Genomic DNA, 52,884 nt, shown 5'->3' with positions numbered 1-52,884 from the left:
CTGCTAACTGCTAACTGCTAACTGCTAACTGCTAACTGCTAACTGCTAACTGCTAACTGCTAACTGCTAACTGCTAATTGCCCACAACCAACACCTAACTCCTATTTATTTCTTACCTTCAAAATATGAACCCAAAAATTCACCTACACCAAATACATCCGGTGCTTCCCGTGTGGGACGTCTTGGATGCGCTAGACTTTTATGTAAACCGATTGGGCTTTCGCATCGCCTTTGCGGACGATTCCAAAAATCCCAAATATGCAGGCGTCATCCGGGACGATGTGGAGATACACTTGCAGTGGCACGCTAAAAAAGATTGGGATTTTGATATCGACCGGCCCATGTTGCGGATTGTCACCCAAAATATTGAAGGACTGTACGACGAATTTGCCGAAAAGGATGTGTTCCACTCCCATACTTTGTTACGGGAAACGGCTTGGGGAACGAAGGAATTCGCATTCTACGATCCATTTAAAAATGGCCTGACTTTTTATCGGGATACGCCGAGTATGTAGCAATTTAATTAGAGGTTGGTCATTTAGTTGATAATTTGTCCATTCGAGTATTTTTTCTGGGCTTCGACAACGCTCAGCCTAACAGAAAAAACTCGAACTTACGGTATTGTGAGTGATTGATATTAAGTTGAACAAAGAGTTGAATTTTATTACATAACTGATTGATAATAAGTATTTAAATTAAATAAAAATATTAGAATGAAAGTATTATTTATTGGGGGAACGGGAAATATCAGTAGCCCTTCTAGCCGTTTGGCCGTTTCAAAGGGAATGGAGTTGTACCTACTGAACAGAGGCAAGTCCAAAGTAGACATAGCAGGTGCCCATTCCATCATTGGCGACATCAACAAACCTGCATCGTTGTCTGAATTAAAAAAGCACGAATGGGACGTGGTAGTCAATTGGATTGCCTTTACCCCAGCCGATATTGAGCGCGATTTGGAATTGTTCAGGGGCAAGACCAAGCAATACATATTTATCAGTTCGGCCTCATGTTATCAGACCCCTTTGACCTATCCCGTCATTACGGAATCCACTCCGCTTCGCAATAACCTGTGGGACTATTCCAATAACAAAATCAGATGCGAGGAACTGTTGACCAAGGCCTACCAGGAGCAGGGCTTTCCCATGACCATCGTAAGACCCTCGCATACCTACAACACCATGACGCCTTTGGCCATAGGTGGGTTCGACAAGTACAATACGATAGACCGTATTCTTAAGGGTAAGGAAATCATTGTACACGGCGATGGAACTTCCTTATGGACAGTTACCCATGCGGACGATTTTGCCAAGGGTTTTCTCGGACTTCTAGGTCTGACTACTGCCATTGGACATGCCTTTCATATTACTTCGGATGAGGTCCTCAGTTGGAACATGATCTATAAAATAACCGCAGAGGCACTTGGCAAGGAGGCGAATATCGTTCATATTGCTTCCGATTTTATTTGCCAGATAGAACCTTCCTTTACCGGGAGTTTGTTGGCTGACAAGAGTGAAAGTGTACTGTTCGACAATACCAAGATCAAGACTTTTGTGCCAGGCTTCAAGGTGACCATTCCTTATTCCGAAGGAATCAAGCGTACCTTAAAATGGCTACAGGAAAAGCCGGAACGGCAATGGATAGACCCGGACACGGAGGCGAAAATCGAAAATGTACTGAGGGCCTATAGGAAACTTGCCTAATTTTTTTGGCAAAGGACGGTCGTTTTATTTTATTGGGAAAGACAGTCCAAAGGCGAATATGCCTACCATTTGTTCCACCGTAGGTTGGGAATAGAAAGCAAGACCTAAATCAACATTGTTCCGTTTTCCCAATTCTACGCCAAAAGAAATAGGTATGTGTGGAATTATACCGCCTTTTTCAATATCCGTGAACAGGGTAAATGTATCGAATTTTCCAATGGAAGTCCCTGCGCCCAATTCAATGTATGGGGCAAACCATGGAATTGGAGCCCTTAGCCTAGCTTTACCTCCAAGCATAAGGGCTTTTGTTTCCGATTTTTCATAAGTGGGATTTCCATCAAAGTCATAACCTTGGGTACCTGTCCAAACCAGGCCCGCATAAGGTCGCAATTCTGCCCATGAAGTGAGTTTTAAAATGAGTTCCCCTTGGGTAAAAAAACCATTGTTACTTGTATCCTCCGCACTATTGAAAGCCATACTTGAAACAAATCCAATTTGCGCACTTATCGATTTTTCCTTTACAAATTGAGCATGGGAAGATTGAATAATAAAACTTAATATCAAGAAGGAAATGAGGTGTTTTTTCATGAATTTGGACACGTATAATTTTGCCCGTAAAACTAGTAGATTTTAAGTTCCAAATTACATTTTTGATGACGTCAAAAACACTATTTTTTAGCGTACTTTTCGGTCGATATTAGGACTGATTTTTCATTAAATTCTCACTCCGATGTAAATAAGAATTACCTGCTGGGAATTGCCCTTTCCTGTCCAAAACTCTAGGTTAAACTTGATAATCAGAGGTTCCGCTGTCGGTATGGAAAACGTATCCGAGGGGGGTATAAATCGGTGGGAAGGTAACTTTGGTATTAAGATGCTCTAATCATAACCTATATAAATGGCGACTACAATACCTATGCCTCCCAAGAGAAGCATAAGTAACGTAGGTTTCCAGGCAAATCGGAACCATTTGTTATAGGGAATTCCGCAAATGGCCAAAATAGCCATCAATGCCCCGTTTGTGGGAACTATCATGTCGCCCATAATGGCGCCATATTGGTAGGCCAGTACACATGTCTGTCTCGAAATCCCGATCAAATCCGAAAGCGGAACCAAAATGGGCATAGTCAAAATGGCCTGCCCGGAATAACTGGGGATGGGAAAATGTAAAATGGAATGGGCGACCATCATCAACACTCCGGAGACAGAGGCCGATAGGTATTGTAGGGGACCAAATAGTCCATATACAATGGAATCGATGATCATACCTTCTTTTAGGACCATGGAAATACTGTTTGCCAAGCCGATGATCATGGCCGCAAAGATCATTTCCTTAAATCCGTTGACATAGGCTTCTCCTGTACCGTTCACACCCAATTTTCCCAAAAGACCGGAGACCACTCCCAAGGTAAAAAAGGAGGCGGACATTTCCATAAAGCCCCAATCCAGCTGTAGAAGCCCATACATGACAATAATAAACGTTAAACCTAATAGGATGAGAATAATCTTGGAATTATGGGATATTTTTTCGTGGGGAGTGGACGCTTCAACTTTTTTCATCCTGTTTTTGGCATTATAGCGGATCAGGTAGATGACCCAAACTAAAAAGGCAATCCCGAGAACTACCAGTCGGTAACCGCTTCCCGAAAGTAAAGGGACACCTGCTTCCTGTTGTGCTATAATGACACCAAATGGATTTGAGGGACTAAAGGCACTCCCGAGTACGGTAGAACCGTAGCTCATGTACAGTGTCGTATAGGTATTGAATCCCATACTTTTCCCAAAAATGAGCAGTACGGGCATCATGGCAATTACCTCCTCTTGCATGCCAATACTGACCCCTGCTGCCGTAAACAGTAAGGAGACGATGAATAATGATAAACCTTCCCTTCCTTGGAGTATGTTGACGATTTTATACAATCCTTCTGATAATGCCCCGGTTTTCTCGATAACAAAAAAACAACCCCCCAACAATAATATAAGTACAATAGCGTCCGCCCTTCCCGCAACTCCGTTGGGAATGGTAAGCATCACGTCAAATGCGGATAAATGATCTCCTTCCATTTTTTGATATGAATTGCTGACCACCGTTGTAATTCCTGTATCTGTATTCGTAATTCTTTGGTAGCTTCCTTGGGGTATAATAAAGGTGAGCACCCAGGCGAATAGCACCACCCCAATGATAATGACAAAGGCATTTGGAAAGTTTTTCATGGGTTTAGTGGTTTATTTTTTTCGGCGCCGTATGCTTTATTCTACGGTGGTTTCGTTCAAAATTTTCTGTATTAATATTTTGGCTTGCGAATAGGCAATTTCAGACTCTTTAAGGACATAGAGTTTGTCATCGATATAGTTTTCAAATTGAATATTTTGGAGCAACAGTGCATTGTCCATTTGAAGCTGGGAGGGTTCGTATGGAAAGGCATCGGATTGTGTATCGATGTTTCTAAGCGAACCATGTTCCCGAATATATTCGATCAAATTGATATTCGTTTTTTCGGTTTGATCCATCGTTTCCTGTAATTCCTTAAAAAATCGGGACCAATTGAACAATAGAATTTTAAGTTCCGTATTGTTCAATTTTGAGAGTCCGCCAGAGTTCTGCAGGTCGTTCAAAACAAATTCACTGGGCTTCCAAGAAGGACTTTCTATGGCATGGTGCAAAAGGCTGTCTATTGGTTCTGTTTCTTGTAGGTTTTCTTCTTTAAACTTTCCAAAAATGGTTTCCGTAGCCAAAATGGTGCGTTGCAAAATGGTATTTATGGAATCCAAGTCCCTTAAATTTTCTTGGAATTCAGTGTTTAGATTTTGCATGGTGATTTTTTCCCGGTTATTCTCAAGTCGTTCTTCGTTCCAGTTATTTATTTGTAACGCGATTAAAATACCGATGACTACAAGTACAATCTCGCCAATGGCATATCTAAAATATTTGGAGGTTTTATTTTCCATAAGGAGATTCTGCCGAATTTTTCTAAAGAATTTAATCATTGTTTATTCCTTCTAATAACATATTTAGATTCTCAAGTTGTACCATTGTGTACATTAAATCATTTTGTTTACCTTCTTCATTGCCAATTAAATAGCGCAAGTCATTTTTTAAACTTTCATCTTTAAGCAATGCTTCAACAACCGATTTGGCGTAATTATGGTCCAGTTGTATATCACATTTCTCTGGTAGCTTGGGGAAGTAACTATTTCCGGTTTTCACATAAGTATCTCCACAGGCTGATCTAATCTTTGCCTGAACGTCATCAGGCATTTTTCCTCTTAGATTCTTTCTATAGGTGTTTTCAAGTACAGCAACGCCAGATTCTGACCACTCAATATCATAATATCTAATTAATGCGGTCTTTATACTATCGTTTTGGATGAGGTTGATTTGACCCGAAGCAATTAACTCCTGATAGGTTGATGACGCAGAATAAGGGTCTAGAAGCTGGCTAGCCTGATACATATCAACAAGATTGGCCACAGGATCGGGGTTAGCATTGGAAGAATTTTCAAAAACGGCGACAGCAGATTTGGCATGTTCACTAACCTGTTTGGAATAGTTTAAAGTGGCTTCAATAATTAATTTTTCTTCCCCAACATCATCTAAAAGACGCTCATAGTATTGAAATTCTAAATCCTTGTTGAGACGATCTTGGTTCCAATTATTAATCTGCAAGGCAATCAAAATACCGATGACCACGAGTATAATCTCGCCAATAGCATATTTCAAGTATTTACTGGTTTTGCCCTCTTCTAAAAGGTTTTGACGAATTTTACGGAAGAATTTAATCATGGATTTTGGTTACCTGATGGTTTTGAAAGTTCAATTATTTTATCTAAAGTGACTTGTACTTTTTGTAGCTCCCCGCTTGTATTCAATATTTGATCTACCAAGTCATACCTGCTCCTAACCATATATTCAAACTCCAACGTTTGGAGTGCGTCAAAATCGTTTCGCTCGTCTTTAAAATTAAGGTTCCAATCAAAGTGTTTTGACAAATAAGGGTCATATTGACTCCAAATATGATTTCTGGAGGCCAATTCCTCTTCTTGATAATCTGTAACTAAGTCATTCCAAGAAATTAATAAGTCGCGCAGCGTTTCGTTTTTTATAATATCGAAAGAAGAGGTGCTAGCAAGGGCTTTAATACTTGTTTGGGTGGGATTGAAGGTAATTCCTCCATATGTCCACCAAAGCATGGTGGCCAGTGAATCCAATACTTCCTGTTCTGGTTTTGACGTAAGGGGAAAGAGACTAATTACACCTGCGCAGTTTTTGAAGACAACTTTGTGTTGACCCACCACTGAGTCTAATTGCTTTTTGTTTTGTACGAACTCTTTGTGAATATTGGCCAAAACAATAGTTTCCTTTTTGGAGTTTATCCGGTTTTCATTCCAATTATTTATTTGAAGGGCGATTAGTATGCCGATGACTACCAGGATTATTTCCCCAATGGCGTAGAGCAAGTATTTGGTAAACCTGTTTTCCTTGAGCAGTTGCTGGCGGATTTTTCTAAAAAATTTTATCATTTTATTGCAGGTTTGGTTTCCTGAAGAATTTCTTCAATCAACATTTCAGTTTCATCCAACCTATCCATTATATTTTGATGCAGCCATAAGGAATTATCCAACAAATTTTCAAATTCCACTTTCTGAAACAAGGGATAGTAGTCCGGTTTCACCTTGGATTTCCCAGACCATGGATAATGGGCGTTGCTGTCCATTTCCCTAAATGAGATATAAGGTAGCAAAAAGGGCAAAAGATGTTCATTGTTCCAGGCATCCAATTTATCAAAACGGGTTTGTCTGATTTCCGATAGTGAATTCCAGTGGTATAAAAGTGAGGTGATGGAATCGTTTTCAAAAAGGTTAAGACGTCCGTTTTGCACGATATTGTTTACCGAATTGTTGGCAAATGCCAGTTCGTTAGAGGGAAAGGATTCAAACAATAGGCTGTCTAAATTTTTTTTTGCAAGCTCTTCTTTTGTGGCACCGATCAAACCAATCAATTTACTGGAAGATTTTATGGCCCTTTGTTCTTCAAGCCTAAAATTCTCTACCAGTTTTTTATTGGTTTTGAACTCTACATGTAGTTTAGAAAGTAAAGCTTTTTTTTCGATATTGTTGATTCGGTCCTGGTTCCAATTATTGATCTGTAAGGCAATCAAAATACCGATGACCACTAGTACAATCTCGCCAACGGCATAGAGTAGGTATTTGGAAAACCTGTTTTCTTTTACCAGTTGTTGACGAATTTTACGGAAGAATTTAATCATGTTTTACCTAATGTATCAGCGCACCGCTTTTTGGCAATTCCCCTTTCTTGTTCAGGATTCCATCCATTTTCAAATGGGTTATTTTTGGTTCATTAGCCATTCGAACCAAGGAAATATGATCAAAGGACATTGAATCTTGGGCGTTCTGTCCGCCGCCCGTGGTGCCCAAAATAATATAATCGCGATTCTTCCGAATTCGGTGCGAAAAGGAATGGATATGGCCATTGATTACGGTATAGGGTCTATCGGCCAAAAGATTTTCCAAGGGACTCAAACCCTTTTCATCTTCCCGTTGCCATAGCGGTTTGTGCATAATTACAAAAGTCCATTTAACATCAGGATTTTCTTCCAGAACCTTTTTGAAATATTCAAATTGTTCCAAACCCATACCCCCTAGTTGACGCTCCTGCATGCTATAATATTCCGTCTCCTCATACACGCCTTTTATTTCCCCGGCGATGACTTTGAGGGCTTTTGCACGTGCCTCGTAGATTTCCATCATCCGTTTTTCCTCATAATCCTCGGAATCCATCATGAGGAAGAGCACATTATCGTACAGAAAATGATAGTATCTGGGACCAAAACGTTGCTTCCAAATGCTACGCATCGTGGGGTTGGTAAGGTCATGGTTGCCACCCAGATGGAAGAAGGGCATTTTTAATTTTGACGTCCTGTTTTCAAAGGAGTTCCATTCGGTCGCCAATTGCAGGGAATCTTCCGTTCCCCCGTCTATTAGGTCTCCCACACTCAGGACAAAGGTAGGATCTAGGCGGTTCAATTGCTCCACAGCTGCACTGTAGACCCCTTCGCGTTCGCCCCCGTTCAAGTCGGAAATGATAGCAAAGGTAAAATCCTCCTCGGTCGGTTCAAAAATAGCACTGGTCCATGGAGTAGGTCCTTCGACAATGGTGTGCTCAAAAATGGATTTATCTGTTTTTGCGTTGTGCTTCTTGCAACTGGAAAGTACAAGGAGCATAACAATTGTCCGAATCAGATAGCTTTTCATAAAAATGCGGTTGTGGAAACAATTTAGTTTTTTAAAGGGGCCTCAGGAACTCTACCGTACAATACATTCGCATCGGCTTCATATTTGTCCCCCTTTATCCAATAAGGCCTTTCCGGGTCGTTGGCAATGGACCGTCCTGAAAGGATATACCCTTGGTAGAACTTCAACAAATAATCATAATCAATACTATCAGCCTCATCCATGGCTTGGTGGTAGTATTTGTTGATCTCATCATCAAAGGCATCAAAACCAGTGGAGTAGGTGGGGGCGGGAATCCCTACTTTAGCAAAACTTACATTATCACTTCGGTCAAAAAGGCCTTGTTCAGGCGCAGGATCATCAATAGCCTTTAGCCCAAAGGTGGCAGCACCGTCAACAATGTGTTTTTTAGCGGTTGTTCTTTCCAGTCCAATTACGGTTGCCAAACTAGTATTGTTGTACCCACCACCGTCGGTATTAAAACCATAAACGATTTGCTCTAAGGGAAATATGGGGTTTTGTACATAGTACTGACTGCCCAAAAGGCCTTTTTCTTCCCCGGTAAAAAATATAAAAAAGGCAGAGCGTTTTGTAGGATACTTTCCAATATTTTCTGCCATGCTTAAGACAGCGGTGGTTCCAATAGCGTTATCACGTGCGCCATTGTAAATACTATCTCCTTCTGTATTTGGCGTACCGATGCCCACATGGTCATAGTGCGCCGAGTACATGATGTATTCGTCCTTTAGTTTTGGGTCAGTACCTTCCATAAAGCCTACAACATTTTGCGTAATAAGGGTCGTCTCTTTAATACCATCGGTTTCAATGGAATAGGAACCTTTGGATTTCATCAATGCATCCAATTGTTCCGCCGAGGTATTCACCCAGAGATGTAAAAATTCGTTCGTAGGATTTTCAGGGTCTTCCGGGTCGGGAATCTTTACGCTTTCTCCCATAAAATGTGAAATACGTGACCACCAATCTTCTTCAAGCAAGGTCATTTCTATTAGTCCGATAGCCCCATTGGCAATGGCCAATTCCTGCTTCTGCTTATGGGCCATATAGGTCGCCCTAGCATCATAGGCTTCCGCAGTTCCAGCCCTAACAATTATGAGTTTTCCTGTAACATCTTTGCCCTTGTAATCTTCGGCCTGACCAAATCCTAGAAATACGGCCTCCCCGGAAAGTGAGGTGGCCTTGGCGTTCACTGCAATAGTATGTGGATAATCCGACCCATTAATAGAAACCTTGAGCATGTCCGGTGGTGCTGTTTGTAATAGGCTAAATGTTTGATAATAGGAATTGCCATTGGCGGGATGAGGTTTTACTCCGTAACCACGTAAGGTATTTGCCAAATAGGATGCTGCGATCTTTAGTTCTGGAGAGCCCGTGGCGCGCCCTTTAAGGACATCGTCGGCCAGAAAATAGATATGACCTTCAATTTCGTTTTTATCAACGGTTTGCTCGGCGATTTCAGCATCTGTTTGAGCGGACAATACACTTGAGAAGACAAGCGCAATTAGTAGTGTATAGTTTTTCATTTCGTTGTTTTTTGTATCGACTGATATTTTAAATTTATTTCTCTTTTGTAAATTTTTCCCCCATAATGTGAAACTGACTGATTTTACCTGCCTCGTTGATGTCAAAATTCACTTTTGATTTCTCGTAAAACCGGGAGTCCTTATTGGTGATAAAAGTATCATAGTGCCAATGTTCTAAGCTGTAGGTTATAAAGTCATTAAAGTTCATCTGCAGCTGGCCTTTGAGCATGGTCACTTGGGCGTTGCCCAACATGTTGTTCGTGTACGTGCCTTCGTACTCTGCCAAAGGCAAACTTGGTTGGGTATTTTTTACCCGTTCGTCTTTGTCTCTCTTGAAATTCTCAATTCGTTTCTCCTTAAAACCTTCATACAAATTGAAAACCTCGGTATGCCAATCGTGGCTGTCATCGTCAAAGGCATAGAGGTCCAACGCCTTATAAAGAATGGCATGTCGTAATTCCGCATGGTCTAGATTGGCAAACACATAGACGGCCGTATTTTTATCGTGCATGATTCCAGCAATGGCCACCAAACCGAAGAGACTCCCGGTATGAAAATCCAACTTATGTCCTTTATAGTCCTGTTGAAACCATCCCAGACCATAGGTATTCCAATTAGGTTTGGTGAGGGCATTGGTAGGGTAGATTCCCGTGGTTCCCAAGAAGGAATGGGGCTCGAACAGTTTTTTAAAGGTTTTGGGTTGAACAAGCGTGTCCGACTTATACACACCATCATTCACTAAAAATGTTAAGTAATTGGAGATATCATGAGCCGTGGAACATATCATCCCGGCCGGACCAATTTGGTCCGAGAAACCGTAATCTACCTCAACCATGCCGTCCTCATAATCGTTCAAATAAGGTGTTACGTAGTTGCCCGTTTTAAAGATATTTGCGGCGATGGCCTGTGTACGGGTCATCTCCAAAGGATCAAAAATGCGTTCCTGAACAAATTCGTCCCAAGGTTGGCCGCTGGCTGCTGCAATGACCTCGCCCGCCACCGCATACATGATATTTTGATAGGTAAACCCTCCGCGTAAGGGGTAGGTTTTTTTTGCAAACTGAAACCGTTCAATCGTTTCTTTTGTGGTAACGCTGTCCAGTATCCAAAGGGCGTCTGCATTACCAATACCTAAATTGTGGGTCAACAAATCTTTCACCCGGGCCTCTGCGGTAGTATAAGAATCGGATAGTTTAAAATAAGGGACATAATCGGTTACTTTATCGTCCCAAGCCAGTTTTCCATCATCGACCAACATACCCATAGCAATGGCGACAACGGCTTTGGATGTTGAGCCCATGTTAAAAAGGGTATTTTCATCGACCGACTCGTTAGTCTCCAAATTTTTGACCCCATAGCTTTTTTGAAATACCACTTCACCATCTTTCACTACAATAGTGGCCATTCCGGGAATCTTCCAATCTTTCATTCCCTTGACAATCATGGCATCCAGCTTTTTATGGGAGGATTTTTGTTGTCCAAGTACTGATTGTGAAAAGCATCCAATTAAGAACAATAGTAATAGTTTTTTCATTTGGTCGGTTTTTGAATTTAGTTTTGGTTTTTCCACCCAGGTCCACGAACCACCCTGCCGGGAGTCGCGCCCGTGTGTTCGCCATCTTTCAAAACTTGTTCACCATTCACGAACACATGTACCATACCTTCGGCAAATTGGTGGGGTTCATCAAATGTAGATTTGTCGATAATGGTTTTGGAATCAAAAATGGCCAAATCCGCAAAATGGCCCACTTGCAAAAAGCCCCGTTTTTTGAGCTTTAAATTGGTGGCCGGGAGGCCGCTTAGCTTATAAATGGCCTCTTCCAAGGGAATTACTTTTTCCTCCCTCACGTATTTGCCCAGGAGTCTAGCCACATTGCCGTAGGCTCTAGGGTGAGGGCTGTAATTGGTGAACGGTTCTACTGGTGCAATACTTGCTGCGTCCGATCCAAAACTCATGTAGGGCAGGGCTATCTGTTTTTTCACATTCTCTTCGGACATTAGAAAATAGACCGTACCTACACGGCTACTGTCCTGAACGACCAGGTCAATAGCGGTTTCTTCCGGACTTGTACCCCGTATTTCCGCAACCTCTCCCAAGGTTTTGCCCGTAAGGTACCTAAGACTATCATTTCTAAAATCATTTAAAATAAGTTTTTCAGGACTACCGGCAGCAAAATAAAGGTTCTCCCAACCATCCCCTTTAGCCTTCATTTCTTCAATTACTTTTTTACGGATAGCCGGGTCTTGCAAGCGTTCGGCCCATTTTCCATAACCACCTTCCTGAACCCAAGGAGGCATAGAAGCGTCTAAACCGGTGGCTCCTGCTGTATAAGTATACATATCCGTAGTAATTTTCAGTCCGGTAGAACGAGCTGAGTCTATTTTGGCAATTGCAGATTCCCATTTCTCCCAATTGTCTTTTCCGCCAGCTTTTAAATGATAGATTTCCGCAGGAATATTCGCTTCTTTTGCAATTAGTATCAATTCATCAATTGCTTCCAACCAATAGTCGCCCTCACTGCGCATATGTGATATATACATACCATCATAGGCTGATGCGACCTTGCACAATTCAATCAGCTCTTCGATATCCGCATAAAAAGCAGGAGCATAAATCAATGAAGAACCAATACCCATAGCTCCCTCTTCCATGGCTGTTTTCGCCAAGGCTTTCATATTTTCCAATTCGGCAGGGGTGGGAGGGCGGTTAGCTTCCCCTAGTTCATGAACACGTAAAGTGGTAGCACCTACGAAGGAAGCCACATTGGGAGCAATGCCTCGTTTTTCTAAAAATTCTAAATATTCCCCAAGCGTTGTCCATTCTATAGGATATTTGACATCCTTTTGGCTACTTTGCTCTTGTTGGCGCATTTTATCGCTTAACGGACCCATAGACCAACCTTCACCCATAACCTCTAAAGTGACTCCTTGACGAATATCACTTTCTGATTTTCCATCAACAATAAGAGATTCGGTAGCCCAGCTAAGCATGTTGATGAAGCCAGGGGCAACGGTTAATCCGGTGGCATCTATCTCTTGTAGGCCTTTGGCATTTTCCAGGTTTCCGATTGTGGCAATAGTATCTGCATTAATGCCGATGTCGCCCATGAATATGGGCTGACCAGTACCATCTGCGATTTGACCATTTTTGATGAGGATATCAAAGGTTTCTTGATTGGAACATCCAATCATGCAGAAAATCAATAGTACATAGGGAAGAAGGTTTGAAAGGATTTTCACAGTTGGTTGGTTTGGTTCTCCCTAAATGTAAGAAATAAATTGGTGGTCAATTTATTAAATTGATCTGTAAGAAAGCAGAAAAGCCAAAAACTTTAAACCTGAAGCTTTTTTATTGATTTGATAATACAGGAGCGCAGTAGTTTTTTATCCGATTACCTTGGATTCCAATCGCTCTTCCTTGATCGAACCATTTTTTGAATAGACATAATAGCTATGATTCCGCTCATCCAAAGAAACGGAAGTATACACTTCTTCGTTGATAAAATGAATGGCAGAGCGGTCGTCACAGGCGTAGCCGTCGTTAAGCTTACCCGAGCGAATATTATTGTGATACAAAGGACGTCTTGAAGTTTCAGAATTGTAATGCGGACAATGGCTTTTGTCAATGAAAGACATCCCGTTTACTATACTAAGTTCCTTAGGTCTCGAATCCGTAGTACCCGCATTGAACCAACAGAGTGAGCCCGCACTGCCACCACCCATGACCACCCCAGTATCATAGGCCTTTTTGAGGGCTATGTCTATACCTTGGGCCTTCCAAATGGCCAACATGTTCAAAGTGTTGCCCCCACCTACAACAATGGCATCCATTCTTTGGATGATTTCCTCAAAGCTTTCTTTCTGGTCGTAGGAATTGATCCAAACGCTCATTACATGTGGTACTACATCAATTTGGGAACAGACCTCATGAAAAGATTTTATATACTCGGGATCTTCTCCACTGGCCGTGGGAATAAAACAAAGATTAGGGGTTTCCTTACCGGTAGCCTTGGCCATATAGTCCAAAAAGGGAACCGTATGCCTTCCACTACCATAAACGAGTAACTGTCTTTTCATTTGGAGCGTTTATAATTTCAAAGATACACAGATGATTTACAAACTGTAAAAACCGACAGTTTTACTCGATAATCAAGATTTAAATGCTCCGACCCTTGCGTGGAAACATAATATAAATGTTATATTCAATGCCTCATGGGCTTACTCCGAGGTGGTTTACTGGGAATCCGAATTTCTCTGTCCTTTGGGTTTACTCCCCCGAAACTTATTTGTACCGGAGCTATTCCTGTTCTTTTTCCGGTTTCTATTTCGGTTTCTATTTTTATTCTGATTGGGATGCGAAGTTTTGTTCGGTTTCTGAGGCTTAGGCTGTACGTCCTCTTCGGTTTCGGAATCATCATCCACAAACTGATGCTCCGGCATACGCGGAACGGGCTGTTTGATCAGTTTTTCTATATCTCGAAGATAAGGACGTTCCTCCTTGTCACAAAACGACAATGCAATTCCGCTGGCACTGGCCCTTCCGGTTCTTCCTATTCTGTGTACGTAGGTTTCGGAAACATTGGGAAGGTCATAATTTATGACCAATGAAAGTTCGTCCACATCAATGCCCCTTGCCGCAATATCGGTAGCAATCAAAACCATTAATTTACCGTCCTTAAAATCCCCCAAGGCCTTCTGCCTTGCGGTCTGGGATTTGTTCCCATGTATGGCCGCCGATTTGATACCGGCCTGCGATAATTTTTTTACAATTTTATTGGCACCATGCTTTGTCCTGGAAAATACCAATACCGAATCTTTAGGGCGTTCCTGGAGCAGATGTACCAACAGTTTTGGCTTATTCTTTTTACTCACAAAATAGACACCTTGATCCACCTTTTCAGCTGTGGCCTGTTGAGGTTTAATGGTTACGCGTTCAAAATCGCCTAACATGGCCTTGGATAGTTCTACTATATCCTGGGGCATCGTCGCAGAAAAGAATAGTGATTGCCTTTTTGGGGGCAATTTGGCGATGATCTTTTTTACATCATGGATGAAGCCCATATCCAGCATCTGGTCCGCTTCGTCCAACACCACAAACTCAAGGTCCTTAAATGTGATATAGCCCTGGTTCATTAAATCCAATAGCCTACCTGGTGTGGCAACCAGGATGTCCACGCCACTTTTTAGCGCATTTACTTGTTTACCTTGTTTGACACCACCAAAAATCACGGTGTTTTTGAGTCCGGTGTATTTGCCGTAGGCCGTAATGCTTTCCCCAATCTGTATAGCCAATTCCCGTGTTGGGGTCACGATCAAGGCCTTGACCTTTCTCCGGTTGTCCCGTAGGCTTATACCCTCGTAAAGATGATGCAAAATGGGAATACTAAAGGCTGCCGTCTTCCCGGTACCGGTTTGGGCAACCCCTAGTAAGTCTTTCTTTTTAAGTAAAATGGGAATGGCTTGTTCTTGAATGGGAGTAGGGTGTGTATACCCTTCTTTTTGTAAGGCCTCTAAAATAGGTTCTGCAAGGCCAAGTTCTTTAAATGTCATTTATTTTAAATAAGAGGCAAAGGTAGGGTTATTTGTGTTAGTGTGATGGCTGGTTGTTCGTTATTGGTTGTTCGTTATTAATTGCTCGTTGATTGATGTTGGTTTGGGGGATTCAAACAATTTAATTTAAATTCTGAACTTTAACTTGAGTTTGAACTAGCGGTTGGACTTTGTACTCCGAACTTGAACTTTCCTTCAAAGCCCCACAACAGCTGCTTCGGCGCAACGTTCTCCGTCCATGGCCGCTGAAACGATCCCCCCTGCAAAACCACCGCCCTCTCCACATGGAAATAGACCCTTTATTTGAACATGTTCCAAGGTTTTGTTTCTTGGAATGGTGACCGGGGAAGAAGTTCTGGATTCAACACCCACGATATTTGCCTCAACGGTATAATAGCCATGCATTTTTTCACCGAAGGCCTTGAACCCCGTTCGTAGGCGACTCCCAATGAGTTTGGGCAAAAGGGAGTGTAACGGTGCCGATTTCAAACCAGGCTGGTAGGAAGTTGGGTTTAAGTCGGCGGAAAGCCGACCTTCTACGAAATCCGTTAATCGTTGTGCGGGAGCTGTTTGCGACCTTCCTCCTGAAGTAAAAGCTAAACGCTCCAAATCTTTTTGATACTCAAGTCCTTTTAATGCCCCCAAGTGTTCGTACTTGGGAATGTCCTCGTCCACATTTATTTCCACCACAATGCCCGAATTCGCAAAGAGGTTGTTACGTTTGGAGGGGGACATTCCATTCACCACAACTTCACCCGGGGCGGTTGCAGCCGGTACTATGAAGCCACCGGGACACATACAGAATGAATACACTCCACGGCCTTTCACCTGTTCCACCAAACTGTAGGAAGCAGCTGGTAACAACTCATTTCTTTGACCGGAACAGTGGTATTGAATACTGTCGATGATTTCTTGGGGATGTTCCACCCGTACACCCATCGCATAGCTCTTAGCCTCCAAAGCAACTTTCTTTTTGTGGAGTAGTTCAAAAATATCTCGAGCCGAATGCCCGGTGGCCAGTATGACCCGTTCCACCGTTACTTCACTTTCGTTTTGTAATACGATGGACTTTAATCTGTTGTCCTCAATGTTAAAGTCGGTCACCCTAGTATTAAAATGTACTTCACCACCATATTTCAGAATAGTTTCCCGCATGTTCTGTACGATTTTGGGCAATTTGTTCGTACCGATATGCGGATGGGCATCAATGAGGATATCTTCCTTCGCACCGTGATGGACTAGACTTTCGAATATACGTCTTACATCGCCGCGTTTTAAGCTACGGGTGTAGAGCTTTCCGTCCGAATAGGTCCCCGCTCCACCTTCACCAAAGCAGTAATTGGAATCCTCACCTACGATATGTTCCTGATTAATGGCCTTAAGGTCACGCCTGCGGTCCTGTACATTTTTACCACGTTCAAAAACAATCGGCTTATACCCAAGTTCAAGACATCTCAAGCCCGCCCACATTCCTGCGGGACCAAATCCTATGATGTGAATAGGCTTGGCCTTTGAAACATCTTTATACTCAAATGTATATTCGGTTTTATCCAAGGTTTCACCCTTGGTATATACCGCCAACTTATAATTAAAGTAGATGGTGGGCTTACGGGCGTCAATGGATTTTCGAAGGACCTTAAAGGTAAATTCACCGGTGGATATCCCCAAGTGGCGGGCTATTTTTAGTTCCAGTATATTTTCATCCCCAGCCTCCTCCAAACTAACCCGCAACTGAATGTTTCTCATCATGATGGTAAAATTACTTTAAAGAAACGGATACTTAAAGTGGGCCAAACTCCTTTTTATAGGCCGATGGGGTTCTACGGGTGATGGCCTTAAATTGCTTGTTGAAATTGGAAAGGGTTTGGAAACCGCTTGAATAACAGGCCTGGGAAGCGTTCATTTTTTCTTCCAGAAGCAACTTGCATGCATGCCCAATCCGTATTTCGCTTACAAATTCTGAAAAGGTCTTGTTGGCGTGGACCTTAAAATAACGGCTGAACGATGTAGGGGTCATATTGGTGAGCTCGGCCAATTCCTCCAATCCTATCTTACTTCTGAAATTTTGCATTACGTAGGCATATACAATGTTCATGCGCTCTGTATCCCCTTGTTTTAGGGAATTGATATATCCAGGACTGGCAAGAACTTCCAAGTCATCGGTCTGGCTTAATAAATGCAAAATTTCCAAGAGGCCAACCACTTTCTCCAATCCCTCCTGATGTACTAGGTTTTGCATCAGCGTTTTGATTTTTTCGGCCGTCACACCCGTAACTAATAGACCCCTGAGACTTCTTTCGAGCAGATGTTTTAGTTTTAGGCCTTCCTCTTTCTGCAACAGGTTTTCACCCAATATATTTTGATTGAAATAAACCACGATACCCTTCGAGAAATTTTCTTTTGTGGTTTTTCCTGTTTCAATATCGCTCCGCCAGAGATGGGGCAGATTAGGTCCCGTAAACGTAATCTCCCCTTCCTTGTAGGGTCTAATGCTATCTCCAATAAACTGTGTGCCCCTTCCTTTTAATACCATGAACAATTGATACTCTGGATGGAAATGCCAATTTGGGTCGAAGATAGGCTGTTTTAGAGCCTTGGTAACCAAGGCATGGGACTTAGGTATCGGGGATTTTTCTAAGGCTAATTTCAATATTGGGAATTTTTAATAATCAATGATCCGCCAAGAATAAAACACTTATTTGCCTTTAAACTTAACAATTTAATCCGATATATGGTAAAATATAGTCAGGATAGGATAAATCACAGGGATTTTTATTGTCAAATTATAATTAAAATTGGTACTTGAATCAACATCTGTCATTTTATGAAGACTTTTTATAGGATATCTGTAGTCGTTTTTAGTGCTTTCCTTCTATTTTCAGGCTGTAAGTCGGAACAAAAAAATGAAACCACTTGGAAAGATGATGCTCCTCGCCGCATAGAACTTCTGTTCTTAGGGCACTCCATTGAGCACCACAATTCTGGGGAGTACTTTCCCATATTGGCCACGGCCTTAACAAAGGACGGCATAAACATTACGTATACGGAGGATGTGGATGACCTAAATCCAGAAAACCTTTCGTTGTATGACGGACTTATAGTCTACGCCAATCACGAAGAAATAAAGGACGCGCAGGAAAAAGCCTTGTTGGATTATGTTCGTGAAGGCCACGCGTTTATTCCTATTCATTCGGCCAGTTTTTGCTTTAAAAATTCACCGGAATACATAGACTTGGTAGGGGCGCAGTTTAAAGAGCATGAAACAGGAACCTTTACCACGGATATCATTAAAATGGAGCATCCGGCCATGAAAAATGTGGAGCCCTTTTCCACATGGGACGAAACGTATGTACACGATAAAATTGCGGATGATATTACGGTTTTGATGGAAAGAGTTGAAGGCGACCACCATGAACCATGGACATGGGTAAAAAATTACGGAGACGGAAAAGTATTTTACACCGCCTATGGACACGATGAGCGCACTTGGAACAACCCAGGTTTTCAAAATTTGGTCAAAGAGGGTATTTTGTGGGCCGTAGATGATACGGCCAAGAAGAATTGGGAAGCTTTCGTTACGGATATTCCAACGTTACAATATGAGGAAAGGGCCAATATACCCAATTACGAGAAACGTGATCCTGCCCCTAAATATCAATTGCCCTTATCTCCCGAAGAGTCCCAGAAATTCATTCAGGTGCCCGCAGGCTTTGAAGTTGAATTGTTTGCTTCGGAACCGGATATCATAAATCCTATTGCCATGAACTGGGATGAAAAAGGCCGACTTTGGGTGATTGAAACGGTGGATTACCCAAATACAGTACGAAACGATGATAGTATAGGTGATGATAAAGTAAAGATTTTAGAGGATACCGATGGTGATGGTAAGGCAGATAAGGTCACTGTCTTCGCCGATAAACTGAACATCCCTACCAGTTTTGCTTTTTACGATGGCGGTATCGTAGTATCCCAAGCACCGGAATTCATCTTTTTAAAGGATACGAACGGGGACGACAAGGCAGACGTTCGGGAGACCCTAATAGAAGGCTGGGGTACTTTTGACACGCATGCAGGTCCTTCCAATTTGCAATATGGTATAGATAATCAACTATATGGTGTAGTTGGCTACTCCGGATTCGAGGGCCAGATTTTTGGAGAGGATTTTAAGTTTAACCAAAACGTATACCGGTTCAATCCTAAGAAAAGCACCTTTGAAGTAGTGACTAACACCTCCAATAATACATGGGGATTGGGATTGACAGAGGATAATTCAATCTTCGCATCCACTGCAAACAACACGCACAGCGTTTTTGTAGGTATACCCAATGCCAATTTCACCCATGTAAAAGGAATTGGAACGGATGGAAGTGCCAAAATAGACGGTCACTATGAGATGCAACCTATTACACCAAATTACAGACAAGTTGATGTTTTTGGTGGCTTTACGGCCGCAGCAGGACATCATTTCTATACCGCTAGGGCTTACCCGGAAAAGTATTGGAACAAGATTGCATTTGTCTGCGAGCCTACAGGTGGTTTGGTCCACCAAGCAAGAATCGTAAAGGATGGCGCAGGATATGTAGAGGAAGATGCCGGTAATCTTTTTGCGTCAGCCGATGAATGGTCTTCCCCAGTGGAAGCCAAAGTGGGACCGGATGGTGTAGTCTGGGTCGCGGACTGGTATAATTTTATCGTACAGCACAATCCCACCCCAAATAAGGATAGGGGCGGATATGATGCAGAAAACGGGGATGGAAATGCCTATGTGAATCCCTTACGTGATAAGTCCCACGGCAGGATTTATAAAATAGTTCCAAAATATGACTATTACTACGAACCCATAACACTGTCTAAGGATGATCCGGATAAATTGGTTGATGCCTTGAGCAACGACAATCAATTTTGGAGATTGACCGCTCAACGTCTTTTGGTGGAACGAGGAGAGACCGATGTTTTAAATGACCTATATAAATTGGCGAATAAAAAGGAAGTTGATAGCGAAGGTTTGAATAATGCAGCATTACATGCACTTTGGACGATTGACGGCCTTGGTGCTTTGGAATCAGATTCTAATGCCCTTGGGGTGGTGAAAGGAGCGTTATACCATAAGGCTGTAGGCGTTCGTAAAGCGGCCATTCAGTTATTGCCTCGAAATGACGATTCTGACAATGCCTTGTTCAAGGCGAATACCCTTAACGATCGTGATCCGAATGTACAACTGGAGGCACTGCTTTATTTTTCAGAAAGGCCCTCCTCACAAAAGATAGGTTCTTTGCTCTATGATTTGGGTAAGAACGAAGCTGTTTTAAACGACGAGTGGATGTTCAAAGGAATATATGCTGCATCCGCTCAACATAGTGATGGGTTTTTAAACGCCTTTAAACAGCTAAACCCTAATTACAAAATGCCCGAGGCAACTGCCAATGACATGGCGGCCATGGGATACAATGATGCGGATTGGGAGACTATGGAATTACCACAGTATATAGAGGACGCAGGATTGGATATAGACGGAGTTATCTGGTTTAGGAAGGAAATCTCTTTACCTTCATCGGCCTCGGATAAAGTAGGTACAATTTCCTTGGGACCCGTTGATGATTCCGATGTAACATATATCAATGGAATCGAAGTTGGAAGCATGGCGGCCAGCTATAAATCCATGCGTAGATATGATATTCCAAAAGGTGTTCTAAAAGCAGGGAAAAATATAATTACCGTACGTGTTGATGATACGGGGGGTGAAGGCGGAATTTATGGTAGAAGTTGGTCCATGAACATCAGGGTGGGTGAGGAAAGATACTCATTGGCCGGACCATGGAAGTATAAAGTGGAAAAGAATTATACTGATAAAATTGCAAAAACATATACAGAAGCGGATTTTGCCGTACTGCTTATAAAGAATTATGGCAATGAAGATGGTGTCTCTTCGGATATGACTGATGAAGATTTTTCCAATGCGAAAAAGATCGTTATAAAAACAATAACGAACGAGATGAAATATGATGTTACCAAGTTTGAAGTGAAAGCTGGAGAACAGGTAGAATTGATATTGGAAAACCCTGATTTTATGCAGCATAACCTCATTATTACCAAACCTGGTAAAAAGGAAGCGGTAGGTGCCGCGGCGGATAAAATGGCAGCGGACCCAGATGCGGCGGAACTCTTTTATATTCCGCAGACTGATGATGTATTATTTGCAACTCCGTTATTAAATCCGAACGACAGCTATTCATTGAAATTCACGGCACCAACAACCCCTGGGGAATATCCATTTATATGTACCTTCCCTGGTCACTGGAGAATTATGCAAGGGGTAATGGTCGTAAAATAATATCCAAAATTTAGGAAGAGAGGCATGAAGAACAAGATAAATTTTGGCGTAAGCACTTGGCTTTGGCAATCGCCCTTTACAACGGAAACAATAAAGCTTTTTCCAAAAATCAAGGCCATGGGTTTTGACGTTGTGGAAATTCCCGTAGAAGACCCGACTTTAATTGATGTTAAAGTTTTAAAGGATGCATTGGATGTCCATGGACTACAACCAACGATTTGTATTGTTTTTGGCGATGATAAGGATTTGTCCTCTCAAGATGAGACTTTACACAAAAATTGTTTTGAACATGCGGAAAAATGTTTTTCCCTAGCTTCCGCGCTTGGTGCAAATTTTGTCGCCGGACCACTCTATGCCGCTGTGGGAAAGGCACGTTTGGCACCCGAGGATGTTAAGAAGAAGGAATGGAAGAGGTCCGTTAAGAACTTAAGGGTACTGTCAGATATTGCCGCGGTATACGGTTTGGATATTGCATTGGAGCCCTTGAATAGGTTTGAATCTGATTTGATCAATACGACTTCGGATGTAGTCAGATTATTGGATGAAATCGAAAAGGATAACATGAAAATTATTTTGGACGGATTTCACATGACCATAGAAGAACAGGATATTCGTAAAGCCATTAATTTGGCCGGTGATAGATTGATTCATGTTCAGGTTTCGGAAAACCACCGGGGGATTCCCGGTACGGGTTTGACACCTTGGGCCGAATTTGCAAAAGGATTACAGGACGTGAATTATTCTGGGGCCATAGTAATTGAAAGCTTCACTCCAGAAATTCCCGAATTGGCCGCAGCCGTAAATATTTGGAAAAAGCTGGCGAACGACCAAGATGAGTTTGCAAAAAAAGGATTGAAATTTTTAAAGAATACGTTTAAGTAAAATTGAAAAATATGAGTACAAAGAAAGTGAACGTAGCCATTATCGGTTTAGGTTTTGGTGCAGAATTTATTCCCATATATCAAAAGCATCCCAATGCGAATTTAGTGGCCCTCTGCCAACGAAACGAGGCCAAGTTGAACGAATTGGCAGACGCCTTCGGCATCGACAAAAGATATACCTCATATGAGGAGCTGCTGAAAGATCCGGAAATTGATGCCGTGCATATCAATACACCCATACCCAATCATGGGGAGCAATCCATTAAGGCCTTAAAAGCCGGTAAACATGTGGCCTGTACGGTACCCATGGCCACCACGGTTGAGGAATGCGAAGAGATCGTAAAATTGACACAAGCAACGGGACTTACCTACATGATGATGGAAACGGTGGTCTATGCCCGGGAATTTTTATATATGAAAGAACTTTATGAAAATGGGGAGTTGGGCAAGGTTCAATTTTTAAAGGCAAGTCACCAACAGGATATGGATGGATGGCCTAATTACTGGCCTGGATTGCCACCTATGCACTATGCAACGCATTGTGTGGGACCTGTATTGGCTTTGACCCAAGGTGAGGCTGAATATGTTTCCTGCTTCGGCTCTGGTACTATAAGGGAGGAATTGATTAAAGAATACAATTCGCCCTATGCCGTGGAAACCACCCATATTAAATTCAAGGATTCCGATTTAAGTGCACAAGTGTATCGGTCGTTATTCGATGTAGCTAGGCAGTATCGGGAAAGTTTTGAAGTCTATGGTTCCAAAAAATCTGTGGAATGGCCCTTGATAGAGGGAAAACCCTTGGTCGTGCATACCGCAAAAAAACCGGAACCAGAAATTCCGGAAGAGGTTGAAAGTCCGGATTATGCCAAGCTATTGCCCAAGGAAATCCAACATTTTACCACCCAAGGAGTTTACGATTCCGAGGAGAATGAACATCTATCCTTTACACAAGGCGCAGGCCACGGGGGGTCACATCCGCATTTGGTGCATGAATTTGTCGAGGCTCTGATTCAAGATAGGTCGCCCTATCCAAATGCCAAGCAATCGGCCAACATTACTTGTGTGGGGATTTTGGCCCATGAGTCGGCACAAAAAGGCGGGGCTATTATCAAATTGCCCGATTTTACGCTTTCTTAGATGGAAAATGACCTTTATTATGAGAAGTATCCATTAAGGTTTAATGTTTGTGTACGCAAAATGTAAAATCTTTAGAATTTTCTCTCTGCCTTAGTGTTCATTTGCAACGCAAAACGGGTAGCACACAACAATAAATAGAGAAAGGCTTCTTTGTTGGTTACTTTAGCGTCAAATGGCTAGAGGAAATTGATTTGAAATACCTTATTGTTTTATTAGTTTTTACCGTTATTGGCATACATTCCATGTATGGCCAAGAAACCTATTTGGATACATTTTCAGCTTTTTCCTATAGCGGCAACGAGGGAAGCATGTCCTTCGCTGGGGGGTGGTCTGAAACTGGTGAAGCAAACGACCCAGGTTCCGGAAGAATACAAATTGATGGACAACGTCTCCGATTTCAAAATTTGGACAATAATTACATTACTAGAAACCTGAACTTGGCAAATGCCCTAACGGCAACACTTACTTTCGATTTTCAACGGACCAACGGGGACGAAATTGTTACGGTTCAACTATATGATGGTAGCACATATTCTACAGTAGGAAATTTAGATGGATCTGGTTCGTTCAACTATAGTTTGAATGCCAATCAAATGAATGCCAATGCAGGTATCCGGTTTATTTCAGGTAGTGGTAATTGGAGCAATTCCGAAACCTTATATGTTGATAATGTACTGTTTACGGTAGTATTTCCTGACGACCCACCGGTATTGATTGCAACAGGAAATCAAATACATTGTAATGGTGGTAACACACCTATTGCCCAAACTATCAGTATTACAGATCCGGACGATACTTCTACTACGGCAGTTTATGTGCAAATTTCAAATGGTTATATAGCTGGGGAAGATCTTTTGACCCTCACAGGCAGTCATCCAGGAATTACGTCAACTTGGGATGCCGTAGAAGGAAAACTCACCTTACAAGGACCTGCAACCTATTCAGCTTTTGAAAATGCGATTTTGGACGTTCATTATAGTACTAGTTCTCCAAATCCTACAGGAAGTAGGCAGTTTTCCATCACGGTAGGCGAGGCGAACTTTTTGCCAGCTACCGGCCATTATTATGAATTCGTGGCGGACGTTGGAATTTCTTGGACGGATGCTGAAGTAGCCGCCAGCAACCGAACATATTTTGGATTACAAGGCTATCTGGCTACATTGACGACCCAAGAGGAGGCTGATTTTTCCGGTTCGCAAGCACAAGGTGTTGGATGGATCGGAGCAAGTGATGCGGCCACGGAAGGAGAATGGTTTTGGGTTACCGGTCCAGAAGCTGGGACCCCATTTTGGAGTGGTCGCGCTGATGGGAGTACGTTACCACCCACCAATTTTGCGAATTGGAACGGAGGGGAGCCTAACCAATCGGGTAATGAAGACTATGCCCATATCACAGATCCATCGGTAGTAAGGGGTGGAGCTCCGTTGGGTTCTTGGAACGACCTGCCCAATGGAGGAGGAAGTGGTGCATATGCTCCACAAGGTTATGTGGTGGAGTACGGTGGTATGCCAGGGGACCCTGTACTCAATATTAGTGCCACCACAAGTTTAACCATGGATGACACTGCGCCTACCTGGGTAAGTGCCAGTGGATCATTGGACGAATCTTACCAATGTGCATCAGATGTTCCTTCTTTGTCGGTTTGTGGCTCTTTAAGTGTTACTTTTTTTAACGAGGCTCAGTATTCTTGGGGTTTTGGTCTTCAAAATAATACAGGCTCACAGATCGATGCTTGGGAAGTGCAAATTCCTAATGCCGACTACCAGTTGAATGTTTCCCAATTAAGCAATCAAGGAGCGTTTACCTATTCCCAATTGGACAATGGGGACGGCACTTTCGACCTAACACTTGCCGGAACGGGCCCTATTGCGCCGTATGGAGGTATCCCTGGAGGCAATATTCAATGGTCTGGTGTCAATTTTGGCTTTGATCCCACTTCCGATGGAATTTCGGTTTTTTGTGGATCGATACCCTTTGCACCCCCAGTGGCCACGGATGATTGTTCGGTCGCGAACATTTCGATTATATCGGATCAAATAACAACTTTCAATTCCGAAAATGATTTTACAAGGGTAATTACCTATATGGCAACGGATAGCAGTGGAAATATTAGCGTTCCCTTTACTAAGACCATTACAGTACAAGATACCACAGCGCCAACAGCTAGTAATCCGGGCGCTATAAGTGTTTATTGTAGTGCCGATGTACCAGTCCCTGATACTTCCCTAGTCTTGGATGAAGCCGATAACTGCGTAGGCCCCTTGACCGTAACCCATGTGGGCGATAGTACGGATGGAGGCTATAATCCTGAAACGATTACAAGGACCTATTCAATTACAGATGCTGCTGGGAATACAACAAACGTTTTCCAGATAATTTCCGTTTATCAATCGGAAATTCTTTCCCAACCAATGGATGTCAATACCACTGCAGGTACTACAGTGGTTTTTTCGGTTACGGCGAACAATGTGGACCAATACCAGTGGCAAGTAAGCACGAATGGGGGAGTGTCATTTAGCAACCTCCTTAATGGTAGTGGATATAGCGGGGTACAAACGTCCAACTTGCAAATTCAGGCTAATGCAGTTGACTTACAAAAGAATGGTTATCGTTACCGTGTGTTGCTATCGAATTCGGCTGCTTCATGTCCGGCAGTAGCATCCCTGCCAGCTTTATTCACTATTGGGGTTCGTTCGATTATTACAAACAGACGTATTACCCATCGAGTCAATAAGAACTAGATACCCCAATTTTAAAATTGCATTATTTGGTTAATCCCTGAAGTGGTTGGAAAACTACAAGGAAAGGTTTCAAAACTAAAGCACCATTTTTTCTCAAACACTACTGGTTAAAAAAAATACAATCCGTCTTCCAAAATCTACAATTGGGTAATTCTTTTTATAAATTGCAGTATCGTTCATGGAAATTTGAACAGCAAATTAATGTTTACCCAATGAAATGTCTTATTACCATCATCTGTATTTTTTGGTTGAGCTTAGGGATGGCGCAAACCGCCACCATGGGCACCATAGAACTGGAAATTACTGGGATGGAAAACGACGAAGGGCAGATGTTGGTGGGACTTTACAATTCTGAGGAGGGTTGGTTGCTAAAGCCATTTAAGGGAGCTTTCGGAAAAATAGCTAATGGGGTCACCACAGTTATTTTTAGGGATATTCCAGAAGGGGTTTATGCCATTTCCGTGTTTCACGACAAGGACAACGACGGAAAGCTAAACCGGCTTTTTGGACTGCCTACTGAACGTTTTGGAGCTTCCAACAACGCACCTTCAAGATTTGGTCCCCCAAGATGGCGGGACGCAAAATTTCAGCTATTGGGCGGAACATTGAAACATTCAATTCAAATTCACTAAAAGCTGTTCAAAATGAAAAAAATTATCACACTGCTGCTAGTAGTGCTTACTACTAGTGCTTGGTCCCAAGATCAATTTACCAAAGGAATGGAAAAGGCCTTTACACTTTGGGGCGAGGGCAAGTCCATGGAAGCTTCCAATCTTTTTGAAAGAATAAGCAATGCGGAGCAAGATAATTGGCTGCCCTATTATTATGTAGCACAAATCAATACCATCAACTCCTTTGGCGAAAAGGACGAAAGTAAATTGAAACAGCAATTGGAAAAGGCCCAACAGTTTTTGGACATCGCCAAGCGGATTTCGCCCAATAACCCAGAGATTATGGTCCAACAGGCCATGCTTTATACGGCATGGATCGCCTTTGATGGGGCTACCTATGGAATGACCCATTCCGCCAAGGTTGTCTCCCTATACAATGAAGCTTTACGCATTGCACCTGATAACCCTAGGGTGGTGTTTTCAAAGGCGGAGTGGGACATGGGATCCGCAGCTTATTTCGGTCAGGATACCGCCCCATTTTGTAAGGATGTGGAAAGGTCCTTGGAACTTTTTGCTAACTTTAAGCCTAAAGGTCCTTTTTATCCCAATTGGGGAGAGGACAGGGCGAAGCAAACCCATGAAAGTTGTAATGGATAATGTCGTGCTATGGAAGCATCAAAAGATTTGGGACAGGAGAGTAAGTTTTCCTTTGAAACCATCAGTAAGGTATTAAGGATAAGCTTGTACATTACGCTAGGTATTTCTGCGATCAATATCATTTTCGCCCTGCAGAATGGTATTGTATGGAAACATGAACTGCAGGATGTGGCGATTACCTTCGTATATGCCTTCACAATTACCGCATGCAATATCTTTTATAACGATTTCCTCTCCCAAAAATTCAGTTGGGAAACCCAAACGCAAAAACGGCTATGGTTTGGAGCTGTGGGATCTATACTCCTTACGGTGCTTTCCTATGGCCTGGCCAGAATCTTTGTAGAAGTAGGTTATTTTGGGAATAGTTTTCAGGAATTTTTGAGGAACGAAGACTATGCAACCTATTTCTATACCTTGCTCATCGCTATTTTGGTATCGGCGATATTACATGCCTTTTATTTTTATAAGGCCTTACAGGACAGCAAAGTTAAGGAGCAAAAGGTAATAGCTGGGACGGCATCGGCGAAGTTCGATGCCTTGAAGAACCAGTTGGACCCCCATTTTCTATTCAATAGTTTGAACGTTCTTACAAGTTTGATCGAGGAGGACCCGGACCAGGCCCAAAAGTTCACCACGTCGCTTTCCAAGGTCTATCGATATGTATTGGAACAAAAAAACAAGGATTTGGTTTCCGTGGATGAGGAGTTACAGTTCGCCAAAACTTATGTTAAGCTATTGAAAATGCGTTTCGAGGACAGTATCGTTCTGGATATTCCGGAAAATGCCTCCAATCCAGAGGCTAAGATCGTTCCGCTCTCCCTGCAACTATTACTTGAAAATGCAGTAAAGCACAACATAGTAAACGCTTCAAAACCTTTGCATATAAGGATTTTCGAGGAAGACGGGAATTTAAAGGTAACAAATAACCTTCAGGAAAAACAGGTGGTCAAGAAAAGCAGTGGAGTTGGCCTACAGAATATTCAGCAGCGCTATGAACTTTTGAGCCACCGAAAAATGGAAATCCATAAAACCAACGGTAATTTCACCGTAGAACTTCCCATGTTGACCCAAAAAGTTTCCGTTGTGGAGACCCAGGAGGAATTCATCGAGGACAAGCGCTATCAGAAGGCAAAGGAGAAAGTGGAAAATATCAAAGGCTTCTACGGGAACCTTATAGCCTATTGTATCGTTATTCCATTTATGGTCTATTTGAACCATAAGACCACAAGCTTTCCTTGGGTGATATTTCCGGTGCTTGGATGGGGTTTTGGTCTGTTGACCCACGGTATGGAGGCTTTTGGCTATCACCCTATTTGGGGGAAACGTTGGGAGGAGCGCAAGCTCAAGGAGCTTATGGACAAGGATGATTTCTGATTCTTTCCTTGATGGATACCTTCATACTTTCATGGAAAATTCTTTTTTAAAGACATCGTTTTCCATCCCTACCGTTCCGGATGACAGTTTATCCTTCAAATTGTACAATTGGGTAAACCACTTTTTCAAAACCCTTGATAATCCCTGAAATTTGATATATCAATAAAAAATAACCGGAAGGATTACCTTCCTTAAAAGAAAAAATCATGAGAAATAAAAGCGATTATAGATACCGAAGGGCCAAGGAAAAAGTGGCCGAAATCAAAGGTTTTTATGGCAATTTATTGGCGTATTGCCTCGTCATTCCGTTTTTGATATGGATCAACTATCAAACTACCAGTTTTCCCTGGGCCTTCTTTCCCGCTTTTGGTTGGGGCTTGGGTTTGTTGGGCCATGCGGCCAATGCCTTTGACTATAACCCATTTTTTGGAAAGGACTGGGAACGAAGAAAATTGGAAGAGTTTATGAAGAACGACGAACTTTAAGGAAAACGGTATCTTTAAGGTAACCGAAGAATCAACAAACGTAACGTCATGAATAACAGAGATCAAGAATCAAAATACTTTAGGGCCAAGGAACGGGTTGAAAACATAAAAAAGTTTTATACAAGTGCACTGTCCTATGTAATCTTCATTGGCTTTTTGGCCGGACTAAATTATTGGCTGAACGAATGGAATTATCCGTGGTTTTTGTGGGCCGCTTTCGGGTGGGGCATAGGGCTGGTTTTCCAAGGAGTAAAAGCTTTTGGATTTAACCCAATTCTAGGAAAGAATTGGGAAGAACGTAAAATTAACGAACTGATGCAGGAGGAGGAGGAACAAACAAAATGGAAGTAATGGAAAGAGATCAAAACAAAATGGAAAGGGCCAAAGAACGGCTTAAGGAACTAAAGGGTTTCTACTGGCATTTGGCCGCATATATTGGAGTGAACACATTTATTACCATTTCCACCATCATTGGTAGGATGGGAAGCGGGGCGGATTTTTGGGATGTCCTGGATTTTGGAAGTTTTTCTATCTGGTTTTTTTGGGGCATAGGCCTATTTTTCCATGGGATGAAAGTGTTTTCCTATAACCCGCTATTTTCAAAGGAATGGGAGAAACGACAGATTCAGAAATTTATGGAAGAGGATAAGCGTGAAGCTGAAAAATTCGGTAGGCATGGAAGGTAGTCTAAAACAATCGGAGAAATATAAAAAGGCGCAACGACAGGTGCAGCAGATCAAAAAATTCTACAGTCATCTAAGAGTGTATATTATTATAAATGCTCTTTTGATAATCGTTAAATTGAACCTATTCAATTGGTTCAAAGGTGAATATGATTGGATGCAGGACCCAAACTTTAGTGGTTGGGTAAGTTGGAACGTTATAGGAACTCCCATACTCTGGGGAATAGGTTTATTGGCCCACGCACTCTATGTTTTTAGGTTTAAATCGAAATCATGGGAGGAACTAAAGCCTACATTCATCAAGAATTGGGAGAAAAGGCAAATGGAAAAATTTTTGAGAGAAGAGGAAGAGAAAGGTTCAATGAGAGAGTAAGAGTTATTTTTTTGAACTATAAATTTTTGAATTAACACTCGTATGAACGTAATTATTATCGAGGACGAAAAACCGGCTGCCAGAAGACTTGGCCGGTTACTAGGGGAGCTGGATGTGGCCGTTTCCACAATGTTACATTCGGTGGAGGAATCCATTGCTTGGTTTCAAGAAAACGAGCATCCCGATCTTATTTTTTTGGATATTCAATTGTCCGATGGTCTTTCCTTTGAAATTTTTGATGCAGTGGATGTAAAAAGTGCCATCATCTTTACAACGGCCTACGATGAATACGCCCTTCAGGCCTTTAAGCTCAATAGTATAGATTACTTGCTAAAGCCCATTGACGATGAGGAACTGGAGAGCGCCGTAAAAAAATACCGACACTTAAAACCCGAAACCAAAAAACTGGGTTTGGATTTTGAGGATATTAAAAAACTGCTTGTAAATCCGTTGGAGCGCGAGTATAAAAAGCGGTTTACCGTCAGGGTCGGTCAACATTTAAAAATAATAAATGCCGACGAAGTGGAATGCTTCTACAGTGAGAATAAAGGTACATATGCCGCTACCTCTGATGGCAGGAACTATTTATTGGACACCACGTTGGAAAATTTGGAGGAGGAACTCAAACCCGATACTTTCTTTAGGGTGAGCCGCAAATTTTACGTGAACATAAACTATATAAAGGATATTATTTCCTACACCAATTCGCGCTTGCAGATCAAACTAAATTCCTTTTCGGAGCAGGAAATCATTGTGAGCAGGGAACGCGTAAAGGATTTTAAATTGTGGTTGGAGTGAGTTAAAAGTTAAAAGCTGAAAGTTAAAAGTGGAAAGTGTTTTGTTGCTTAACGCTTAACGCTTAACGCTTAACGCTTAACACTTAACGCTTGACGCTTAACGCTCACTGTCTACTGTTCACTGTTACTGCTTTCTGTTACCGCTTACTGTCACTGCTAGCTGCTAACTGTTACTGCCTACTTTTACTGCTTATTGTTCACTGTTAACTGTTAACTGTCGTTCACTGCTACTCCTCATTCTCCACCCTGTTCTCATCAAAGGCAGAGGGTAATAGGGTAGGAATCAGCTTAATAAAAATAGGTAAAAGGATAGCGCCCCCAGGAAGCAGGAAGATGGCCAGGGACGGTATACTCTTAAAAATATCCAGCAATTGGGTTTGCACCTTTTTCTTTTCCTCTTTCGTAAGGTCCCTTACGGTGGATTTTGAAAGCAAGGACACCAACTCGGCACTTCCGGAAAGTTCCTTGAGTAATCGCTTTTTGTTCCTTAGAATTAAACGGTTGACCAGTCTGGACATACTGTCGTAGAACTTTATGGCCATATTCTGGTCCTGCAAAAAGGGAATGGTTTCCTTGTTGGAATTTATAAAATTGGAAACATGCGCCAAGGAATTTTTTATGGTGTGGGCATCTAATTGGAGGTCCTTTCCTAGTATCTGTATGAACTCGGACTCCATAAATTCCAGGGATCCATCTTCCCAAACCGTTAAACATGCCAGTTTCAAAAGATACCTTTTTTCCCATAGATCATCATTTGTAAGCAACTGGTTTCTATAAGAGTTATCAAACTTTTGTGAATCACCATCGATAAAGGTCAATGATGAGGCCAATAATTGCGCCAGCTTTTTATCCTTTTTGTTCTTACGCTTGGAATTCAAGGCATGATAAGTAATGTTGATGGCAAGATATTCCAGCCGTTGTGCATGTTTTTTAATACCCTTTGCATGCATTAGATACCTTTTAAATAGCAGCACATCAATGAATAGGAGGGAATTCGTAATGGAACTATTGAAGGTTTTGCTGATAATATTATCCTCAAGATAAACCCTTGAATCCAGAATTTTCTCAAGCTTTGAGGAGGTTTTGCTTCCGGAGAAGAGTTTTCCCAAAAAAGAAACTTTATTGACTTCCAAGGTCTCGTAAAACTGAAATATCTTTTCAAGAAAATCTTGAAAATCGGTTTGGGGCTGTGCAATTTTTAAGGTGAAATAGAGCGCGGTCAACAAATTGATCTTGGCCTTTTCATCCTCTGAAAACTCATGCTCCGGGGTAATGAAATCTGGGAAACCCGTATTAATGCCGTAGACAAAGCCCCAACTGTTTAGGTCCTCGAATAAAATATCAAAACTGGTGTATCTCCCATCGTGGTATTTTACCAGAGAGCCAAACTTATCTATCCAGCCATTTGCCGATGGGTTCATTTTGTTTTTATTGCGAGGTGGCAAAGTTAGCTAATTACCAATTCTGTTCCTTGGTCAAAATTGTTACACAATTTGTTCTATTGGCTAACCCAGAAAATAATAAATCAAATTGCTTCTGTTCCTTTTAAGAGATTGATATCGGGAATATATTAAGAATACTTTAACATTTAAAAGCAAACTTCTAATATTCAGTTCCGTAGGTAAGGTTGATTTAATCTAAAAACTTTAATTATGAAAAACAAAAACCTTATTACCGGTCTTGGGGTATTGTCCCTCATTGCGGCTCTCTTAGTAGCTGCGGACCACATCGATGCTCCGGATTCTATGGGAACCAGTGCTGATATTGCTGATTATTACGCTTTTGAGCCATCCTTGGGCTCGGACAACACGGTGTTTGCCGTAGACCTTCAGTCAAATGTACTGCCAGATTTGGCCTATGGCACCTTCGATGAAAATGTGTTGACCGAAATCAATATCGATACTAATGGGGATTTAGTTGAAGACTTGGTTATACAAGCGATTCCTAGGGATGGAAAAATGTATTTCTTTGGTCCTGTTGCCCCAACTACCACAGGAACTAGCGGTCAGGTAATGGTCGATAGTCCATTGGGTTCTGTTGATATTTCTGCTGATACGGCCATTGTGGAAACGACTTCCAGTGGTGTTTCCCTATTTGCAGGGCCAAGGCAGGATGCCTTCTTTTTTGACTTTTTTCAATTCAATGCGGTCATAGGCGGAATGGCCCCGGAAGGTTTTAAGCCTGCTGGAGACCCCAATTCAACAGCAGATGATGACACTACAGCGGTCGATACCTTTGATGGGGCCAATACCATGTCTATCGTAGTAGAAATTCCCAACACCATGTTGGGGGAAACAACGGCAACAAATGCCTTGGGCTTAACGGTTTACAAGACTTGGGTGACTACCAATGCAAAACAATAATAACGAACGCTAAAAAAATAAAAAGATGAAACTAAATAAAATAAAGTTCTTGTTTCTTACGGTCTGTACCGTTTTAACACTGGTAGCCTGTAACAACGATGATGATTTTACTCCTCCAATGGCCAATGGAACGTGCGATGATGGTATCATGAACGGAGATGAAACGGCTGTCGATTGCGGGGGTTCCTGCACACCTTGCGAAGATGGAATGGGTCCTATGATGCCAGATTTCTCAGGAACCTACGTGCAGATAGACTTTATGGGAAGGCCGGGGATTAATACAGTGTTAAGCGCTGATGACGAAACAAAAAATGCGCACAACATGGCCATACCTTCTCAAATGGGCGCCATGTTCCAAGCTGGTTTTGAGGCTAGATTGGAAGCCTATCATGACGTGTACGCCAATTTATTGGGAGCTAACCCAGAAGATGTTAACTATGAACCCAATATCCTAGGTTTGGATGCGGCCACGCTTACAGGATATTTGGCTGCCGATGTGTTGGAAGTAGCTCCGGATCTGCCAACGACCTACTTTGATCCAGGAACCGATAATGATATGGATGGAAGAATTTTGGTGCCCGATGGTGACGAAGTTGCATTGACCGGTAGAAGGCCTCAGGATGATGTAATCGATGTTTCCCTGATTTTATTGTTCGGTGGTATGGAAGGGGATCGCTTTAGTGGTCAGGACATTGATATGGACGGAACACCAGATTTGCCAAGATTGACCTCGGACGGGGTTGGCCTAACCGCGGACATAGCTACAACATTCCCTTATTTGGGAGCTCCTGAATAAAGACTATGAAAAAGAGGAGCGAGGGGGAGTTTAAAACCTCCCCCTTATTTTAAAATTCTAAATGACAATCCAAATAAACAGATTATGAAACGCTATTTATACTTTTTGGCACTAATTACCGTACTACTTTCTTGTTCAGAAAAGAAACAGTACGAGGTGGCCAATGCAAATGATTACAATAAATATTTAACGGTAGAGACCCCAAAAACAACCTCCAAATATTTTGAACTATGGAATTCCAAGATCAGGGCAGACAGTATGCAACTGACTAGTTTTGGGATAGTAGGGGGTGAGTACAATCGTTTTTTTAAGGAGACAGGTGATATTGACTATCTAAAAAAAGCGGAAAAAAGTCTGCAAAGAGCCGTAAAAATAGCTGCCGTAGGCAGGGCAGGGTATAGAAGGTCCTTGGCCAGAAACTACATATCACAGCATAGATTCAAGGAAGCTTTGGTCTTAGCGGAAGAGGCACTGGAAATTGGTTCGGATCCCAGGGAAAATCGGTACTTACTTTTTGATGTTCATATGGAGTTGGGAAACTACGATACTGCAGAAAAGTATTTGGACAGCATAAAGAACATGAAGGACTTTGGATACTTGATCCGGTTGGCAAAATGGAACGACTATAAGGGCGATTTGGATACGACCATCAACTTTATGGAGAAGGCCAAGGCTATTGCTATTTCTTCCAATAACGAGGCACTAATCTTGTGGAGTATCACCAATTTGGCCGATTATTATGGTCATGCGGGAAGACTACAGGATTCCTATGCCCACTACTTAATGGCTTTGGAACTGGATTCCAATTATGCCTATGCGAAAAAGGGCATTGCCTGGATTGTGTTTTCCAATGATAAAAATCCGGAGGAGGCCCTTAGAATACTGGATTCTGTAACAAAGAACTATCAAGCTCCCGATTACTATTTGCTTAAGGCGGAAATAGCCGATTACATGGACAATGACCTGATACGCCTCAAAAACTTAAACGAATATTTCCAAAAAGTGGATAACCCATCCTATGGCGATATGTACAACGCCTACAATGTAGGTTTGTTTATTGATGAAACCGGGCAGTATGAAAAGGCATTGGAACTGGCAAAGAAGGAGGTTTTCAACAGACCTACGCCAGAGTCCTATAGCTGGTTGGCGTATAGCCACCTAAAGATGGGTAATTTGGAAAAGGCCAAGGAATTGATGGATAATTATGTACTTCATAAAACGTTTGAACCTGCCCTTTTGTACCAAGCTGCCGAAGTCTATGAGGCCAATAACGATGCAGAAAAAGTAAAGGATTTGAAAAAGGAACTTATTGGTGCAGTGTATGAATTGGGCCCGTTAATGGAAAGGCAAATTCAAGAACTGTAATTGGAGTACTATTTTTTCATTACCGGTTTGTTTTAGGTTGGATTGTTTTGTTGTTTGCGCCATGACCTTTTGGTCATGGCGTTTTATCAGGATGCATTTCATCGAAAAGTTACCGATTTTTAATAATGGACAGGATGAAATGCATATATTTATCGGTGAAATGCATATTTAAATCTATTTATAAGCCCCAAAACTTTTAAATAGGATATGAATTTAACCAAACTGAAACTTTAAAATTCACGTGTTATGGAATACCTACTCTTTTCTTTGTGGATTGCTCTTATGGTCATTATGTTAGGAAAAACAATTCTGGCCCATCGTTCACTAAAAAAACTTTTGGATAGAAAATAAATTACGCTTCCTTTATCATTTTACGGATTAACACGGGCAACAATAGTATATCCAAAATCAAAGCGGTTACTAGGGTTACGCTAATTATGATGCCTATCGTAATGCTGGGTTGGTGTATTGAAAACAAGAGCACCAAAAACCCAAAAAAGAGGATAACGGTCGTAATTACCAACGCCCTTCCTGTATGTGCAAATGTCTTTTCCAGGGCCTGTTCCTGAGTGAGTCCTTGAGTGATACCAAGTTTGTACTTCCCTAAAAAATGTATGGTATCATCCACGGCTATACCAAATACAATGGCAAATACCACCGAAAGGGAAGCTTCCAATGGGATATTCAAATAGCCCAGTACGCTACCGGCAAAAAGAATCGGCAACATGTTGGGAATCAGTGAAATGATAAATAGTTTTAGGTTTCTGAAAACCAAGACCATTATGACGCCAATGAGTAGCAGGCCAAAGAACAGCCCTTCTAGCAGACTGCTTCGAATGTATTCCGAATTTTTATCCAAAAGCATGCTTTTTCCGGTTACCTTGACCTTTATTTTTGTGGTATCCAATTTATTGTCAGCATAATTTTCAATCTTCTCATATACCAGTTTTAAGCTATCCGTGCCTATATCCTGTAATCTTCCATTGATACGTGCCATGGAGGCATCCTTGTTTACGAACCGTTCCAATTGCTGCCTTCCCAATTTTTGGATATCCTTCTTGTATTTTTCAAAAGTGGCCGCATCATCGGGTAAGGTCAGAAATTCGGATTTATTTAGATTATGTGCCTTGTGCAACACTTGGAATGGTAAATTGGAGGATTGCAGGTTGCCTATAGAAGGAATTTCGGCCAAATAATTCATCAATTTTTTAATTTCCAATGCTACGGAGTAGTCCAAGACTGAATAGTCGTTTTTGGACATGACCGCGATTTCCAAGGGCCGGAAGCCGGCATAGTTATTTTGAAAATATTCAAAATCGGCGGCAATTTCACTTCTATTGGGCAACGTTCTTTTAAACTCATAATTGGTACTTATCAGACTGATACCCCATAAGCATAAAATCGTGAACACCGTTGTACCTAACAGAATGGGTCTTGGATAATCTTTGGTGAAAGTGTTCACTCCTTGTAGTAGGTCCACCCATTTCTTTGAGACACTTTTTCTTCCCAACAGCATCCTTTCGGGAAGACTTATCAACAGCGATCCGGTAAAGAAGATAACGGTGATGTACGCCACCATGACCCCAATAGCTGCGTTGATGCCAAATTCCTGAATACTGGCCAACCTGGAGGACAACAGCGTCATAAAGCCCACCGCCGTGGTGACCGAGGTCAGTAAAGTGGTGAGCCCCACTTCACGAAGCGAGGAACGGATGGCTTTGTATCTAGGAATTCCCGACTGGATTTTGCGTATAAAACTGTCCGTTACGTGTATCACATCCGAAGTACCAACAATGAGCATCAAAACAGGGTAAAAGGCAGCCATAGCGTTCAGTTCTTTTCCCCAAAGTGCCAAAATGCCTAAAAAAAGTAAAAGGGAAACACTTATGGACACCATTGAAATAAGGACCAAGGCCAGGCTTCGGTACACCAATAATAAAATAATCAGGACTAAAATAGCGGCTATGATGCTGGTCTTTAAGACTTCGCTTTTTTGCATGTCCACAATGGCTTCCAAAAAGAAGGCCCTCCCCAAGATATGGTATTCATCCAATTGATGTTTCTTTAAGGACGACCGTACCTGGGAAAGTAAAATCTCCGCCTGTTGGTAATCGATATCGTCCTGGGTGCGTAGGGCAACTACCGTAGAGGTAGCTTTTTGATCTATTAGGAAATTGGTAAAAAGCTTGTCCTGCTTAATTTTTTCCCAGTCCTTTTCATAGGCCGAAGGGTCATCCAAATGGATTATGGGCAACTGGGTATAACCAAAGCTAGTTTTAAGTGGATAGGATAATGTCGTTAATGATGAACACTCCTCAACAAAATCAAAGTTCTTGCTATCTTCCGAAAAAGCATTGAATCGCTTCAAAAATTCTTGATTGAAAACGGTAGGTTCGTTTTCAACGGCGATGAGCAGAAAATTATCATCGGTACCAAATTCGGCCACAAAATCTTGATAAAACTCCAGATCTGGATCTTCTTCGGGAAAAAACTGACTAAAATCAAATGAAAATCTAAGATTGGGAAGTAAGGTAGCCGAGTATATACCCAGTAGTACAAATAGAAATATACAGATTTTTTTTACTTGGGAAAGGTGGTTCATTTGTCGACACTTCCATTAAAGGGTCGCAAAATTATCCAATTCCAAGGTCCAATCATAATTTTTGTACTCAAGATCAATGCCCTTGGTAGTCGGAATCAGGCCTTCCTTCTTCAATATCTCCTTTATACCGTCCGTACCGCCAAAGTCTCCCCTGAACCAACTGAACAAGGTTGTTACCCTTGCCTCTTTTTTGACGGCATCGTACTCCGTGGTCCGCTTCAGGTAATTGCTGGTACTTTTGGCGAACTGTTCATCCAACCTTTTCCACTCGTAAATGGCTACGGGCGGGCAGTCCTTTGCGCCACAATTGAGGGCAAAATGGATTCGATAGTCGGGCTCCTCTACCCGTAATCTTTTTTCGAATTCCCCAGGAAATAGTTTACCGATAAACCCCAAACCATATTCCCATTGAGACCCCCTAATGATGCCATGCTCAATCAATTCAAAGGAAATCATTTCCCCGGCAAAAGAAATCTGGTCCGCCTTAAAAAACTTGCTTCGATCCTTATACAAATCTGGGTTGTTCCTCAGTATTACCTGGATATAGGCATTGTAAATATTGACCCAAAAAGCCAATTTCTTTTGGTTCGTGTCCAGGGCATCTTCCAATTCCTTAATGGTGACATTCGAAAAGGTATCCTGGATTTTTTGGGTATTTTCTTGGTTCTTGATTTTGACCAGGAATTCTACCGAAAGCTTGTTGAAGTCAATAGTTTCGGACTTGGATGTGCTTTGGCCAAAACCGTTCCAAGTGCCTATCAATAGGATAAAAAGTAAGTTGATTGTCACCGCCAAGTGGTAGAATTCTCGCAGGCCTGCCTTTAAATTAAAGGATTGTTTCTGGTGAATGCACCGTGGGCTTGCCCCAAAGTAGTCTGCTATATATTTTGAACGCATCATGTTTTTTGTTTTTAGTACCTACGTACGAATCCGTAAATGGTTTTATTTTGATAACCTATAGACTACTTTAATTATTGTTGGGATTATCACAGTATATCCTTTGCTGTTTCAATCTTTGTCGTAAATTCTTTTTTGAACTTTCAGTAGAATCTAAAGAATTATAGTGACGATTTTAAAACCCTTACGGTGCTAATTCCGTAGATTTAGAAAATCCCCGGAAAATTAAAGTTACGGACTTGGGGAACGACCTATTTGTTGCTATGATCAGTATTATAATTCCATCACATAAAGAAACCGTAAATATCGACCTATTGGTCGGTAGGTTGTCAAGCTTTTCCTCGCAAGTTCCCTTTGAAATACTAGTGGCACTTTCACCGGAGAGCGAAATGGATTTTAAAAGGGAAACCCTGGATAAGGCCGATATTATAAGGTGCACTAAGAAGGGTAGGGCATGCCAGATGAACGAAGCGGCCAAATTGGCTAAAGGGGAGGTCTTGGCTTTTTTGCACGCCGATGTAAAACCACCGGAGTCATTTTTACAAGACATACAGAAAACAATTAATGACGGATTTGACGCTGGATTCTTTTCATACAGGTTCGATAGGGAAAGTTTGCCCTTGAAGATCAATTCCTATTTCACGGCTAAGGACGGCATATTCACAGGTGGCGGAGATCAATGCCTATTTATAAAAGGACAAGTTTTTGAAACCCTCGGCCGCTTTAAGGAAACCCAGGTTTTGATGGAGGACTTCGAGTTTTTTGAGCGCATGAAAAAGAATGGGATACGCTACAAGATCATAAAAAACGATTTGATAGTATCTGCTAGAAAGTACGAAGCCAACTCCTATCTACGGGTGAACCTTTCCAACCTCTTGCTTGTAATCCTGTTTAGGTTGGGATATCCAAGTAAAAAACTAAAAACGATTCATGACAAACTCATCAGAACGCCCTACAACACCTGACATCATAAATGGCATACAACAAGTAGGTATAGGAGTATCGGACACCAAGGCAGTTTTTAATTGGTATAGAAAGCACTTGGGTTTTGATATTCTTGTTTTCAAGGACGAAGCGCCGGCAGCACTCATGAAAAGGTATACAAGTGGTGAGATATGCCATAGAAATGCTTATTTGTCCTTAAATATGCTGGGAGGGGGTGGTTTGGAAATCTGGCAGTTTTTGAGCAGAACTCCCCAAAAACCCAAATTCCCAATAATTCTTGGTGATTTAGGGATAAATGCTATGAAAATACGGAGCAACGATATTCAGAAGAGTTATGATTCGTTGAGGGGGCTGGAATTAAAATATTTGACAGGTATAAATAAAACTGTGAAGAATGGAATTTCTTTCTATTTTCAGGACCCCTGGGACAATCTGGTCGAAGTTGTACAGGATAGATACTTTTTTAATAAGACAAGTTTGAGCACAGGTGGCGTGCTGGGAGTCGTGATAGGGGTTTCACAAATATCGGAATCGATACGGTTCTACAGTGATTTGTTGGGCTATAGTATTTTGGTATCGGACCAAACTTTAGAATTGCCCCTTAACAACACACCTGATGCAAATTTTGGTTTATTCAGGAAAGTGGTACTAGCGCATTCCCGACCTAATTTTGGTGGTTTTGGGGAGTTGTTGGGACCAACCCAAATAGAATTACTGCAAGCATTGGATAGAAAACCAAATAGAATATTCGAGGATAGGTTATGGGGTGATTTAGGATATATCCACGTATGTTTTGATGTACAAGGGATGGAAAAATTAAGGAACCGTGCAGCCTCCTTAAACTATCCATTTACCGTAGATAGCGCCCAAAGTTTTGATATGGGCGACGCGGCGGGCCATTTTGGTTATGTGGAAGACCCAGATGGAACCTTAATAGAATTCGTGGAAACCCATAAAGTACCTATTTTAAAACCATTGGGTATCTACCTTGATTTAAAAAAACGAAATCCGCATAAACCATTACCTAAATGGATGGTTCGCACATTGCGATTTCATAAGGTCTCCAAGGATATCTAAATCCAGTAGATCATTTAACTTTTTGTTGTTCTCAAAAGCCCGATTCCCGAGAAGAAAAATATACCGCCCAGAACGGAATATACGATCAAGGCCTTTGTTGTTCCTGTACTATTGCCAAATAATATGGCGGCGTAGACCAACCCCCCAATTCCTAACAGGGTGAGAATGGTACCAAAGAGTTTCTTTATATCCATGGTCGAAAAATACTAATTTTTCCAGTAAGCAATCTATAGTGGGATTCAAATAATTTAGGAGGATGCAACCGCTCCAAGTGCATAGAGTTGCTCCAATGTGGGTGTCTCACTACCTCCGGCAGGTTCCAAAGTTATCCCAAAGGCTTCGGAATTATTTGGATTGTTCAGCGCAAACACCTTGTTTTCATCCTCGGTAAAATCTTCTAAAAGACCCATGCTCGTAGGGGTTAAGGGCGATAATTTTAAGGACCAAACTTGATAAACAAAACCATCCGGTGGTGCTGGTAGACCCTTCGCGTCTATAAACACTTTTTCCTCTTGTTTGTTCCAATACGCCTTTGCATAGGCATCTGGAGAAACTTGTTGCCCTCCTAAAGGGATTACCAAAATATTTTGGTCCCTCAGCGTATTGAGGAGCTCCCGCGATTTTTCCAAGGAGGAATTAGACTCGGCTATTTGCTGTTCTAACTGTTGGTTTTGACTTTCTACCAATTCCAACTGGGATTTCAATTCCTTATTTTGATTATAGACCCAAAAAAGTCCAATGGCCAAAAGTATGGAAGCCGCCCAACCTAGGTATTGCGTCCAAGGCCTTGATTCTTTGGTCAGTGGAACAACCTTCGATGTATCCCCAGCATTCAATTGTGATTTTAGGGTTTCAAAACCGACAGGGGTTATGGTATTCGCTTTTTGTGAAATCTCTAGGATGGCCGCCTCTATAGCCACAATTTCTGCCTTTATTTCTGGATATTCCTGTGCATATCTATGTATTTCCAGGTTTTCTTTCTCCGAAAGGACCCCTGCGACGTACAGTTCCAAAATTCCAGACGCTATGTATTCTTGCACATCCATTTATTTTATCTCCATGTTTTCCCTGAGCTTGGAAATACAGCTTCTATTTCTCGTTTTAACGGTTCCAACGGGAATGGCCAGTTCTTCGGCCGCTTCCTTTTGTGTATACCCTCTAAAGTAAAGCATTTCAATGAGTTGTATACACTTTTTCTTTAGACTCCGGACTAACTTTAAGAGTCCTTCGGTTTCTACGGTATGAACAACTTCCTCTTCCTTACTTTCCAAAATACGTACGAAGTAATCTGCGGAAAGGTTCTTTTTTTCATTTTTATACGACTTGCTACGTATTTCATCGATGGCCGCATTTCTCGCAATGTTCAAGATCCAGGTGAAAAATCGGCCTTTGGATGCATTATAACTGTCCGCATTGTCCCATATTTTGACAAATACATCCTGACAGATTTCTTGGGAGCGCCCTTCGTTTTTGACAATGGTGTTGATTACCCCGCAGATATTTTCGGCATACATGCCATAAAGTGTCTCGAAGGCGGAAACATCTTTCTTCCGGAATCTCTCAACCAGTTGTTCCAATTGCATAGGGCTGAATTTAGCTATTAAAAATAGAAAAAGCCACCCCTGTAGGTGGCTTTTATCATTTTATTTTTTAATCCTATTGGATAATTCCCGTACAACTTACCCTAGCACCGGCAGCACCACTGGGCTGACTTGTAAAGTCATCCGTACCTTGGTGTACGATTACGGCCTTGCCCACAATATTTTTATTTGGGTCGTCACAACCAATACACCACTCAGACGTTGAAAATTCTACCATACCGTTACCGTCTGCATCGGCTATAAAGTTGCCAATATCCCCTTTGTGATAACCTTCACTGGCGCCCCATTTTCCATGGGGTTCGTTGGTAGGGTTCCAATGGCCTCCCGTAGAAGTTCCATCATCCGCGGAGCAATCTGCCTTTTCATGTATGTGAATGGCATGCTCCCCTTCGGAGAGTCCAGTGAAGGACGCCATCATTTTTACTTCCCCGTTTTCTTCTGTAAAGGTGACCTCGCCCTGAACATCACTATCGCTTTTAGGCTCCATCATAAATTTAACGGATTCCACTTCTTCCTCTTCCATGGTCATTTCTTCCATGGTTTCTTCCACTTCATTTGCGGCATCGTTGGTTTCCTTTTTCACTTCTTTACAACTAAAGACCGCAAAAAGGGCCAATGCGGCCAATGGTAATTTTATTACTTTTTTCATACGTTTAAAATTAGATTAATAGCTTGATTCTTAAACATTTCCTTTTGTAGAGGTATTTAACTCACCATAACAATTTCCTCGATGAGGGTTTAATTTTTATGGTTTTAAAAATTAACTTTGTTAAAATTACGAAATTTCGTGCGCTATATGAACTCATATCCCAATCATTTTAACAGGATTGGGAAATTTGATGGAATTGCGAAAGAAAATACCGGCAATCCTATTTTTTATTGAAAAGTCCACGTAAATCCGGGTTATAGAAAACGGCCACCTGTAGTCTGTCATAATTCACGGTTCTGAAATGGTTTTTAAGATACCCGGCCTGGACGCTTAGATTATGGGTCACATTAAGTCCCACCGCCGCGTACAACCGGTTTTGGTCAAATGCCTCGTTCTGGAGGTTGATAAAAATTTCATCGTAGAAATTCAAAAAGAAAATGTCCGTTAGGGGAACGGTCATCTGTAACCGATAGCGGGCACGGTGTTCAATTCTTTCATCAAAAAAAGGACTATTTTCATTTTCAAAGGTTATAAAACGTTGTTCCAATCGATACCGATGTTCGAATAAAAATTCCCAAACCTTGTTTTTAAGGATAAATTGCTGAAATATTCTGTTTTCAGATATTTTGTTCACCAAATTCTCGTTGCCCTCAAAAGTGGGGTCGGTAAGTATATAGGCATATCCCATAGTAGCAATGGCATTGTCATCAATGTGATAATTGAGTCCTGTCCTAAGTAACAATTGATTGAAGTTTTTTGCCTGTTCAAAATATCGAAGTTGTGCTTCTGTATGGATGCTCCACTTCTCCGCAATCTGATTGGTGCCAAAATACATGTGCCAGCTTCCCAGTTTGTCTTCCCCATTGTCTTGGCCCAAGGCCGAAGTCACAACAATACCCAATACAACAACTAGTAATCTCCTCATAAATATGCCTGATTCTCTATTCAAAAATTAAAGTCTTGAAATTAGACCTTTGATTAAATATCGCTTTCCATGGATTCGCCGTCCTCAATGGGCGTGCCCGCGTCTCCTTTGAGATAGACATCCAAAAATTGTAGTACCCTGCTGTAGGCCTCGATCTGGTTTTCCTTTTTTACAAATCCATGGCCTTCATCCTCAAAGAGCACGTATTCCACGGGAACGCCATTTTTCTTGACGCCGGCCACGATTTCATCCGATTCCACCTGAAGCACCCTGGGATCTTTGGAACCTTGCAGCACGATTAGGGGTTTGGTAACCTTATCTGTATGAAAAAGAGGGGAAATAGCCTTAAGCCGAACGGAATCCGCACTGTTGGGGTCACCCAGCTCTAAATACAGGGCATCCTTAAAGGATTCCCACCAAGGTGGAATACTTCGTAAGGTCCTGATCCAGTTCGTTACCCCAAATAAATTTACGCCCACGGCAAACTCTTCGGGTGTATAGGTCAAGGCCGCCATGGTCATATATCCTCCGTAGGAACCTCCAATAATCCCGATTTTGTCTCCATCGATTTCTGGTTGGTTGGCCAACCAATTCTTGCCCTCCACACAATCCTTCAAATCCTTGTCACCATGGTTGAGGTCGTCCATTTTGTAGAACGACTTCCCATAACCGCTGCTTCCGCGGTTGTTCACCGCCAACACGGCATACTTATGGTTTACCAAGTATTGAATGAAGGAACTGAAATTCTGCCTGGATTGTCCGCCTGGACCACCGTGTACCCAAACCAAAGCGGGCACCTTGTTGGTTTCGGAAGCTTGATGAGGTTTGTAATAAATGGCAGGAATTTCCAATCCGTCAAAGGATTTGAACCGGATTACCTCCGCCGAGACCAAATCGCTTGGTTCTATTTCCGGGTTCAGTACATTGGTAAGCTGTTTCAGCTCTTTGGTCTCCAAATCATACACATATAGGTTACTAGGTGTTTGCGACCCGCCTGCGTAGAGACTCATCAGTTTTTCGTCATCCGAAAAACCTACATTGGTTATGTCCATATTGGGGAGGGAGGGAAGGTCGATATTCGTTCCCGTTGCGGTCTCCGTAACGGCAATGACGTTCTTTGCGTCCTCGTTTATATAGGTTACCTGATAGGTGCCGTTCTCGGTGAAATAACTGCCCATAATATCCCAATCGCGCTCCATGACCTTGCTGCGTTCGCCAGATTGTATATCGTATTTCATTACATAGGAAAATTCGCTACCCAAATCGGTCGTGTAATACAACGCACCGCTGTCCGGAGTAAAATCCTGACCGCTATTGGCGCTCTGCGCTTCGTTGATCTGTGTCTTTTCACCCGTTTCCAAATTCTGAAGGAAGAGATTGGCATCATTCGTATTCAGGGATTTGGAGAGGGCCAGGTATTTTTGGTCCTTGCTTATAGGTCCAATGTCATAACCTTCATTGTTTTGATATATGAGTTGGGGTCTGTAATCCAAGAAATCCATTTGATAGAGGTCCATATAGCGGGCATCCCGTTTGTTGGACGTGAAAAAGAAGCTCTTTTTATCGGCTGCCCACGCATGGAAACTCGCCCTTGCGCCCTCCTCAGGGGTCAAATCCGTAATGCTTCCATTGAGGTTCCTGATATAGATATGGTAGATTTCGTCGCCGTTTCCGTCCATCCTAAAGAGCATACGCTCGTCCTTTGGAAAATAGGAAATGGCAAAGACCGAGGAACTGTCCGATTCCGTTACGGGCATCATCTCACCACCTTCTGTTGAAATTGTGTACATATTGTAGATGCCGGACCTATTACTTGAAATCAAGAGCTTGCTATTATCCGGCGAAAAACTGCCACCGCCAATGGCCTCGTTGTCCATCATTTGTTCAATGGTATAGGATTTCACCGTTTTAGTGATGGCAGCGTCCGGGTTTTCTTTGGGAGTTTCCTTGCAGCTCCATGCAATCATGGTAATAGAAGCAACCAGGGCTAAACCTTTTACAGGCATACATTTTAATAGTGTTCGTTTCATGGGATTGATTTTTTTGAATGTGAACATATCGGCTAAAAACCAATGTGCCTAAAGATACGGTAAATGAAATGTAAGGCCTACTTAAAAGTCCCCCTAAGTTTTTAAGGCCTGAAGTTTTGGGGCACTTGGTTATTTTCGCTCAAAAATCCCGAACAGTTCGTTTCCCTTTCTGGGCGGGATGGAATTGTAACACCGCGCAAATGTACGAACGGTAAAATAGGGGTCCAGATAGCCCAAATAAAGTTCCTTGTTGCCGCCAAAGGGCCTTTTTTCCATATCGTCCGTCAGGGGAAAATCGAACCAGAGCCCTGCAAGGATGCCATCAGGCTTGAGCAACCGGCGCATCTGCTTAAAGTACGCGCTCCTATTGGCATCCGTAGGTACTATGGAACAGAAAAAGGTCTGCTCCAGAATTAGGTCGTAGCTTCCTTCATGCGCAAAGAAATCGGCATGCATCACTTTGGCTTCGGGAAAATGCGGGTTGCGTTTTTTGAACTCGGTCAACGGAATTTCGGCAACATCCAGTACGTGCACATTTTTAAAGCCGATGTCAAAAAGATATTCGGCCTCATATCCATTACCGGCACCGGGTATCAGGATTTTTAGGTTTTTGTCCGTTAATTGGTCCGCGTATTCCTTGATGGGGGTGGAAGGGTAGCCAATGTTCCAGCCCGTGGTACCGGCCTCGTATCGTTGGGTCCAATAGGTTTTGTCGTCCATAGCGGCGTGCTTAGAAAGACGAAAATAAGTACATTTTTGATAGCCATGCCGCTATGGGTGCAGATCATACAAATTCGGTGTCCATTTATACACAATTTACCTATCTTCGGCGGATTAAAATCAAGCGTACCAAACATGAGAAATTACCTGTATTTGTTTTTCTTTTCCATCGTTCTTTTTAATAGTGTATTTTCCCAGGAAGACCCCAAATGGCTTCGGTATCCGGCTATCTCCCCTGATGGTTCTACCATCACCTTTACCTACAAGGGAGATATTTACAGGGTTCCCAAAGAAGGGGGTGTTGCACAGCAATTGACCTTCCATAAGGCGCACGATTATCAGGCCGTGTGGAGCAAGGATGGGGACTCGCTGGCCTTTGCCTCCAACCGATTCGGGAATTTTGATATCTACGTAATGAACGCCAAAGGGGGCGAAGCGACCCGATTGACCTTCCACAGCAACGATGAGACGCCCTATTCGTTTTCGGCGGATGATACAAGCGTCATTTTTGGAGCTGCACGTCAGGATGATGTGAAACATCGGCAGTATCCCATGGGACAACAACCGGAGCTGTATAGTGTTCCCGTCATTGGTGGTCGGGTTAACCAGGTATTGACCGTCCCTGCGGAAGATGTACAGGTAAATTCCGAGGGCACTTTGATGGTCTATCACGATAAAAAAGGTTATGAAAATACGTTCAGAAAACACCATACATCTGCCATTACGCGCGATATTTGGAAATATGATGTAGCGACCGGCACACATACCAAGCTGACCAGTTTTAACGGGGAGGACCGTAATCCCGTCTTCAGTGCCAATGGTAATTCCCTCTACTACCTCAGTGAGGAAAGCGGGTCTTTCAATGTCCATATATTGAATCTGGAAAACCCCGAAAATAAGGAGCAATTGACCTCCTTCAAGACCCATCCCGTTCGGTTTTTAAGCATCGGGAACGGGATTATGGCCTTCAGTTATGATGGGGAGCTCTATACTTTTGAGGAAGGTGGCGAACCTCAGAAGGTGGATGTGATCATCCGCACACAATCGGCCTCCAATGCGGTGGAATACGTTTCCGTCAACGGCGGAGTCAGGGAAATGGACATTTCGCCCAATGGGAAGGAAATCGCCTTTATTAGTCGGGGTGAGGTATTTACCACTTCGGTAGATGGCACTATGACGAAGCGTTTGACCAATACGCCGGAGCAGGAGCGCTTTTTAAAATTTATGCCCGATGGAAAGTCCATCGCCTATTCCAGCGAGCGAAACGGTAAATGGTCTATTTTCAAGACCGTAAAACAACGTACCGAGGAACCCTATTTTTTTGCTTCCACCTTGGTAAGGGAGGATACCTTGGTAACCGATAGTACCGATGTCTATTTGCCTGAATTCTCGCCCGACGGTAATCTAGTTGCTTATGTGGAAGGGCGTAGAACCTTGAAAGTCAATAATTTAAAAACAAAGGAGACCGTTACCTTACTGACGCCAAAGGATTTGTACCATTTCTCCGATGGGGATCAATACTATCAATGGAGCCCGGATAGTAAATGGTTGTTGGTGGATTGGGGCGTTACTTTGAGCAACAATGAAATCCTTTTGATTTCTGCCGATGGCAAGACCCGTAAGAACCTTACCGAAAGTGGCTACTATGACATGCAGCCCAAGTGGATCGGGGAAGGCAACCAGATCATTTGGTTCTCCAACAGACACGGCTTAAAAAGCTATGCCACCAGTGGGCAGTCAGAATTTGATGTCTACACCATGTTCCTTACCCAGGATGCTTGGGACAAGTTCAATCTGTCCAAGGACGAATACGATTTGATGAAATTGATCGAGGAAGGCGATAAAAAGGACGAGGACAAGGAAGAAAATAAGGACGAGAAAAAGAAAAAGAAGAAGGACGAAGACACTAAGGAGGAACCCGTAAAACCCCTGAAGTTCGATTTGGAGGGCACCGAGGATAGGAAAAGCCGACTTACCATCCACTCCTCAAAATTGAGCGATGCCGTGTTGTCCAAGGACGGTGAAAAACTGTATTATCTCACGCGTTTTGAGGAGGATCTGGACCTTTGGGAAACGGAAATCCGTACCAAGGAAACCAAAAAATTACTGTCCCTAGGCGCAAAATCAGGAGGTTTGCAATGGGATAAAAAGCAGGAAAACCTCTTTTTGTTGGCTGATGGCAGCATATCCAAAATCGATGTAAAGGCCGGGAAGAAGGAACCTGTAAAATTGAATTCGGAAATGGTCTTGGATGCCGATGCCGAACGCCAGTATATGTTCGACCATATTTGGTTGCGAACCAATGGTATTTTCTATCACAGCAACTTTCACGGTATCGATTGGACCGCTATGCGTACCGAATACGAAAAATACCTGCCCTTCATTGGGAATAATTACGAGTTTGCGGAAATGATATCGGAACTATTAGGTGAGTTGAATGTTTCACATGCCGGAGGCAGGTACAACGACACTATCGATAATGGAGACGAAACTGCATCCTTGGGAATTTTTATGGATTATGCCCATACAGGAAACGGGATAAAAATCGCAGAGGTCATCAAAGGGGGACCTTTGGACAAGGCCGGCTTCAATTTAAAGCCGGGGATGATCATCGAAAAAATAAACGGGGAAACCCTACTGTCCGATCGTGATGTAGCCAGTTATTTGAACCGCAAGGAAGGCGAATTTTTGTTGTTGGATATAACAGGTGAGAATAAAACCCAAAAGCAAATTACCGTAAAACCCATTTCCTTGGATGCTGAGGGCGATTTGTTATATAATCGGTGGGTGGAGATCAATGAAAAGGAAGTACTTGAAAAAAGTAAAGGTACCCTGGGATACGTTCATATTCCGGGAATGAGCGACGGACCCTACCGCTCCATTTACGAGGAAATGATGGGCAAGTTTTTCGACAAAAAAGGGGTCATTGTGGATACCCGATTTAATGGTGGGGGCGACCTGGTGGCCGATCTGGCCATGTTCTTTACCGGTGAGGCCTTTTTATCCTACGAGACAGAAGATCGGGTGGTAGGAGGGGAGCCCACTTCGCGCTGGACCAAACCAACGTTGGCCCTATACAACGAGTCCATGTACAGTGACGGTTCCTGCTTTGCCAGCGGCTATACCGAATTGAAAATAGGGACTACGGTGGGGATGCCGGTTCCAGGGACCTGTAGCTTTGCCGGGTGGGAGCGTTTGCCCAACGGAGGCGTTTGGGGCGTGGTGCCCGTAAGTGCCAAGAACAAGGCAGGGGAGTGGATGGAAAATAATGAAACCGACCCAGATATCCTTGTCAAAAACCAACCTGAGGTCATCGCCAAAGGCCGTGATCAGCAATTGGAAAAATCCATTGAGGTTTTGATCGGGCAGGTGAAGTAGGCTGGTGGCCGTGTAACAAAAACCGTTGTGGATTTTGAAACTGTCATCGTGACCAAAGGGTCAGTTCGAGTGATTTTTCGCAATGCAATGAAGAAAAATTGTATCGAGAATCTTTTTAAGGCTCCAAAAGGAGCCTGCCCTGAGCGAAGGCGATGGGTTCTCATTACACTTGATTTTCGATGGAAAAAATCAAAAATCAAGCACTCGAACTGACATTTATATATATAATTTTTAAAGTGTACAACGGTTTAATATACTAGAATGTCTTTCTGATGACGCGCGTAGCAAGAAAGAATCTATTAAAATACCACCAAGCCTTGGGTTTGGTGCCATAATGAATGAATAACTACGAACTTTCCATTTAAAATCACTACTATGAACCCAGAAACCGATTTAAAGTCCGTTCAGCAACTGTTGAAGGCGAACGACCTGCCCTTTGAAGATTTGGTAGAATCCAAAGTGGCCTTTTTGACCAAGGATAAAAACGGCGAACTTATTGGATGTATTGGCATCGAAACATACGGTATGGATGGTTTGCTGCGTTCCTTGGCGGTGGACGACGCCCATAAAGGAAGAGGAGTGGGTAAGGAGTTATTGGACGAACTTTGTGAAACCAGTAGGCAAAAAGGTATACAACGATTGCATCTTTTGACCACTACGGCCGATGCCTATTTTACACGTTATGGTTTTGCTGTAGCGGAACGGTCCACCGCTCCTACGGCTATCCTTGGAACTACCGAATTCTCTGAAATTTGTCCTTCCAGTTCCGTGTATATGTTGAAGGAACTGTAATTCTATTCCTATTCCTCCCATTTTCTTGTCATACTGATGACAAGCGTAGCGAGGAAGAAGCATCTCTTTATTGACCGACCCTCCCCGTTCCGCCAAGGCGAAACACCCCTCCCTAACCAGGGAGGGGAGCTTTTTTAGGTTTTAAACGCAGCAGGTAACTTAAATGAATTTTAAGGAGTAAACCGGCCTATTTTGGGATGCGTAGCAAATCCGGGAGTCCTTGGAATTGGCAACAGGAAATCGCCCAAAAAGTATTCCGATGCAATCGGAAACGGCCTGGGCGATGCGGCACAGGGACTGATTGGATTTCAAGTATCCCAAAATCAGCCTAGCCTTTTTGGATACTTTTTCGGCGATGGAAAAAGTATCGGAAAGAAAAAACCGGCGCTGACAGTTCCGTACAAACGAAACGCTCCATATTTCCCCTTTCTCTTGCCGAAACCAATTTTTTGTAGGATTTTTAGGGTAATCCCCCTAAAATAGAAATATAGGTACTTGTTACTATATATAATTGTTGGCTGTAATTAACCCAAAACCTTAATGAACATATTTATTGACACTAATGTTTACTTAAAATTCTTCCACTACTCAAATGATGAATTAGAGGAGTTAAGAAAATTAATCGTTTTAATTGAACAAGGCGAAATCAATCTTATAATACCGAGACAAGTCTACAACGAATATGTTCGAAATAGAGAAGTTAAAATTGCAGACGCCTTAAGAACTTTCAAAGCGGACAAATTGAACAATGCGTTTCCGATTTTTCTCAAAGAATATCCTGAATATGCAATTATGAAAAAAGCAATTCAAGAATATCAAACCAGCAAGAAAAAGATTTTAGAAAACATTCTTACTGAAATTGAAAATTATTCATTGAAAGCTGATGAAATAATAAATGAAATTTTTGAGAAATCAGGTCTTTTAGCACACAACGAAGAATTAATAGCAAGAGCAAAGGTCAGATATGATTTAGGAAATCCACCAGGAAAAGGGAACTCTTACGGGGATGCTTTAAACTGGGAAACACTTTTAGTCATTTGCCCACCCGAAAAAGATTTGACATTCATTTCAGATGATAAAGATTACTTTTCTGAAATTGACAACTCAAAATTTAATAAATACCTAAATCGTGAATGGAGGACAACCAAAAATTCTGAAATTATTTTTTATAAATCTTTATCCGAATTTTTTAAAAATAAATATCCCAAAATTAAACTTGCTTCAGATTTACAAAAGGATGTTTACATTGAGAGGTTAGAAAATTCTGGAACATTCAGAGATTCAAGACATAACCTTTACAAACTCTCTCAATTTGAGGATTTTACATCTGACCAAATCAACAGAATATTTTTCCAAGCTTTTAGCAATAGTCAAATTTACTGGATTAGTGAAGACGAAGATATTAATGAAATTTTATATAATCTATATGACAAATATAAAGACAAATTGGATGACACAATTTTAATGGAATTTGAATCTAAAATCAAGAGAATACCAGAAGCAGAAAATGAAGACGAATATCCATTTTAAAAATAACTACAGCCAACAATATATCCTATGAAAAGCCCTAGTCCAGTTCTCTAAAGTTAATATTTAATTTTCAATTACTTCATAATGATGGTTTTGGG

General features: G+C 42.1%; 47 protein-coding genes. 23 read left to right on the top strand and 24 right to left on the bottom strand.

The features are described 5' to 3' along the window. Window positions 1-125 precede the first annotated feature (125 nt). Together FEK29_RS17680 and FEK29_RS17675 are read left to right on the top strand one after the other, a co-directional pair. Entirely contained in the window at window positions 126-515 is a 390-nt protein-coding gene (locus FEK29_RS17680; RefSeq protein ID WP_138259765.1) for a glyoxalase superfamily protein, read from the top strand. Window positions 516-713: 198 nt separating this feature from the next. Continuing rightward, on the top strand, window positions 714-1,700 hold the full coding sequence (locus FEK29_RS17675) for an SDR family oxidoreductase (RefSeq protein WP_138259764.1): 987 nt from the start codon (window positions 714-716) through the stop codon (window positions 1,698-1,700). A gap of 24 nt (window positions 1,701-1,724) precedes the next feature. On the opposite strand, the gene FEK29_RS17670 is transcribed toward FEK29_RS17675, so the two are convergent. The 14 genes from FEK29_RS17670 to FEK29_RS17605 all read right to left on the bottom strand — a co-directional run bounded on the left by FEK29_RS17670 (window position 1,725) and on the right by FEK29_RS17605 (window position 17,693). Further along, window positions 1,725-2,288: a hypothetical protein gene (locus FEK29_RS17670; protein ID WP_138259763.1), complete on the bottom strand. Its 564-nt coding sequence runs from the start codon at window positions 2,286-2,288 to the stop codon at window positions 1,725-1,727. Between the two features lie 291 nt (window positions 2,289-2,579). After that, window positions 2,580-3,914 carry a YfcC family protein gene (locus FEK29_RS17665; protein ID WP_138259762.1) on the bottom strand — a complete coding sequence of 445 codons (1,335 nt, stop codon included), beginning with the start codon at window positions 3,912-3,914 and terminating at the stop codon, window positions 2,580-2,582. 36 nt (window positions 3,915-3,950) lie between these two features. Beyond that, complete coding sequence (locus tag FEK29_RS17660) at window positions 3,951-4,649, bottom strand: DUF6090 family protein (protein ID WP_162515455.1); 699 nt, start codon at window positions 4,647-4,649, stop codon at window positions 3,951-3,953. A 31-nt stretch (window positions 4,650-4,680) separates the two neighbouring features. Then, entirely contained in the window at window positions 4,681-5,484 is an 804-nt protein-coding gene (locus FEK29_RS17655) for a DUF6090 family protein (protein WP_138259760.1), read from the bottom strand. Next, window positions 5,481-6,221, bottom strand: coding sequence for a DUF6090 family protein (locus tag FEK29_RS17650; RefSeq protein ID WP_138259759.1), 741 nt, complete (start codon window positions 6,219-6,221; stop codon window positions 5,481-5,483). The genes FEK29_RS17655 and FEK29_RS17650 overlap by 4 nt, the downstream gene beginning before the upstream one ends. Continuing rightward, window positions 6,218-6,967 (bottom strand): DUF6090 family protein, encoded by a 750-nt coding sequence (locus tag FEK29_RS17645; protein ID WP_138259758.1) that lies wholly within the window; start codon window positions 6,965-6,967, stop codon window positions 6,218-6,220. Before FEK29_RS17645 ends, FEK29_RS17650 begins: the two co-directional genes overlap by 4 nt. A 7-nt stretch (window positions 6,968-6,974) precedes the next feature. Then, a complete protein-coding gene (locus FEK29_RS17640) occupies window positions 6,975-7,973 on the bottom strand; it encodes a metallophosphoesterase family protein (protein ID WP_138259757.1) in 999 nt (332 codons plus the stop codon). Window positions 7,974-7,996: 23 nt separating this feature from the next. Continuing rightward, the gene (locus FEK29_RS17635) at window positions 7,997-9,493 is read right to left on the bottom strand and encodes a M28 family peptidase (RefSeq protein WP_138259756.1); all 1,497 of its coding nucleotides are present in this window, start codon (window positions 9,491-9,493) and stop codon (window positions 7,997-7,999) included. A 34-nt stretch (window positions 9,494-9,527) separates the two neighbouring features. Then, the gene (locus tag FEK29_RS17630) at window positions 9,528-11,027 is read right to left on the bottom strand and encodes a serine hydrolase (RefSeq protein WP_138259755.1); all 1,500 of its coding nucleotides are present in this window, start codon (window positions 11,025-11,027) and stop codon (window positions 9,528-9,530) included. Window positions 11,028-11,044: 17 nt separating this feature from the next. After that, window positions 11,045-12,733, bottom strand: a complete 1,689-nt coding sequence (locus tag FEK29_RS17625; RefSeq protein WP_240042787.1) for an N-acyl-D-amino-acid deacylase family protein — start codon at window positions 12,731-12,733, stop codon at window positions 11,045-11,047. 144 nt (window positions 12,734-12,877) lie between these two features. Beyond that, complete coding sequence (locus FEK29_RS17620) at window positions 12,878-13,570, bottom strand: Type 1 glutamine amidotransferase-like domain-containing protein (RefSeq protein WP_138259754.1); 693 nt, start codon at window positions 13,568-13,570, stop codon at window positions 12,878-12,880. Window positions 13,571-13,726: 156 nt separating this feature from the next. Continuing rightward, entirely contained in the window at window positions 13,727-15,043 is a 1,317-nt protein-coding gene (locus FEK29_RS17615; protein WP_138259753.1) for a DEAD/DEAH box helicase, read from the bottom strand. Window positions 15,044-15,238: 195 nt separating this feature from the next. Further along, window positions 15,239-16,792 carry an NAD(P)/FAD-dependent oxidoreductase gene (locus FEK29_RS17610; protein WP_138259752.1) on the bottom strand — a complete coding sequence of 518 codons (1,554 nt, stop codon included), beginning with the start codon at window positions 16,790-16,792 and terminating at the stop codon, window positions 15,239-15,241. Between the two features lie 31 nt (window positions 16,793-16,823). Continuing rightward, window positions 16,824-17,693, bottom strand: coding sequence for an AraC family transcriptional regulator (locus FEK29_RS17605; RefSeq protein ID WP_205123427.1), 870 nt, complete (start codon window positions 17,691-17,693; stop codon window positions 16,824-16,826). Between the two features lie 174 nt (window positions 17,694-17,867). On the opposite strand from FEK29_RS17605, the gene FEK29_RS17600 reads away from it, so the two are divergent. From FEK29_RS17600 to FEK29_RS17545, 12 genes are all read left to right on the top strand, one after another. Beyond that, the gene (locus tag FEK29_RS17600) at window positions 17,868-21,374 is read left to right on the top strand and encodes a PVC-type heme-binding CxxCH protein (RefSeq protein WP_138259751.1); all 3,507 of its coding nucleotides are present in this window, start codon (window positions 17,868-17,870) and stop codon (window positions 21,372-21,374) included. A 24-nt stretch (window positions 21,375-21,398) separates the two neighbouring features. Beyond that, the gene (locus tag FEK29_RS17595) at window positions 21,399-22,256 is read left to right on the top strand and encodes a sugar phosphate isomerase/epimerase family protein (RefSeq protein ID WP_138259750.1); all 858 of its coding nucleotides are present in this window, start codon (window positions 21,399-21,401) and stop codon (window positions 22,254-22,256) included. Between the two features lie 11 nt (window positions 22,257-22,267). Continuing rightward, window positions 22,268-23,395: a Gfo/Idh/MocA family oxidoreductase gene (locus tag FEK29_RS17590; protein ID WP_138259749.1), complete on the top strand. Its 1,128-nt coding sequence runs from the start codon at window positions 22,268-22,270 to the stop codon at window positions 23,393-23,395. 191 nt (window positions 23,396-23,586) lie between these two features. Further along, window positions 23,587-26,136, top strand: coding sequence for a C-type lectin domain-containing protein (locus FEK29_RS17585; RefSeq protein ID WP_138259748.1), 2,550 nt, complete (start codon window positions 23,587-23,589; stop codon window positions 26,134-26,136). Between the two features lie 212 nt (window positions 26,137-26,348). Next, window positions 26,349-26,768, top strand: coding sequence for a DUF2141 domain-containing protein (locus FEK29_RS17580; protein WP_138259747.1), 420 nt, complete (start codon window positions 26,349-26,351; stop codon window positions 26,766-26,768). A gap of 12 nt (window positions 26,769-26,780) precedes the next feature. After that, window positions 26,781-27,404, top strand: coding sequence for a tetratricopeptide repeat protein (locus FEK29_RS17575; protein WP_138259746.1), 624 nt, complete (start codon window positions 26,781-26,783; stop codon window positions 27,402-27,404). Between the two features lie 9 nt (window positions 27,405-27,413). Beyond that, window positions 27,414-28,778 carry a 2TM domain-containing protein gene (locus tag FEK29_RS17570; protein ID WP_138259745.1) on the top strand — a complete coding sequence of 455 codons (1,365 nt, stop codon included), beginning with the start codon at window positions 27,414-27,416 and terminating at the stop codon, window positions 28,776-28,778. 206 nt (window positions 28,779-28,984) lie between these two features. Next, window positions 28,985-29,263 (top strand): 2TM domain-containing protein, encoded by a 279-nt coding sequence (locus FEK29_RS17565; protein WP_138259744.1) that lies wholly within the window; start codon window positions 28,985-28,987, stop codon window positions 29,261-29,263. A gap of 48 nt (window positions 29,264-29,311) precedes the next feature. After that, window positions 29,312-29,614, top strand: coding sequence for a 2TM domain-containing protein (locus FEK29_RS17560; protein ID WP_138259743.1), 303 nt, complete (start codon window positions 29,312-29,314; stop codon window positions 29,612-29,614). Further along, complete coding sequence (locus FEK29_RS17555; RefSeq protein WP_240042786.1) at window positions 29,614-29,949, top strand: 2TM domain-containing protein; 336 nt, start codon at window positions 29,614-29,616, stop codon at window positions 29,947-29,949. Before FEK29_RS17560 ends, FEK29_RS17555 begins: the two co-directional genes overlap by 1 nt. Continuing rightward, window positions 29,939-30,319 (top strand): 2TM domain-containing protein, encoded by a 381-nt coding sequence (locus tag FEK29_RS17550; RefSeq protein WP_138259741.1) that lies wholly within the window; start codon window positions 29,939-29,941, stop codon window positions 30,317-30,319. The genes FEK29_RS17555 and FEK29_RS17550 overlap by 11 nt, the downstream gene beginning before the upstream one ends. A 42-nt stretch (window positions 30,320-30,361) precedes the next feature. Further along, window positions 30,362-31,117 (top strand): LytR/AlgR family response regulator transcription factor, encoded by a 756-nt coding sequence (locus FEK29_RS17545; RefSeq protein WP_138259740.1) that lies wholly within the window; start codon window positions 30,362-30,364, stop codon window positions 31,115-31,117. A gap of 226 nt (window positions 31,118-31,343) precedes the next feature. Here FEK29_RS17545 and FEK29_RS17540 read toward each other — a convergent pair whose 3' ends face one another. Then, complete coding sequence (locus tag FEK29_RS17540) at window positions 31,344-32,537, bottom strand: LETM1-related biofilm-associated protein (RefSeq protein ID WP_138259739.1); 1,194 nt, start codon at window positions 32,535-32,537, stop codon at window positions 31,344-31,346. Between the two features lie 231 nt (window positions 32,538-32,768). Between FEK29_RS17540 and FEK29_RS17535 the strand changes: the two genes are divergently transcribed. The 3 genes from FEK29_RS17535 (at window position 32,769) to FEK29_RS17525 (ending at window position 35,640) form a co-directional block, all read left to right on the top strand. Beyond that, a complete protein-coding gene (locus FEK29_RS17535) occupies window positions 32,769-33,479 on the top strand; it encodes a DUF4331 family protein (protein ID WP_138259738.1) in 711 nt (236 codons plus the stop codon). Between the two features lie 25 nt (window positions 33,480-33,504). Continuing rightward, window positions 33,505-34,275 carry a DUF4331 family protein gene (locus FEK29_RS17530; RefSeq protein WP_138259737.1) on the top strand — a complete coding sequence of 257 codons (771 nt, stop codon included), beginning with the start codon at window positions 33,505-33,507 and terminating at the stop codon, window positions 34,273-34,275. Between the two features lie 84 nt (window positions 34,276-34,359). Beyond that, complete coding sequence (locus tag FEK29_RS17525; RefSeq protein WP_138259736.1) at window positions 34,360-35,640, top strand: tetratricopeptide repeat protein; 1,281 nt, start codon at window positions 34,360-34,362, stop codon at window positions 35,638-35,640. Window positions 35,641-35,992: 352 nt separating this feature from the next. Here the strand turns inward: FEK29_RS17525 and FEK29_RS17520 are convergent, their stop codons facing one another. After that, window positions 35,993-38,242, bottom strand: a complete 2,250-nt coding sequence (locus FEK29_RS17520; RefSeq protein WP_138259735.1) for an efflux RND transporter permease subunit — start codon at window positions 38,240-38,242, stop codon at window positions 35,993-35,995. Between the two features lie 15 nt (window positions 38,243-38,257). Continuing rightward, complete coding sequence (locus FEK29_RS17515) at window positions 38,258-39,142, bottom strand: DUF547 domain-containing protein (protein WP_240042785.1); 885 nt, start codon at window positions 39,140-39,142, stop codon at window positions 38,258-38,260. 260 nt (window positions 39,143-39,402) lie between these two features. On the opposite strand from FEK29_RS17515, the gene FEK29_RS17510 reads away from it, so the two are divergent. Together FEK29_RS17510 and FEK29_RS17505 are read left to right on the top strand one after the other, a co-directional pair. Beyond that, the gene (locus tag FEK29_RS17510; RefSeq protein ID WP_138259734.1) at window positions 39,403-40,104 is read left to right on the top strand and encodes a glycosyltransferase; all 702 of its coding nucleotides are present in this window, start codon (window positions 39,403-39,405) and stop codon (window positions 40,102-40,104) included. Continuing rightward, window positions 40,070-41,161, top strand: coding sequence for a VOC family protein (locus tag FEK29_RS17505; RefSeq protein WP_138259733.1), 1,092 nt, complete (start codon window positions 40,070-40,072; stop codon window positions 41,159-41,161). The genes FEK29_RS17510 and FEK29_RS17505 overlap by 35 nt, the downstream gene beginning before the upstream one ends. 14 nt (window positions 41,162-41,175) lie before the next feature. Here FEK29_RS17505 and FEK29_RS17500 read toward each other — a convergent pair whose 3' ends face one another. The 7 genes from FEK29_RS17500 to FEK29_RS17470 all read right to left on the bottom strand — a co-directional run bounded on the left by FEK29_RS17500 (window position 41,176) and on the right by FEK29_RS17470 (window position 47,086). Then, window positions 41,176-41,355 (bottom strand): hypothetical protein, encoded by a 180-nt coding sequence (locus FEK29_RS17500; protein ID WP_138259732.1) that lies wholly within the window; start codon window positions 41,353-41,355, stop codon window positions 41,176-41,178. A 54-nt stretch (window positions 41,356-41,409) separates the two neighbouring features. Beyond that, window positions 41,410-42,207, bottom strand: coding sequence for an anti-sigma factor (locus FEK29_RS17495; protein WP_138259731.1), 798 nt, complete (start codon window positions 42,205-42,207; stop codon window positions 41,410-41,412). Continuing rightward, window positions 42,208-42,744 (bottom strand): RNA polymerase sigma factor, encoded by a 537-nt coding sequence (locus FEK29_RS17490; RefSeq protein WP_138259730.1) that lies wholly within the window; start codon window positions 42,742-42,744, stop codon window positions 42,208-42,210. Window positions 42,745-42,817: 73 nt separating this feature from the next. Then, window positions 42,818-43,411: a superoxide dismutase family protein gene (locus FEK29_RS17485; RefSeq protein WP_138259729.1), complete on the bottom strand. Its 594-nt coding sequence runs from the start codon at window positions 43,409-43,411 to the stop codon at window positions 42,818-42,820. 220 nt (window positions 43,412-43,631) lie between these two features. Then, the gene (locus tag FEK29_RS17480; RefSeq protein WP_138259728.1) at window positions 43,632-44,336 is read right to left on the bottom strand and encodes a DUF2490 domain-containing protein; all 705 of its coding nucleotides are present in this window, start codon (window positions 44,334-44,336) and stop codon (window positions 43,632-43,634) included. Window positions 44,337-44,389: 53 nt separating this feature from the next. Then, on the bottom strand, window positions 44,390-46,366 hold the full coding sequence (locus FEK29_RS17475; protein WP_240042784.1) for a S9 family peptidase: 1,977 nt from the start codon (window positions 46,364-46,366) through the stop codon (window positions 44,390-44,392). A gap of 129 nt (window positions 46,367-46,495) precedes the next feature. Further along, window positions 46,496-47,086 carry a methyltransferase domain-containing protein gene (locus tag FEK29_RS17470; protein WP_138259726.1) on the bottom strand — a complete coding sequence of 197 codons (591 nt, stop codon included), beginning with the start codon at window positions 47,084-47,086 and terminating at the stop codon, window positions 46,496-46,498. A 135-nt stretch (window positions 47,087-47,221) separates the two neighbouring features. Between FEK29_RS17470 and FEK29_RS17465 the strand changes: the two genes are divergently transcribed. The 4 genes from FEK29_RS17465 to FEK29_RS17450 all read left to right on the top strand — a co-directional run bounded on the left by FEK29_RS17465 (window position 47,222) and on the right by FEK29_RS17450 (window position 52,786). Beyond that, on the top strand, window positions 47,222-50,464 hold the full coding sequence (locus FEK29_RS17465; RefSeq protein ID WP_138259725.1) for a S41 family peptidase: 3,243 nt from the start codon (window positions 47,222-47,224) through the stop codon (window positions 50,462-50,464). 375 nt (window positions 50,465-50,839) lie between these two features. Continuing rightward, entirely contained in the window at window positions 50,840-51,256 is a 417-nt protein-coding gene (gene arsN2 / locus FEK29_RS17460) for an arsenic resistance N-acetyltransferase ArsN2 (RefSeq protein WP_138259724.1), read from the top strand. A gap of 192 nt (window positions 51,257-51,448) precedes the next feature. Beyond that, window positions 51,449-51,739: a hypothetical protein gene (locus FEK29_RS17455; RefSeq protein WP_138259723.1), complete on the top strand. Its 291-nt coding sequence runs from the start codon at window positions 51,449-51,451 to the stop codon at window positions 51,737-51,739. A 57-nt stretch (window positions 51,740-51,796) separates the two neighbouring features. After that, complete coding sequence (locus tag FEK29_RS17450; protein ID WP_138259722.1) at window positions 51,797-52,786, top strand: PIN domain-containing protein; 990 nt, start codon at window positions 51,797-51,799, stop codon at window positions 52,784-52,786. The last annotated feature ends 98 nt before the right edge of the window (window positions 52,787-52,884 follow it).

The organism is Maribacter aurantiacus, assembly GCF_005780245.1.
Lineage (GTDB): Bacteria > Bacteroidota > Bacteroidia > Flavobacteriales > Flavobacteriaceae > Maribacter > Maribacter flavus.
This window is presented reverse-complemented; position numbering and strand designations above follow the sequence as displayed.

What these genes read in the sequence shown, in the direction of transcription:
- FEK29_RS17680 (WP_138259765.1), top strand. Translation starts at nt 126, where the DNA reads ATGAACCCAAAAATTCACCTACACCAAATACATCCGGTGCTTCCCGTG.
- FEK29_RS17675 (WP_138259764.1), top strand. Translation starts at nt 714, where the DNA reads ATGAAAGTATTATTTATTGGGGGAACGGGAAATATCAGTAGCCCTTCT.
- FEK29_RS17670 (WP_138259763.1), bottom strand. Translation starts at nt 2,288, where the DNA reads ATGAAAAAACACCTCATTTCCTTCTTGATATTAAGTTTTATTATTCAA.
- FEK29_RS17665 (WP_138259762.1), bottom strand. Translation starts at nt 3,914, where the DNA reads ATGAAAAACTTTCCAAATGCCTTTGTCATTATCATTGGGGTGGTGCTA.
- FEK29_RS17660 (WP_162515455.1), bottom strand. Translation starts at nt 4,649, where the DNA reads ATGGAAAATAAAACCTCCAAATATTTTAGATATGCCATTGGCGAGATT.
- FEK29_RS17655 (WP_138259760.1), bottom strand. Translation starts at nt 5,484, where the DNA reads ATGATTAAATTCTTCCGTAAAATTCGTCAAAACCTTTTAGAAGAGGGC.
- FEK29_RS17650 (WP_138259759.1), bottom strand. Translation starts at nt 6,221, where the DNA reads ATGATAAAATTTTTTAGAAAAATCCGCCAGCAACTGCTCAAGGAAAAC.
- FEK29_RS17645 (WP_138259758.1), bottom strand. Translation starts at nt 6,967, where the DNA reads ATGATTAAATTCTTCCGTAAAATTCGTCAACAACTGGTAAAAGAAAAC.
- FEK29_RS17640 (WP_138259757.1), bottom strand. Translation starts at nt 7,973, where the DNA reads ATGAAAAGCTATCTGATTCGGACAATTGTTATGCTCCTTGTACTTTCC.
- FEK29_RS17635 (WP_138259756.1), bottom strand. Translation starts at nt 9,493, where the DNA reads ATGAAAAACTATACACTACTAATTGCGCTTGTCTTCTCAAGTGTATTG.
- FEK29_RS17630 (WP_138259755.1), bottom strand. Translation starts at nt 11,027, where the DNA reads ATGAAAAAACTATTACTATTGTTCTTAATTGGATGCTTTTCACAATCA.
- FEK29_RS17620 (WP_138259754.1), bottom strand. Translation starts at nt 13,570, where the DNA reads ATGAAAAGACAGTTACTCGTTTATGGTAGTGGAAGGCATACGGTTCCC.
- FEK29_RS17615 (WP_138259753.1), bottom strand. Translation starts at nt 15,043, where the DNA reads ATGACATTTAAAGAACTTGGCCTTGCAGAACCTATTTTAGAGGCCTTA.
- FEK29_RS17610 (WP_138259752.1), bottom strand. Translation starts at nt 16,792, where the DNA reads ATGATGAGAAACATTCAGTTGCGGGTTAGTTTGGAGGAGGCTGGGGAT.
- FEK29_RS17600 (WP_138259751.1), top strand. Translation starts at nt 17,868, where the DNA reads ATGAAGACTTTTTATAGGATATCTGTAGTCGTTTTTAGTGCTTTCCTT.
- FEK29_RS17595 (WP_138259750.1), top strand. Translation starts at nt 21,399, where the DNA reads ATGAAGAACAAGATAAATTTTGGCGTAAGCACTTGGCTTTGGCAATCG.
- FEK29_RS17590 (WP_138259749.1), top strand. Translation starts at nt 22,268, where the DNA reads ATGAGTACAAAGAAAGTGAACGTAGCCATTATCGGTTTAGGTTTTGGT.
- FEK29_RS17580 (WP_138259747.1), top strand. Translation starts at nt 26,349, where the DNA reads ATGAAATGTCTTATTACCATCATCTGTATTTTTTGGTTGAGCTTAGGG.
- FEK29_RS17575 (WP_138259746.1), top strand. Translation starts at nt 26,781, where the DNA reads ATGAAAAAAATTATCACACTGCTGCTAGTAGTGCTTACTACTAGTGCT.
- FEK29_RS17570 (WP_138259745.1), top strand. Translation starts at nt 27,414, where the DNA reads ATGGAAGCATCAAAAGATTTGGGACAGGAGAGTAAGTTTTCCTTTGAA.
- FEK29_RS17565 (WP_138259744.1), top strand. Translation starts at nt 28,985, where the DNA reads ATGAGAAATAAAAGCGATTATAGATACCGAAGGGCCAAGGAAAAAGTG.
- FEK29_RS17560 (WP_138259743.1), top strand. Translation starts at nt 29,312, where the DNA reads ATGAATAACAGAGATCAAGAATCAAAATACTTTAGGGCCAAGGAACGG.
- FEK29_RS17555 (WP_240042786.1), top strand. Translation starts at nt 29,614, where the DNA reads ATGGAAAGAGATCAAAACAAAATGGAAAGGGCCAAAGAACGGCTTAAG.
- FEK29_RS17550 (WP_138259741.1), top strand. Translation starts at nt 29,939, where the DNA reads ATGGAAGGTAGTCTAAAACAATCGGAGAAATATAAAAAGGCGCAACGA.
- FEK29_RS17545 (WP_138259740.1), top strand. Translation starts at nt 30,362, where the DNA reads ATGAACGTAATTATTATCGAGGACGAAAAACCGGCTGCCAGAAGACTT.
- FEK29_RS17540 (WP_138259739.1), bottom strand. Translation starts at nt 32,537, where the DNA reads ATGAACCCATCGGCAAATGGCTGGATAGATAAGTTTGGCTCTCTGGTA.
- FEK29_RS17535 (WP_138259738.1), top strand. Translation starts at nt 32,769, where the DNA reads ATGAAAAACAAAAACCTTATTACCGGTCTTGGGGTATTGTCCCTCATT.
- FEK29_RS17530 (WP_138259737.1), top strand. Translation starts at nt 33,505, where the DNA reads ATGAAACTAAATAAAATAAAGTTCTTGTTTCTTACGGTCTGTACCGTT.
- FEK29_RS17525 (WP_138259736.1), top strand. Translation starts at nt 34,360, where the DNA reads ATGAAACGCTATTTATACTTTTTGGCACTAATTACCGTACTACTTTCT.
- FEK29_RS17520 (WP_138259735.1), bottom strand. Translation starts at nt 38,242, where the DNA reads ATGAACCACCTTTCCCAAGTAAAAAAAATCTGTATATTTCTATTTGTA.
- FEK29_RS17515 (WP_240042785.1), bottom strand. Translation starts at nt 39,142, where the DNA reads ATGATGCGTTCAAAATATATAGCAGACTACTTTGGGGCAAGCCCACGG.
- FEK29_RS17510 (WP_138259734.1), top strand. Translation starts at nt 39,403, where the DNA reads ATGATCAGTATTATAATTCCATCACATAAAGAAACCGTAAATATCGAC.
- FEK29_RS17505 (WP_138259733.1), top strand. Translation starts at nt 40,070, where the DNA reads ATGACAAACTCATCAGAACGCCCTACAACACCTGACATCATAAATGGC.
- FEK29_RS17500 (WP_138259732.1), bottom strand. Translation starts at nt 41,355, where the DNA reads ATGGATATAAAGAAACTCTTTGGTACCATTCTCACCCTGTTAGGAATT.
- FEK29_RS17495 (WP_138259731.1), bottom strand. Translation starts at nt 42,207, where the DNA reads ATGGATGTGCAAGAATACATAGCGTCTGGAATTTTGGAACTGTACGTC.
- FEK29_RS17490 (WP_138259730.1), bottom strand. Translation starts at nt 42,744, where the DNA reads ATGCAATTGGAACAACTGGTTGAGAGATTCCGGAAGAAAGATGTTTCC.
- FEK29_RS17485 (WP_138259729.1), bottom strand. Translation starts at nt 43,411, where the DNA reads ATGAAAAAAGTAATAAAATTACCATTGGCCGCATTGGCCCTTTTTGCG.
- FEK29_RS17480 (WP_138259728.1), bottom strand. Translation starts at nt 44,336, where the DNA reads ATGAGGAGATTACTAGTTGTTGTATTGGGTATTGTTGTGACTTCGGCC.
- FEK29_RS17475 (WP_240042784.1), bottom strand. Translation starts at nt 46,366, where the DNA reads ATGAAACGAACACTATTAAAATGTATGCCTGTAAAAGGTTTAGCCCTG.
- FEK29_RS17470 (WP_138259726.1), bottom strand. Translation starts at nt 47,086, where the DNA reads ATGGACGACAAAACCTATTGGACCCAACGATACGAGGCCGGTACCACG.
- FEK29_RS17465 (WP_138259725.1), top strand. Translation starts at nt 47,222, where the DNA reads ATGAGAAATTACCTGTATTTGTTTTTCTTTTCCATCGTTCTTTTTAAT.
- arsN2 (WP_138259724.1), top strand. Translation starts at nt 50,840, where the DNA reads ATGAACCCAGAAACCGATTTAAAGTCCGTTCAGCAACTGTTGAAGGCG.
- FEK29_RS17450 (WP_138259722.1), top strand. Translation starts at nt 51,797, where the DNA reads ATGAACATATTTATTGACACTAATGTTTACTTAAAATTCTTCCACTAC.